A 55,402-nucleotide genomic window follows, 5' to 3' on the forward strand; every position below is an offset into this window, starting at 1 on the left:
GAATTTCTGATCCATAAACGACACTAGAATCATAAACTTGCTAGTGTCCTGATCGAATCCGAAGTTCGCTCTGAGCTCGCTGCAAAGTATAGCGAACTTCGGATTCGGGACACTAGCGTTGCTTACCTCTCGCGTCGTCGAAAAATCAGATACGTCGCCTGCCGGCCTTCGCGCTCGGCTTTGCGGCCGTAGCGCGTCATCGTGAAGCCGGGCCAAGGCTTGCGCCAGTCGTCGGCGCGCTCGGCGGTCCAGCTGAAATCTGCTGACCGGACCACATGGGCGAGCGTCCAGGCGTTGTAGTCATCGATGTCGCTGACGAAGCGGAATTCGCCGTGGTCGGCGAGCACGCGCGCGATCGCCGCGACCGTTTCGTCCTGCACGAACCGGCGCTTCCAGTGCCGCCGCTTCGGCCACGGGTCAGGATGGATCAAGTCGATCCGCTGCAGCGAGGCCTGCGGCAACCAGGCCAGCAATTCGGCGGCGTCGCCTGCGAACAGCTTCACGTTCGGCAGTGGCTGCGTGTCGAGGCTGCTAAGGATCTTCGCCATTCCGTTGACATACGGCTCGCAGCCGATGAAGCCTGCCGCAGGGTGGCCTGCTGCTTCGGCAAGCAGATGTTCGCCGCCACCGAAGCCGATTTCCAGCCGCGCCGACGTAACGCTGGATCCGAACAGCCGCGCAATCGGTTCTGGTGCAGGCGTGCCGATGTCGACCGTGAGTTGCGGCAGCAGCGACACCATCAGGTCGGCCTGATGATGCCGAAGCTTGTGGCCCTTGCGGCGGCCGAAGAACGAGCCTTGCGCGCGAAGTTTTTGGGAATGTTCAGGGGTCATCGCGTGCATCCGCGAGCGCGAAGCCGCAAAGGATGAGATGAAGTTCAGCAGAAGCGCAGGCGCTGATCGTCAGCGTCGATCCGATTGCTCGCGCGTGGCGATCTGCTCGACCAGATCGACGATGCTGCGGCGCAGCTTCGAGTCGTTGATGCGCGTGAACGCGCGGGTCAGCGCGAGGCCTTCCGACGTTGCCAGAAAATCGGAGACGTAAGCAGGTGAGGGGGCTTCAGTCACGCCGTCGGCACTGATGGTTCCGCCTGGACCACCTTCGAACAGGAATGAAACCGGGACTTGCAGGATTTCGGAGATCTGCTGCAGACGGCTGGCGCCGACGCGATTGGTGCCTTTTTCGTACTTCTGAATCTGCTGAAATGTCAGCCCGAGGGACTCGCCGAGTTTCTCCTGGCTCATGCCGAGCATGATGCGCCGCATACGGATCCTGCTGCCGACGTACTTGTCGACGGGATTTGGCGCTTTCACCGACATCAGCTTCTCCCCGGGACCAATTAGGCTCATGACACTCGCCCGTTTAAGAAAATCTACATGCAACTATGCGGATTAGACAGGCCGGGTCAAACCCTAGTCCCGGCCCCGGTATTTATCGCATTCTACAAACTTGAGAAAAAGGGTAGCGGGTTCCGGCAGGTTCACCGCAAGGTCCGCAGCTGGACTGCCTCGTCTGTTAGCTTGACGGATATCATCTTACCTCCCATGAACGCAGTATGAATACGTTCGATTGGGCAGGCACTTAGCAGGCTGCGGCGATTGGCTCCACAGCCTGTAGTTGTGATTGCCGCGTAAAGGCCAAAAATGTGGCGCGCCGAATGCCGCTTATGGCCCGGAAAGCGTCCGTCGAGACCGGCCCGTCATCCGTCGGCGTAGCGCGACGGCGAGGGCTGCGGCGATGAACAGGCCCGCCGGAACATCGCCGGCGCGGTTGTAGACTGTGGGCGCGAGCGGTTGTGGCAGCGCGGCGTCCAGAATGCCTTCGGCCCCCAGGCCGAGTTGCGCGACAATCCGCCCCAGGGGATCGATGACCGCGGAAATACCGGTGTTCGCGGCTCGCACCACCGGCAATCCTTCCTCGATCGCGCGCAGGCGCGCCTGCTGCAGATGCTGGTAGGGACCCGGGCTGTTCCCGAACCATCCATCGTTGGTCAGATTGACGATCCAGGCCGGTCGTTCGTCGCGTGAGGTGATCTCGCCGGGAAAAATGGCCTCGTAGCAGATCAGCGGCAGCATGCGTGGCGTGCGCGGCAGATCGATCGGACGGCGCCTCGTGCCCGGAATGAAGCCGCCCTGGACTTTCGTGAGTTGCGAGAAGCCGAGCATCTCCATCGTGGATTGAAAGGGGAGGAATTCGCCGAACGGCACCAGATGCAGCTTGTCGTAGACCGACAGGATCGAGCCGTCGTGGTCGATCACGTAAATGGAGTTGTAGGCGCGGCGCACCGGTTGTCCGGGCGGTGCCGAATCCGGCGGCCGCACGCCGCCGGTGATCAGGATCGTTCCTTCGGGCAGAAGGTTGGCGATCTGCGCCATGGCGTCGGCTTCGCGCGTGAGGAAGAAGGGGAATGCGGATTCCGGCCAAATCAGCACGGTGGCGTCGCGCACGCCCTGCGATTGCGGTCCGGTCGAACGGTCGGACAGGGCGAGGTACTTACGCATGACCTCGGCCTTGGCGCCATAGTTGAACTTCGCGTCCTGCGGCAGGTTCGGCTGCATGATGCGCAGCTTCACGCCTTCGACGAGACGCGTCGGCGCGCCCGCAAGGCGAACGCCGCCGTAAGCCGCCATGATTGCGAGGACGAGCAGCGCCAGCGCCGGTGCGAGCCAGCGGTGCCGCGTCATGCTCTTCTCGTCGACCAGTACCGCCGGGCTCGCGAAGATCGCGACCGTGAGGAAGGTCAGGCCCCACAATCCAATCAGCGAAGCAGTTTGCGCGAGCGCGAGCGGGTTCGACAGGGCGTAGCCCAGCGCATTCCATGGAAAGCCCGTCAGCAGGTGCCCACGCAGCCATTCGGAAGCGGTCAGCGCAACGGCCAGCGAGAGGATCCGCGATGCGTCCTTGGTCCAGATCAGCCGCGCGAGCAGGAAGCCGAGCGCCATGAAGATCGCAAGCCCCGCCGGCAGTCCGGCGACGGCGAACGGCAGCAGCCAGCCGAACGTCCGCGCATCGACCAGCAACGCGTTGCCGATCCAGTAGAGGCCTGCGAGGAAATAGCCGAAGCCGAACCACCAGCCGCTCAGGGCGGCGGTGGGCCATCCGCCGAGCTTGCCGGCACCGGCGCCGTCGATCAGCCAGACCGCGACCGGCAGCGTCAGAAAAAGCACCGGCCACAGGCCGAACGGCGGCATGGCGAGCGCCGACGCCGCGCCCGCCGCAAACGCGATCGCAGCGCGACGCCAGCCCCATGACAGGACGACGGAATGGGCAAGCCGCGTCAGCGTCACGTATCGCTCGCGGGATCTTTGGACGATGTGCTGTCGTCGGCAGAATGCGAGCCGGAGGGTGCGCTGTCGGCGTCGGGAGTCTCGGACGCGTTCGTGCGACGTCGCGCGCTGCGCGCGCGCGCCGGCGCCGGCAGCTCCTTGCGGACGCTGATGCGCAAGCGCTTCAGGCGGCGCGGATCGGCGTCCAGGACCTCGATCTCGAACGGCCCCGGTCCGGAAATCACCTCGCCGCGCGGCGGCAGCCGACCGAGCTGCGCAACCAGATAGCCGCCAAGCGTGTCGACCGTGCTCGCGGCCTCGCCCGGATCGAACGTCGGGCCGATCAGCGCGATGACATCGTCGATCGGCGCGCGCGCGTCGGCGATGAAGGAATTGTCCGGCTGCTTGACGATCGAGGGTGGCGCGTCATCATCGTGCTCGTCGTCGATCCGGCCGACGATCTGCTCAACGAGATCTTCGATTGACACGAGACCGTCGGTGCCGCCGTATTCGTCCACCACCAGCGCAAGATGCATGCGCGTCGCCTGCATCTGCGCCAACAGATCGATCGCCGGCATCGACGGCGGAACGTACAAAAGCTTGCGGATAATGCCAGCGTGCTCGAGCGGCATCGACAGATCGATGCTGCGCAGGTCGAGATTGGCGGGAAGCGGCCGCTTGCGGCGCGTATTGGCTTCGGGATCGACCTGGGAGCGGGAGGTGATGTAGGCGAGCAGGTCGCGGATGTGCACCATGCCTTCCGGATCGTCGAGCGTCTCGCGATAGACGACCAAACGCGACAGTGCGGCGCTCTCGAACAACTTCATCAGGTCGCCGAGCGGAATGTCCTGCTTGACCGCGACAATGTCGGCCCGTTGCACCATCACGTCGGCGATCCGTCGCTCGCGCAGATCGAGGATGTTGCGCAGCATGGCGCGCTCGGCGGCGGTAAACCCGATCTGGTCGGGCGTCGATCCCTCGAGCACGGCTTCGAGATCGGTCCGAAGCGAGCCGGATCGCCAGCCAAGCAGCGTGCGGATCGCGCGCGCCAGCCAATTGTCGTGGGATCTCGACCCGTCCGTGTCGCGCGCGGACGTGCCGCGGTCATGTTCCGGCGCGGTTTCGTCGCGACTGTTGCCAGGTATCGGGTCAGGCGGCACGGAGTCGCTCACGCATAAGGGTTGGGGACGCCGAGGGTTGCGAGGATCGTCCGCTCCAGCTCCTCCATCGATTCCGCATCGGCATCGTTCTCGTGATCGTAACCGACGAGATGGAGAAATCCGTGCACGGCGAGATGGCTGAGATGGTGCGCGAACGGTTTGTTCTCGCTCTCGGCTTCGCGCCGCGTAATCTCATAGGCGATCGCGATGTCGCCGAGCATGCGTGGCTGCGCAGCGCGTGCGGGCGTTGGTACGGCCGGAAACGAAAGCACGTTGGTCGGCTTGTCGATCCCGCGCCAGTCGCGGTTGAGCGTTCTGATTCCAGAATCATCGGTCAGCACAATAGCAACTTCGGCGCCCTCCGCCGAAGCAGAAGCGTGCCGCGCGGCAGCTTCGATTGCGCGCTGCACAAGCGCTTCGGCCTCCGGTTCCGCCTCCCAGCAGGGGGCGGTGACGAGAATATCGGCCGTCAAGGGCGCGATGGAGGGCATGGCAGTGTCGCCTGTCAGGCCTTTCCGGCACTCTTGTCCGGAAACTTGCCGGGTCCGGGCGCGGCTTTCTCATAGGCGGCGACGATCCGTTGCACGAGTTCGTGGCGGATCACGTCCTCGGCGCCGAACTTCACCTGGGCGATGCCCTCGACGCCGTCAAGCAGCCGCGTTGCTTCTGCAAGGCCGGACGGCTGGCCGTTCGGCAGGTCGACCTGGCTTGGATCGCCGGTGACGATCATGCGGCTGTTCTCGCCGAGCCGTGTCAGGAACATCTTCATCTGCATCGACGTCGTGTTCTGCGCCTCGTCGAGGATGATGACGGCATTGGTGAGCGTTCTGCCGCGCATGAATGCGAGCGGTGCGATCTCGATCTCGCCAGTCTGCAACGCGCGCTCGACCACGCGCGCATCCATCAGGTCGTAGAGCGCGTCGTAGATCGGCCGCAGATAAGGATCGACCTTCTCGCGCATATCGCCGGGCAAAAAGCCGAGCCGCTCGCCGGCCTCGACCGCCGGGCGCGACAGGATGATCTTGTCGACCTCCTTGCGCTCGAACAGCTGCGCGGCATGCGCGACCGCAAGCCAGGTCTTGCCGGTACCGGCGGGCCCGGTGCCGAACACCAGCGAGTGCCGTTTCAGCGCGCGGATATAGGCGTCCTGTGCCGCGGTGCGCGCCCGCACGGGACGCTTGCGCAGATTGATCTCCTCGAACGCGGAGCGCGCCGCCTTCGGATCGAAATCGAACAGCGAACCTTGCGCGATCACGGCGCGTATCGCGCCGTCGACGTCGCCCTGGGTCAGTTCGTGCCCACGCAGGACCTGATCGTAGAGTTCCTCGAGCACCCGCCGCGCCGCCTCGCAGCCGTCGCGTGAGCCTGCGATCGTGACGTGATTGCCGCGCTGGTCGGCAACGACGTTCAGCCGTCGCTCGATCAGCGCGAGGTTCTGTCCGTACTGGCCGACGAGCGACGACGCCGCGCGATTGTCGTCGAAGGCGAGTTCGATATGGGAATCGGGCGTCTTCAGGTCTCGGTCGAGTTTGCGGCCGGGCGCGAGCGATGGTGAATCCGATGCGCTTTTTGGCAAGGGTTTCAGGCTCCAGTCGTTGTAGTCAACGAGGCGTGGTTATGACGCGACGAGCCTGTCCGTGCAGGCTCCGCCGACAGATCTCCGAAAAAGCTGTAGCGCTCCAAGCCGGTCAGCGTCACTGGCAGCACGCGGCCTATGATGTCGGAAGAAGCCATGACGTGCACGGGCTGCAGATAAGCCGAGCGGCCGACGATCTGTCCTGCGCGGCGGCCCGTCTGTTCAAACAGCACATCGAATGTCTTGCCGATGCAGCCGACATTGAACGCCGCCTGGCGGCTGTCGATGAGCTCCTGCAACTGGGCGAGACGCTGATCCATCGTCGCCGCGTCGACCATCCCCTGCATGTCCGCCGCGGGCGTACCGGGCCGCGGCGAATATTTGAACGAGTAGGCCGAAGCGTAACCGATTTCCGCGACCAGCGCGAGCGTCGCCGCAAAGTCATCGTCGGTTTCTGAGGGGAAACCGACGATGAAATCCGACGAAAACGCCATATCGCTGCGCGCGGCGCGAAATTTTTCGATGATGCGATGGTACTCGGCGATGGTGTGCTTGCGGTTCATGGCGGCAAGAATGTGATCCGAGCCCGACTGCACGGGCAGGTGCAGGTAAGGCATCAGCGCCGGCAGGTCGCGGTGGGCTGCGATCAGGCTGTCGTCGACATCGCAAGGATGGCTCGTCGAATAGCGAAGCCGGGCGATTCCCTCGATTCCCGCAAGATGGTGCAGCAGCTTGCCGAGCGGCCACGGCTTGCCGTCCGGTCCGGTGCCGTGAAAGGCGTTGACGTTCTGGCCGATCAGCGTGATTTCGCGCACGCCATTGTCGGCGAGCCGTCGCACGTCGTCGGCGATCTTCACGACGGAGCGCGAAACTTCCGCGCCGCGCGTGTAGGGCACGACGCAAAACGTGCAGAATTTGTCGCAACCTTCCTGCACGGTGACGAAGGAGGTGACGCCGCGCGCACGAATGGCTGCCGGCTGCGGCGGCGCGAGCGACGAAAACTTGTCCACGACCGGAAACTCGGTCTCGATTGCGCGGCCGTCACGACGGGCGCGCCGCAGCAGCTCGGGAAGATGATGGTAGCTCTGCGGCCCGACCACGACGTCGACGACCGGCGCGCGGCGGACGATCTCGGCGCCTTCGGCCTGTGCGACACATCCGGCGACGACGATCTTCATGTCGCGACCGGCGCGCGCCGCGTCATCTTTCGCCTCGCGAAGCCGGCCGAGCTCGGAATAGACCTTCTCGGAGGCTTTCTCACGGATGTGGCAGGTATTCAAGATCACGAGGTCGGCGTCGGCAGCATTCGCCGTCTCGACGAAATTCTCGTGCGTCAGGGTGTCCACCATGCGCTGTGCATCGTAGACATTCATCTGACAGCCGTATGACTTGATATGCAGCTTACGCGGCGCGTTCATTGCCCGCTCAGATATAGACAAACCCGGCTCAAATCCAGCGCTCGGGCGGGCGAACCGTTCAAATTGGAACCAGTCGGCGGCCCCGGCGGGTCCGATCCGGGCGGCCGGGGCCCGAGATTTCAGGTCTTGTCGTCGTCGAGCGGCACGCAATAGAGCTCGAGCCGATGATCGACCAGCTTGTAGCCGAGCTTGCGGGCGACTTCCGCCTGCAGCTTTTCGATCTCGTCGGAGGTGAACTCGATCACCTTGCCGTCGCGCAGGTTGATCAGGTGATCGTGGTGCGTCTCGCGCATCTGTTCGTAGCGTGCACGCCCCTCGCGAAAGTCGTGACGTTCGATGATGCCGGCGTCTTCGAACAGCTTGACCGTGCGGTAGACCGTCGAGATGGAGATCTTGTCGTCGATGGCGACACAGCGGCGATAAAGTTCTTCGACGTCGGGATGATCGGTTGCCGCAGCGAGAACGCGCGCGATGACGCGCCGCTGTTCGGTCATGCGCATGCCCGTCGCGGCGCACCGCGCCTCGATGTCTCCACCTTTCGTCTCCCCGTCCTTGCTGGGGGCCGATGAGGGGATGGGTTTTACGGCAGTCATCGATCGCTCTCTTGAGAATTGATCGTGATGTTCGCTTCTCTTAAGTCCAAATCTAACATTCGCCCCCATTTTCGAAAGCCTTGCGAATGCCAAATCCGCTTTGCGAGGGCGGCGAACTGGAACGTCCTGTCAGTTTCGCGGCGAGCTTATCGCAAGGAAGTGCAAGTTCAAAACCGCACGGGAAACATAAAGTTGCTAGTGCTCCTAGTGTTTTCGAAGTCCGGATGCAAGGGCGCAGCAACGCGATGCAAACTTCGAAAACCGAACGCTGGTTCGTCTTTTCTGACACCGCTTGCGCGTCAGAACAAGTCTCGCTGCATGATCAACGCATTCAATTTCGCGCCGCTTTTGTCGCTATAGTACTGTTCCCGCCGCCCGACCGTGGTGAAGCCCGCGTGCTGATAGAGACGGACCGCCGGCTGGTTGTTCTCTTCGACTTCCAGGAATACGTGGCGGATGCCGCGACCTGCAAGATGTCCCAGATGACTGGCGAGCAGGTCGCGGGAGTAGCCGCGCCCACGCTGCGCTGAGGCGATTGCTACCGACAGGATCTCCGCTTCATCCACCGCAAGGCGCGAAATGATGAAGCCGATCGGCTTGCGGCCATGCATCAGCCGCTGGGCGAATGTATTGCGTTCGGCGAGCATTGTTTCGAACTCGCCCTGGCCCCAGCCGCGATGGAACGACGCGCGGTGCAACTGTGACAGCCTGGCTGCGTCCCGCATGGTCGCAGGCTCGATACTGGTCGAGGGCGGCGCAAACAACCGCGAAAGCCAGCCGATCATGAAGAGGCCGACAGTGCCGCCCGATCCTGCACGGCGATCGCCTGCGGCTTCGCATCCACCGCGCGCAGATAGAGCGGCCGCGGCTTCGAGGTTGCCGGATTGGCGGCGACGCCGACCCACGCCACCCAGACGATCTCGGGCGCCACGCTCTGCTCAACGCTTGCGGGTGGCGTCACATGGCCCGGCCAGCGCTCGGCAACCAGTTGTGCGGCATTGCCGACCAGACGCAGCGGGCCGAACCTTGTCTGGTCGAAAACGTCGGCGATCGGCGCGATGCATGGCCGGACCAGGGCGGTGCCGTCGCCGTCGACCACCTGCATGTAGACGTGATCGTGCCGCGCGTCGATCAGCGAGACGATCGGACCGCCGGCTTCGGCAAGATGTGGCGCGGCAAAGGCTGAGAGCGTGGTGACGCCGACCACCGGCTTGTCGGCAGCGAGACCAAGTCCTCGCGCGGCCGAGATGCCGACGCGCAGGCCGGTGAAACTTCCCGGGCCGACCGTCACTGCGATGCGGTCAAGCGCCGTAAAAGGAAGTGCGGCCGCTTTCATCACGCGGTCGACCATCGGCATCAAAGCTTCCGCGTGGCCGCGCGCCATCGCCTGCGATTCATGCGCGCGAAGTGAATTCGCCTCCGAATCGAGAACGGCCACGGCGCAAGCTTCGAGCGCAGTATCGATGGCGAGGATCAGCATCTGGTGATCATAGCATCGCGGCGATGATTTCCCGCGCCAATATCCGACGCGCGGGAAAAATCCACAATGCGCTCGCCCGGATTGCTGGCCGGATCAGACCGACGTCTGCTGCACTTCAACGACGTCCGGCACGAAGTGCCGAAGAAGGTTCTGGATGCCATGCTTGAGCGTTGCGGTCGAGGACGGGCAGCCGGCGCATGCGCCCTTCATATCGAGATAGACGATACCTTCCTTGTAGCCGCGGAAGGTGATGTCGCCGCCGTCATTGGCCACCGCCGGGCGGACCCGGGTCTCGATCAATTCCTTGATGGTCGCGACCGTTTCGGCGTCGGCCTCGCTGAAGAACTCCTCGGCGTTCTCGGTCGGCCCGGCACCCGCCACGAGCGGCGCGCCGGACATGTAATGCTCCATGATCGCGCCGAGGATCGCCGGTTTCAGGTGCTGCCAGTCGCCGTCCGACTTGGTTACGGTGACGAAATCCGAGCCGTAAAAGACGCCGGACACGCCCTCAATGCTGAACAGCTTTTCGGCGAGGGGGGAATGCACGGCGGCTTCGCGGTCGCGAAACTCCATCGTGCCTTCGCCAAGCACGGTCCGGCCGGGCAGGAACTTCAAGGTCGCCGGGTTCGGCGTGGCTTCTGTCTGGATAAACATGATCGTCTCCGGCGCATCGCCGGTTCAAGGCCGGCGCGGTCAGGTGAATACTAGTAACCTCTACCAGATTGCCCCCATCAGATAACCCCCGAAACGGGGCCTTCAAGGCCGCTTTGGGCGCACCTGTCCGGCCGTATTCCCCCGCTAGGACAGGCCATCCAGGTCCTCGTCGCTCAGGGTACCCGGCACGACGACGATCGGGATCGGAAAGGCGCCGGCGGTCTTGGCGGTCGAGGTCACGATCGGACCAGGGCCTTCGGCACCCGCGCTGGCGGCGAGCACCATCATCGAAATGTCGACGTCGGTCTCGATCACGTCCAGGATCTGCTGGGCTGGATTGCCTTCCCGAATGACGCGCTCCGGTGTGATGCCGGCAAGTCCATTGGCGCGGCCCGACGCGCGATCGAGCGCCGCGTTGGCTTCATCGTGCGCTTCGGCCCGCATGATATCGGCGACGCCGCGCCATTCCTGGTTGCGCTGATCCGCCTCGATCACCCGCAGCATGACGACCCCGCCGCCCGAGCGCTTTGCCCAGCGCGCCGCATAATAAACCGCGCGATCGCATTCAGGTGTGTCGTCGATGACGACAAGGCATTTCGGTTTGTGGCCGGATTCGTAGCTCCGACGTTTCGTGCTCATATGTGCCCCGGTTTTGCTCGCGACCGTGCCGGTCGCGCCATCCATGCTCATGCTGCCACGGCAGCGGACGCGCCGACAAGCGCGATAAATTTAATGAAATGCGGTCTCGCCGATTGTGGCGATGCGATGGAGCCGATCAGCGCTTGTGGATGAAGCCGATGATGTCCTTCGTCTTGCTCATGGTTTCCGCCGCGATCACGCGTGCGCGGTTGGCTCCGTCGATCAGGACCGAATCCACGTGGCCGGGATCCGCCATCAACCGCTTCATTTCGCTGGTGATCGGTGACAGTCGCGAGACGCAGACGTCAACCAGTGCATTCTTGAAGCTGGAGAACTGAGCGCCGCCGAATTCCTTCAGGACGTCCGCCTTGGTCCTGCCTGCGAGCGCCGCATAGATGCCGACCAGATTGTCAGCCTCGGGCCGCGTCTCAAGGCCCTTCTCCTCGCTCGGCAAGGGCTCTGGATCGGTTTTCGCCTTGCGAATCTTCTGTGCGATCGTGTCGGCATCGTCGCTCAAATTGATGCGCGAATAGTCGGAAGCGTCCGACTTCGACATCTTCTTGGTTCCATCGCGCAGCGACATGACCCGCGTCGCCGGCCCCGTGATCAGCGGCTCCGGTTGCGGAAAGTACAGGCCGTCGTTGAAGCCGTTATTGCGGATCTGTTCGCCGAAGTCGTTGTTGAACTTCTGCGCGATATCGCGCGCGAGTTCGAGGTGCTGTTTCTGGTCCTCGCCGACCGGTACATGGGTCGCGCGATAGACGAGAATGTCGGCGGCCATCAGGTTTGGATAAGCGTACAGTCCGACCGAGGCGTTCTCCCGGTCCTTTCCGGCCTTCTCCTTGAACTGGGTCATGCGGTTCAGCCAGCCGAGGCGGGCGACGCAGTTGAACACCCAGGCGAGCTCGGCATGCTCGGCCACCTGGCTCTGGTTAAAGACGATGTGCTTGTTTGGATCGATGCCGCTGGCGAGGAATGCCGACGTTACCTCGCGGATGCTGCGCGTCAGCTCCGCAGGCTCCTGCCACACGGTGATCGCGTGCATATCGACGACGCAATAGATGCAGCTGTGGCTCTCCTGGAGCTTCACGAAGTTGACGATGGCGCCGAGGTAATTGCCGAGGTGCAAATTCCCGGTCGGCTGCACGCCTGAAAAAACCCGTTGGATCAACGCCATCTTGCTGTTCCTGAGACTTGCCGGTCGCGGCGGCGTCTTTGCCACGGCGCGGAAGCGCGCGCAAGTTTCGTTACAACGCCTGCCGGATCGCGCGAAATCTGACCACGCCGGACAGGCGCAGGCACGTGGCATAAACGAAGACGCCAAGCGCAATCAGCGTCATGAGTGCCGCGGTCCGCGTCAAGAAACTGCCGGCTTCGGCGATGGGAGCGAGCCGCACCGTGGCAGCAATCGCAGCGCCCATGATCGCGCTTGCGAGCACGATGAGGGCGAGGTTGCGCCAGCCGGCGGCATTCATGACCGCGTCGCGCGTCGCGCGAAGGACCACGCTGAGCCAGATCGCGGTCACCCATGCGCCGAGCGATATCGCCGCGGCCACACCGGCATGTCCGTAGCGCGGTTGCGCGAGGACTGCGGCGCCGACCGTTGCAGCAAGTCCGAAAAGCGTTGCAAGGACCGGATGCCTCATCTGCTCGCGTGCGAAGAAGACCGCCCCTAGCGGCTTTGTCAGCGCCAGCGCGGGAAGCGACGCGGCAAGGAGCGTCAGGGCCAGCGCCGTGGCCTGCCGGTCGTTCGCGGTGAACGCACCGTGCTGGAACAGCAGTGCGACAATGGGGTCTGCGAGCATCGCAAGGCCCACTGCGGCCGGCAGTGCAAGGCCGAAGGTGAGCTGCACGGCCAGCGAAGACTCGGCCGCCACGCTGGTGGCATCTTCATTCATCGCCCCGCTTAGTCTCGGAATCAGCACGGTGCCGGTTGCCGTACCGACGAGACCGAGGGGCAATTCGACAAGCCGGCTCGCGAAATAGATCCACGCAACGGCGGCGGGTGTCGCCGAAGCGACGACGACACCTGCGACCAAAAGCAACTGCGGCCCGCTTTGGGCGATCATGCCCGGCAATGCGCGGCAGAGCAGGGTGCGGATTTCAGGATCGAACGCGATGCGCACTGGCCTGGCGTGCCGCGTGCCGGACAGCCCAAGAAATACGAGTTGAAGACATCCGGCGATGCCGACCATGGCCGCGAGCATCAATGCGGCCCGCTCGGTATTCGACCTATTGACGACAAGCATCGCCACGACGGCTGCGATCATGGCGAGGTTGAAGAGTACCGGCGAGAATGCGGTGAGCGCGACGCGGCCCTCTGCGTTCAGGGCCGCCGCGACCACGGCAACCGGCCCAACGAACGCGAGGTAGGGCAGCATCAGCCGCGCCGTATCGACAGCGAGCTGGAACGCCGGCTGGCTCAGCAAGCCCGGCGCAAGCGCAGCGATGGCATACGGTGCTGCAAGCCCAATAAGCGCGGCGGCGACCACAAGAGTGACGCCGATCATGCCGAGCGCGCGTCCTGCGAACGAGGCTGCAGCCGATTCGCCCTGCTCGTTGCGAATGCGCAAGTACGCAGGCACCAGCGCGGCATTGAGCGCGCCTTCGCTTAGGAACCTCCGCGCGACGTTGATGAACTGGAATGCGAACAGAAATGCGTCAGCCGCGTGACCAGCACCGAACAGCGCCGCGATCAGCGCATCGCGGACGAAACCTGAAAGGCGAGAGCCGAGCGTGCCGGCGGAGACGAGCGCGAGGGGCCGGATCATGTGTCGCTTATAGGGGCCGAATCGGGGCCTGTCGCTTGCTGTCCTGTATTGGGGCATGATAGGCGGACTCCGCCGCTTTTCCTCTCCCCAACCAGGATGTCTTGATGACTTCAGCGACCTACGACGTTCTCGCCATCGGCAACGCCATTGTCGATATTCTGGCGCACACAAACGACGAGTTCCTCGGTGCGCAAGGCATGAGCAAGGGCAGCATGTCGCTGATCGACGAGGCACGGGCTGCGGCCATCTATGGGGCGATGGGACCGGCGATCGAGATTTCCGGCGGATCGGCTGCCAATACTATCGTCGGCGCGGCGGATTTCGGCGCGCGCGCGGCGTTCGTCGGTAAAGTGAAGAACGACCAGTTGGGTGCTGTCTTCAGCCATGACATCCGCGCGGCAAAGGTGGCGTTCGAGACCCGCGCGGCCTCGGATGGCCCGGCAACAGCCTGCTGCTACATTCTGGTGACGCCGGATGGCGAGCGCACCATGAACACCTATCTCGGCGCGGCGCAGAATCTTCATCCGGATGATATCGATCCGGCGCAGATTGCCGCCTCCTCGGTGACCTATCTGGAAGGCTATCTGTGGGATCCGAAGGATGCGAAGGACGCCTTCGTGAAGGCGGCGTCGGCGGCGCATGCGGCGGGACGCAGCGTCGCGCTGACGCTGTCGGACGCATTCTGCGTCGACCGCTATCGCGGCGAGTTTCTCGACCTGATGCGCAAGCGCACCGTCGACATCGTCTTCGCCAACGAGGCGGAACTGACGTCGCTCTACGAGACAAAGGATTTCGACGGCGCGCTCGCTCAGTTCCGCAAGGACGTGGTGACCGGCGTCGTCACGCGCAGCGAAAAAGGCTGCGTCGTCGTGTCGAAGGACGAGGTGGGCGCGGTGCCCTCGTTTCCGGTGGAAAAGGTCGTCGACACCACCGGCGCGGGTGATTTGTTCGCGTCGGGATTTCTATTCGGCGTGGTTCGCGGATTCCCCATGAAAAAGTCGGCCCAACTCGGGGCGCTGGCGGCGGCGGAGGTGATTCAGCACCTTGGAGCCCGGCCGCAGACGTCGCTTCGGACCTTGGCTCAGGCGAAGGGGTTGCTGGACTAGTGTCGTGGATCAGAAATTCGCGCCATCGTTGCCGCGAGTCCATCGTGCGAATTTCTGATCCATAAACGACACTAGAATCATAAACTTGCTAGTGTCCTGATCGAATCCGAAGTTCGCTCTGAGCTCGCTGCAAAGTAGGGCGAACTTCGGATTCGGGACACTAGTGTCCCGCGTCTGACGTTCGCGTCATTTCGCGGCGAGGTCGTCTGCGAACGTCAAACGAGCCCTATCATTTGATTCAACTTCGAGTACGGCGCGGAATCGTGCGTTAAGTCGAAACTCGAATGGCCCGAGTGTTAAGGGAAGGGAATCGCCTCGATCGCGTTCAAGTCCCGTAGTGGCCTCGGCTGACACCGCAGTTCGGGATCGAGAGGGCAGGATGATCGGGCGCTGGACGCAGTGGAAACATTTTCCAAAACCGGAGCGCGGTGAGCATATCGAGGCGCCGATCGGCCCCGGCATCTACGAGGTTCGCGAGGCCTCCACCGGCGGCGTGTTCGCATTCGGCGCCGCCGACAGCGTCGCACAGGCGCTGGTGACGCGGACGGTCCGGCCGCGCTGGCGGCTCAGGTTCGGCGAGAAGGCTAATCTCGCCAATCTCGAATATCGGACCTGCGCCACTTCGACCAAGGCCGAAGCCAGGACAATTGCGGAAGGCATGATCGGTCGGCGTGAAACCTTCCTGCGCAGCTCCCCCTGAAATCTCGCAAATCGTGATCGTGATACTGTGATCGGTCGGCGCTGCTCCTGCTGCGTGCCTGCCGCATTGATGTTTGATCCTAACGGCGTAAGGTGCCGCCGACCGGTGAGCCGCCGCCGCTGTCACGGTGCCGCCGGAACAGCCCGTTCTTCGAGGAGTACATCCATGACACCGACCGCATCCGCCCGTGCTGAAACCGTTTCATTCGCCGATCGGCTGAAGGATCCCTCGCTTCTGCGCGATCGCTGCTTCATCGATGGCGCCTGGACAGGTGCGCCGGCGACCCCGGTGACCAATCCGGTCAACGGGCTCGAGCTCGCGAAGGTGCCGCGCATGTCGACCGACGAGGCGACGGCGGCGGTCGAGGCCGCGGAGCGTGCGTTTCCCGCCTGGGCGAAGCTTACGGCGAAGGAGCGCTCCAACATTCTGCGGCGCTGGTTCGAATTGATCGTCGCCAACCGCGACGATATCGCGCTGATCCTGACCTCGGAGCAAGGCAAGCCGCTGGCGGAAGCGCGCGGAGAGGTCGATATCGGCGCGGCCTATGTCGAATTCTATGCGGAGGAAGCGCGCCGAGTGTATGGCGAGACCATTCCGACCCAGCGCAGCGACGCGCGCATCCTGGCGATTCGGCAGCCGATCGGCGTCTGCGGTGCGATCACGCCGTGGAATTTCCCGTGCTCGATGATCACCCGGAAAGTATCACCCGCCTTGGCCGCCGGCTGCACGGTGGTGCTGAAGCCGGCCAATGAAACCCCGCTCACCGCGTTGGCGCTCGCGGCGCTTGCTGAGCGCGCGGGCCTTCCCAAAGGTGTGTTCAACGTGCTGACGGGCAACTCGTCGGCGATCGGTAAAGTGCTGTGCGCTCATCCCGCCGTGCGTTTTGTCGGCTTCACCGGCTCCACCGAAGTCGGCAAGATCCTCTACGAGCAGGCGGCCGTCGGCGTGAAGAAGCTTGGCCTCGAACTCGGCGGCAACGCACCGTTCATCGTGTTCGACGATGCCGATCTCGACGCGGCCGTCGATGGCGCGATCGTCTCGAAGTACCGCAACATGGGCCAGACTTGCGTCTGCGCCAACCGCATCTACGCGCAGGACAAGATCTACGACGCTTTCGTCGAGAAGCTCTCGAAAAAGGTCGCCGCGATGAAGATCGGCAACGGCACCGAAGACGGCGTGGTGCAGGGCCCGCTGATCAATATGGAAGCCGTCGACAAGGTCGAGAAGCACATTGCGGACGCGGTCAAGCGCGGCGCCAAGGTCGTCACCGGCGGCAAGCGCCACGCGCTCGGTGGCACCTTCTTCGAGCCGACAGTGCTGTCGAACGTCGCGCCGGATGCGCTGGTTGCCGGCGAGGAGACTTTCGGTCCGCTCGCGCCGGTGTTCCGCTTCAAAGACGAGCAGGACGTGATTTCGCTTGCGAACAATTCGCCATTCGGCCTCGCATCCTATTTCTATGCGCGTGACCTCGGCCGCGTCTGGCGCGTCGCTGAAGCGCTGGAGTCGGGCATGGTCGGCGTCAATACCGGCCTGATCACCACCGAAGTTGCTCCGTTCGGCGGCGTGAAAGAGTCGGGCCTCGGCCGCGAAGGCTCGCGCCACGGCATGGAGGAGTATGTCGAGATCAAGTACGTGATGATGGCGGGGATTTAGTTGCGACGTCATTGCGAGGCATAACCGTTCGAAGCGCGGCGTCGCTTCGCTCGCCTATAGCCGTTCGGAAGAACGGCGTCGCTTCGCTCGCCTATGGGAGGGGCGACGAAGCAATCCCGCGCAGCGTTTGCCGCAACCTCAGACTGGATTGCTTCGCTTCGCTCGCAATGACGACAACGCCCGCTCCAGCTTGCGGATGGCGGGCGCGGCCGCCACCGTTCCGGTCTCGGCGAACGCCTCGTGATTGCTCTCGATTTCACCGAGTGCGTAGAGGTAGTTCACCATCAGGCCGTGCGACTGCTGCAAGCCTTTCTCCGACAGATCGCCCGGGAAGTTCAGCTGCTCCAGCCGTGCACCGTTGCCGAGATGAAACCGGGCGACCGGATCGATCTGGCGTCCGCGGGAGTCCCGCGCGACAAGGAAGTAATGCGCGGCCGCATGCAGCATGACCGGGCGTAGCCGGTCGATCGACGCCTGGTCCTGCCACCAGCCGTCCTGATCCAGAAGCGTCAAAACCTCCTTTTGCGCGGCATCGAACGGGCCGTCGTCGCTTTCGCGCTGACGCGCGAGCCAGGCAGCGAATGCCGGTACCGGTGACAGCGTGACAAATGTCTGCAGGTTCGGCAGATCCTGCTTCAGCTCCTCGACCACCTGCTTGATAAGGAAACTGCCGAAGGAGATTCCGGCGAGGCCCTTTTGCGTGTTCGAAATCGAGTAGAACACCGCGGTGGTGGCGTCCTGCGCACGGATGACGGGTCGGTTGAGATCAAGCAGCGGCGCAATCGCGTCAGGGATGATCCTGGTCAGCGCCACTTCGACGAAGATCAACGGCTCATCGACGAGCTGCGGATGAAAGAACGCGTAGCAGCGCCGGTCCGGCGGCGCCAGGCGGTTGCGCAGATCGTCCCAGTTCTCGATCGCGTGCACAGCCTCATAGCGGATGATCTTCTCCAGGATATGGGCGGGTGTCGTCCAGTCGATCCGTCGCAGCACGAGAAATCCTCGATTGAACCAGGACGCAAACAGGTGCACGAAATCGTGGTCGACGGCGCGTAGATCTCCGTCGCTTGCGAGGTTGACGAGCAATGCCTCGCGCATCTGCACCAGCGCAGCCGTGCCGCCTGGCGCAAGGTTGAGGCGGCGAATCAGCTCCTGTCGCCTCGGCTCGGCCGCCCGATGCAGTTCGGCGACAGAGCTCGCGGCAGATCCGCCGTTGCGGTACGCTTCGATGGCCGCGTCCACCCGCGCGGAGTCAGGTCCGAATCGATCGGCAAGCGACCTTAGAAACAGCGCGCGATCGTCAGGCGATGCGGCCGCATATCCGGCAAGCAGCGATTGGGCGAGCGCGACACCGGTTGCTTCCCCACGCCGCGAGAGCAGCGTTTCGCCGAGCTGCACCAGTTCCGGGTGCGACAGGCTCGTCCCGCCGTTGCCGGAAAATTTGCCGCGCAGCAGCGCGCGTCCACGTTCGGTGAGTGTCGAAAGAAGGTCGGTTAGGAACGCCGGGGCGAGATCCAGACGTCGCGCGGGTTCTTGTCGGCCCATTTCCGCTCCTTTGCCGATAGCCACACGTCATGTGGGCGAGACGCTGGATTGTATCAAGAATTCATCTTTCGGTTTTGTTTCCGTTTTGAGACTTTATGATGAGCGATGGTTATCTAATCCTGCAAAGGAATGAACCGAAAGGAGTAGGCCGATGGGTAGGCAGGTTGTGGGCGGCGCGGGCCAGGGTTTCAGCAACGCCATCGAGGTGAGCGGGCCGCAGCGGACGCTCTATATCGCCGGCCAGGTCGCGAGCGACGCCAGCGGCCACACCCCGGGTAATATCGAGGCGCAGTGCCATCTCGTCTGGGACAAGATCGAGAAGCTGCTGCAAGACGGACAGATGACACTGAGGGATGTCGTCAAGACGACGGTCTTCCTGACCTCGGCGGGCGACATCGAAGGCTTCCGAAAGGTGCGTACCCAGCGGCTTGGAGATCTGGCGCCGGCGTCAACGCTGGTCGTCATCACTGCGCTGGCCCGACCGGAGTTCAAGGTCGAGGTGGAGGCGATCGCCAGCAAGGACGCTTGAATCGTCATTGCCTAACTCGTCATTGCGAGCGAAGCGAAGCAATCCAGTGCAGCGGTTGCGGCAGACTCAGAGCTGGATTGCTTCGTCGCCATAGGCGAGCAAAGCGACGCCGTTCTTCGAACGGCTATGCCTCGCAATGACGGTTACCGTCCTGTGAACTTGGCCGGGCGCTTTTCCAGGAATGCGGCGACGCCTTCGCGGTGATCGTCGGCGACGCGTGCAAGCTTTTGCGTCTGCACTTCGAGGTCGAGCTGTTCTTCGAACGAGTTGTGGGGGCTTTCCCAATAGAGCCGTCGGATGTGCGACATTGCCACCGTTGGGCCGTTGGCGAGATCCTCCGCCAGCTTTCTGGTCTCGCTCGCAAGCGCCGCGTCGTCGCACACGCGGTTGATCATTCCCCACTCCAGCGCCTTCTCCGCCGGCAGACGCTCGCCGAGAAGCGACAACTCAACGGCGCGTGCTTTGCCGACGAGGCGCGGCAGCATCCACGTCGAGCCGCAATCGGGCACCAGTCCGATGCGGCGGAACGCTTGCAGGAAATACGCCGATTTCGCCGCAAGGATGACGTCGCCCATCAAAGCTATGCTCATGCCGGCGCCGGCCGCCGGGCCGTTGACCGATGTGATCAACGGGCAGTGCAGGTTGCGCAGGCGACGCAGAAACGGATGATATCCAGTTTCGAGGATCGATACTGTTGCGCCTTGCGTCTGCTCCTTTCCCTGCGCTTTTGGATCATTGCGCCCGGACAGGTTGGCGCCAGTGCAGAACGCCCGGCCTGCGCCGGTCAGTACCACGCACCGGACCTCGTCCTTCTTGCTCTCGATCGCGTTGAGCGCATCCTGCAATCCGCCGAGCATCTCGGCTGAGACGGCGTTCAAGACCTCCTGGTGGTCGAGCTTGAGCGTTGCGACCTGCGCGTCGATCTCAAGCGTGCAGTGTTTGAATGGCATCGTTTCCTCTCGTTTATGCGCCGACCCCCGGGGCGGTTCACGGAAGCATAGGGGCAAACGGCAACGGTGGCACTGGTTTGATTTTGCCGGGCCGATTGTCCATGGTGCATGGCGGGTCCAGCGAGCGAAAAGACTGCCGCTGCGCAGCACGGGATCTGAGGTTGCAGGGACGAGACAATTCCAGGGAAGAGATGATGAGCATGTTCGATCTGTCCGGCCGCGTCGCGGTCATCACCGGCGGTAATGGCGGCATCGGCCTTGGCTACGCGCGGGGGCTCGCGGCCGCCGGATGTGCGGTGTCGATCTGGGGCCGCAACGAAGCAAAGAATGCGGCGGCGCTCGAAAGCATCACCAAAGCCGGCGGCAAGGCCGAGGCGCGGGTTTGCGACGTCAGCAATCCCGCCTCCGTGAAGGAGGCAATGGCGCAGGTCATCGCCAAATATGGTCGCGTCGATGGCTGCTTCGCCAATGCCGGCATCGGCGGCGGTGGCCGCAAGCCCTTCATCGAACGCACGGAGGAGCAGTGGCGCGACATGTTCGCCACCAATCTCGACGGCGTGTTTCATGTGTTTCAGGCCGCGGCCCGCCACATGACCGAACGTGCGGCCAAGGGCGACAAGTTCGGGCGGCTGGTGGCGACGTCCAGCATGGCGTCGCTGTTCGGCACGGCACAGAACGAGCATTATGCGGCGACGAAATCGGCGATCAATGCGCTGATTCGTGCGCTCGGCGTCGAACAGGCGCGCTACGGCATCACCGCCAACGCGATCCTGCCCGGCTGGATCAAAAGCGAGATGACGGCCGGCGCGATGGCCAACGACAAGTTTGTCGGCAACGTGATGCCACGCATTCCGATGCGCCGCTTCGGCGATCCGGAGGATTTCTCAGGCATCGCCGTGTACCTGATGAGCAAGGCCTCGTCGTACCACACCGCCGACCTGTTCGTGATCGACGGCGGCTATTCGGCGTTCTGAGGGCTCGCGATGACGGCGCTGGGCGCGCCGTTACTTCTCTAGCTCCTGCAGCAAAAATCCCAGCGCCGCATTGGCGAACACGATCATGTTGTCGAGGCGGTCGCTCTTGCCGGTCTCGAGCGTCGTCGTGCGCTCGACGACGTTGAAGCCGGTCTTGCCGACGACGGCGAAGCAACTGTGGCCGGCGGCATCGCCATAGCTGTTGCCGAGCCCCTGTGCATTCGGTGGTCCGGCGGCGCCGGCCTCCGCGAGGCCCCAGGTGGTGTCAAACTGTTCGCGAATGCGATTGGCGTGGATCAGCACATAGGGCTCTGTCGACGAACGTAATCCCGGCGGCAAGCCTTCGAGGCCAAGCAGGTTGCGTCGCGCGTGGCGCGTATACACCACAGCGCCGCCCATGAAGTATTTCGAAGCGCCGGGCACCGCCAGCAATGCGGCGGAGATCAATCCGCCGGCTGAGGATTCAGCGACGGCAATCGTGTGCTTCTTCTCGAACAGCCTGGCCGCGACTTTCTCGGCGACCGGCATCAGCTCTTTCATCGGCTTGCTCCTTGATGTGAGTTGTTCTTTTTCCGCCAGCCGTCATTGTGAGCGAAACGAGGTCGTTCGTCGAACGGCTACGCTTCCCGCGGAGACGTGCTCAGCAGCTTTCGCGCAGGCTGGTCAGGTGGCTCTTGTCCGGTTTGAACTCGCCGCGCTCGACCTTCTTGACGATGTCGGTCAGCGCCGCGTTCGCAGGTGTCGCGATGCGGAGCTGTTTGCCTTTCTCGACGACAAGACCATTCATGAACTCGATTTCGGTGCGGCGACCTTTCACCATGTCCTGTCCCATCGATGGGCGATGCTCGCCGCCGCCGGGTTTGCTGATCGAATCGAGTCGATTTTCGTCGTAGATGCGCTTGGCTTTGGCGTCGCCCTCTCCGGCGCGAGCGATGATCTCGGGCTCGAGATGGAACATCTCCTCCAGCTTGTGACCGAGGCCCTGGCCGACGCGGATCGCTTCGCTGCCGAGCCGCGCCATGAACTGTCGCAGACGGTCGTCGGCGATGCAGTCGCGGCTCTTCAGCCCCGTGCAGGCGGAGACGCCGTTGCCCATCACGTTCAGCACCAGCTTGGTCCAGCGCTCGGCGGCAAGATCGTTCGTCATCAGCGCGCTGTCGGTCAGCGCCAAGAGCTCGCGGACCCGCTTCACCCGATCGGTGATCTTTCCGTCCGGCTGGCCGACGCGAAAGACGGTATGCGATTCGCCGCTTTTGCCTGCCGCGCGAAACACCTGTCCTGGTCCGGTCAGCTCCACCGTGATCGAGCTGGCAATCGAGCCGAGCGTCTTATCTTCGCCGACGATGCTCGCGATGACCGGCTCGTTGATACAGTTCTGCAGCGAGACCACGAAGCCGTCGCGCGCGAGATACGGCTGGATCATCGCCGTCGCCCACGCCGTGTCGTAGGATTTCGTGCAGACGAAGGCGATGTCGATCGGCGCCTCCTTGCTCAAGCCCTGGACATCGGTGATGTGTAGGGCGCGGACGCGTACGTCGAATGGAGCAACATCCTTCAGATGCGTTACTGTCAGGCCGTCCTTTCGCATCGCTTCGACGTGCTCGGGCCAGCCATCGACGAATGTGACGTCGTGGCCGGCCTGGACCATGTGCGCGCCGACGTAGCCGCCGACAGCGCCTGCGCCGACGATTGCAATGCGTGGTGTCATGTTCAAAACTCCTTCAACGCTAATGTCCCGAATCCGAAGTTCGCCATACTTTGCAGCGAGCTCAGAGCGAACTTCGGATTCGATCAGGACACTAGCAAGTTTATCATTCTAGTGTCGTTTGCGGATCAGAAATTCGCGCGATGGACTCGCGGCAACGATGGTGCGAATTTCTGATCCACGACACCAGTCTCTAGTGCGCTAGGTGTGAACTTTCAGGAGGTTGTCCATTCGGCCCCGGCCGTGAACGCTGATGTCGCCAAACCTCAGTGATTCGCGGAGGGCCGAATGGATACCCACCAGAATGCGCCTCTAACACCGAAAGGTCGAGAGGCGATGGTGCGTTGTGTGATCGAGGGTGGACTGAGCAATGCCTCCGCGGCGCGCCAGTTCAACACCACCCCGAAGACAGTTGCCAAATGGGTCAAACGCTTCCGCGCAGAAGGCGTTGACGGTCTGCGCGATCGCTCCTCAAGACCTCTTTCATTGCCAAGCCAAACAGCGCCAGCCACATGTGCCGCAGTTGAGGCTTTGCGTCGGCAGCGCTACACCGCCAAGCAGATCGCCCTCGAGGTCGGTGTGTCGCCGGCGACCGTCAGCCGCATCCTGCGGCGGCTCGGCTTGAACAAGCTCAGTGCCCTGGAACCGGCTGAGCCAGTTCGACGGTATGAGCGTGAGAATCCGGGCGAACTCATTCACATCGATATCAAGAAGCTCGGCCGGATCGGCTCGGTGGGACATCGCATCACCGGCCGATATCCTGGCGCGGTTAACCGCCATCAGGGCATCGGTTGGGAGTTCGTCCATGTCTGCATCGACGATGCCTCGCGCGTCGCTTTCGTGCGGATCATGGCCAACCAACGCAAGGAGAGCGCTGTCGCCTTTCTTGAGGCCGCCATTGCCTACTATGCAAAGCTCGGCATCCACATCGAGCGTGTGATGACCGACAATGGCTCGTGCTACCGGTCAAAGGCTTTCCGAGCCGCCTGCAAACGTCTCGGACTTCGGCAGATCTTCACCAAGCCATATACACCCAAAACCAATGGCAAGGCCGAGCGCTTCATCCAAACCGCGCTTCGCGAATGGGCTTACGCGCGAGCCTACCAAAACTCGGATCAGCGAACCGCCGAGCTGTCCAGCTGGCTCCATCGCTACAACTGGCATCGGCCGCATGGTAGCTTGAAGGCCAAAACACCGATCAGTCGCCTCGGTCTTTCCGAGGACAACCTGTTGAGGTTCCACAGCTAGCTCTTCATGAAAGCGTCAAACGCTGCCTTAGTCGGAGCGTGCCACCGTGACAACGCCGGTCGGTTCTTGATCAGGTCATCGACCGCCCACTGCATTCGTCGTTCGTCCATCAGTCGCGTCACGTCATTGTCCGGGCAAAGAATGTAGAAATCACCGCGCACGATGCCGTCCAGCATGAAGTCGATAACCTGCTCGGGCGTCCAGGCTCCGCCCGGCTTCTGCGCGGCGCCGGTGATGCCGGTATAGGTGAACCCTGGGATCAGCAGGTGTGCACGCACCTGACATTTTTCGATACTGCGTAGTTCATGTGCAAGCTGCTCGGACAGCGCCCTCACGCCGGCCTTGGAAACGTTGTAGCCGGGATTCCCGGGTGGATTGGTGATTCCTTGCTTCGATCCGGTGTTAACGATCAACGCAGGTGCGTCCTGTGCGATCATGTCCCCGACAAAGGCCTGCAGGCTGTTGATCACACCCCAGAGATTGACCTCAAGAAGCTTGCGCCAGTTGTCAGCGTCGCCCCACGATGTCGTCTTCATCGAGATGCCGGCGTTGTTCATTAAGACCGACACACGCCCGAAAGCCGCGAATGCTGCCTGCCTCAGATTCTGCACGTCCTCGGGTTTGCTTACATCAGTCGGCACCGCAAGTACTGCATCGTCGCGCCCGGCCAGGGCCGTGACTTCGGCCCGAGCGGCATCCATCTTCGGTCCCGGCAGGTCGGCAAGACAGACATGCATGCCTGCACGCGCAAAGCGCTTTGCGGCCGCAAGGCCGATGCCGCTGGCGGCGCCGGTGATGACGGCCGTGCCGCCCCGCGCGAACGCCGGATGAGCTTCAATGCTGTTGTTGTCTGGCACGGCAGGTTCTCCAGAGGCTGTTCAGGTGCGTTGGGCCCTGTCCTTCTTGTTCTGCGCTTCGATCTGGTCGCGGGCCCTCTGCCAGTCGGCATCGCTCCAGTTGCGCAGCTCGTAGAAGCCCGCGCCGGTGGCGAGCGCCTGCGCGCCATCGAGCGCTATGGTTTCGCCATTGATCCAGTCGCAGCCGCCGGAGATCAGGAACGTTGCGAGATTCTCCAGCTCTTCCATGGTGCCGACACGGCCCATCGGATTGACGCGCTTTGTGCGCGCGCCGGGTTCCTCGCCGGGGTTGAGGCGTTTGCTCATGCCTTCGGTCGGAATTTCGCCGGGCGCGATCGCGTTCAGGCGAATGCCGTAGCGCCCCCACTCGGTCGCGAGCGACATCGTCATGGCGTGAACCGCAGCCTTGCTCATGGCGGACGGAACGACGAACGGGCTGCCGTTGCGCACCCAGGTGGTAACGATGGAGACGACGTTGCCGCGGTGCTGTCCGGCGATCCAGCGCTTGCCCACCGCCTGCGTCACATAGAACGTGCCGTGCATGACGATATTGGCGATGGCGTCGAAGCCGCGCGGTGAAAGGTCCTGTGTGCGGGAAATGAAATTGCCCGCGGCGTTGTTGACGAGATCGGTGAGCGGGCCGTGGTTTTGAAAGATCTGCCCGACCATGTGGTCGACCGCCGCAGCGTCGCGGATATCGAGGCCGTGGCTGACGACCTTGCCGCCAGAGGCGAGCGAAGCGACGCCGTTCTTCGAACCGCTATGCAAACGATTCAGCTCGGCGGCGGTCTCGTCGCAGACCTGCTTGCGCCGGCCGCAGATATGCACCTCCGCGCCAAGTCTCAGGAAGCGCGTGGTCATCGCCTTGCCGAGGCCGGTGCCGCCGCCGGTGACGAGAATGCGTCTGCCCTCGAGTAGGCCATCCGCGAACATGGGCGTCTCCTCGGTTCAATTGGTTGATTGACTAAATCGCACCGAGGCCTTTCTGTGAAGGGTCAAAGTTTCAAGAACCGGGGAGACGATCCATGGAAGATCGAATCAAGGTATCGATATCGGATGGCGTCGCCGATGTCCGGCTGGTGCGGGCCGACAAGATGAACGCATTGGATGCAGCGATGTTCAATGCGCTGGTCGATACGTCGGAGCGCCTCGCGCGTGAAAAGGGGCTGCGCGCGGTCGTACTTTCCGGCGAAGGCCGCGCGTTCTGCGCAGGGCTCGACATGGGGCGTTTTGCGGCCATGAGTAGCGGCGAAGCGGTCGGGCCGACCGCGGGAAGCGAACGGGATCTCGCGGCGCGTGTTTACGGCAAGACCAATCACGCGCAACAGGCGGTGTGGGGCTGGCGGCAGCTGCCCGTGCCGGTGATTGCCGCGGTTCATGGCGTGGCATTCGGCGGCGGCTTTCAACTGGCGCTCGGCGCCGACATGCGCTTCCTCGCGCCGGACGCGCGGATGTCGATCATGGAAATCAAGTGGGGTCTGGTGCCCGACATGGCCGGCACACCGATCCTGCCCCACCTGGTGCGCGACGATGTGCTGCGCGACCTGACCTTCACGGGGCGGATTTTTTCCGCGCAGGAGGCGCTGGGCTGGGGACTTGCGACCCGCATTTGCGACGACCCGCGCGCAGAGGCGCTGGACGCCGCGCGCGAAATCGCCGGCAAGAACCCTGATGCCATGCGGGCCGCAAAGCGGATGCTGAATGATCTGATGGGCGATCCAGCTCCCGCGCTGCTCGCCGAATCGCTGGAGCAGAAGAAGCTGATCGGCCAACCGAACCAGCGCGAGGCCGTGCAGGCGAACCTGGAGAAACGCGCGCCGAAGTTTGCGGATTGAGTGAGGGACGGCGCGTCTATTTCTGACTCTCGCCATTGCGAGGCATAGCCGTTCGAAGAACGGCGTCGCCTCGCTTCATTCGCAATGACAAGCCCTACGCCGCTACGCTTGCCCCGAGGGATTTGATCGCAGCTTCGGTGCCGCCTGCGCCATGCGGAATGTCGAGTGCGTTCAGCGCCACCTCGGCGACGCCCAGTGTTCCGAGGACCATCGGCGCGTTGACGTGGCCCATGTGGGCGATGCGGAACGCCTTGCCGGTAAGATCGCCGATGCCCGCGCCGATCACCACGCCGCATTTCGTGTTGCAGAACTCCCGGAAGGCTGTGAGCTGCTTCGGGTCCTTCATCAACACGGTCGTGACCGTATTGGAGCGCTCGTCCGCTTCCTCGATGTTGAAGGTCAGTGCCTGGCCTTCCGACCACTTGCCAACCGCCGCACGCACCGCGTCCGCAAGCAGCTTGTGGCGTGCGAACACGTTGTCCAGCTTTTCCTCGAACAGCATGTTCAAGGCCTGGCGCAGTCCGAACATCAGGTGCATCGGGGCCGTGCCAGCATATCTGTTGTAGTGCATCTCGCCGTCGCGCGACGTCCAGTCCCAGTAGGGCGTGCGCAGTCCCGCGTTTTTGTGCACCTCGCGGGCGCGATCGTTGGCCGCGGCGAAGCCGAGGCCTGGCGGCGTCATCAAGCCCTTCTGTGATCCTGCCACGGCGACATCGACGCCCCATGCGTCCATCTCGAACGGTACGCAGCCGAGGGAGGCGACCACATCGACCATGAACAGCGCCTTGTGGTTGGCCGCTTTGATGGCCTTGCCGATCGCTTCGATGTCGTTGCCGACGCCGGACGCCGTGTCCACCTGCGTGACGAGGATCGCCTTGATCTCGCCCTTGGTGTCCTTCTTCAGCCGCGCCTCGACCTCATCGGCGCGTACTGCGCGCCGCCAGCCGGCATTGAGCGTCTCGACCTCGACGCCAAGACGTGCGGCGAAGTCGCCCCAGCCCGCTGCGAACCGTCCGCTTTCCAATACGAGGATCTTGTCGCCGCGTGAGAGCACGTTGGTCAGGGCGCCTTCCCAGGCGCCGTGGCCGTTGGAGATGTAAATATACGCACGGCCCTTGGTGCCGAACAGCATCGGCAGGTCGCGCATCAAGCTGTCGGTGATGCCGAGCAGTTCGCCGGAGTAGATGTCGATCGCCGGGCGGTGCATCGCGCTCAGCACTTCGTCGGGAATAACGGTGGGGCCGGGAATTGCCAGAAACTGTCGGCCCGCTCGAACGGTCATTGCCTGCTTCCTTTTGAATCTTCTTGCCCTGCCAGCGCGCGCATTCCGCAAAGGTTGGGACGGGGGATCGGGAGCGTCAGAAACACCGAACTAGTGCTCCGTTTCCGAAGTTCGCATCACTTTGCCGCACACTCCACATGCGAACTTCGGAAACATAAGGAGCACTAGCAACTTTATGATTCTAGTGCGGTTTTTTTGAATTCGAAATTCCTGCGATGAGATTGCCGCGAGGTTGGCAGGAATTTCGAATTCACCGCACTAGTGTCGTGGATCAGAAATTCGCACCATCGTTGCCGCGAGTCCATCGTGCGAATTTCTGATCCATAAACGACACTAGAATCATCAACTTGCTAGTGTCCTGATCGAATCCGAAGTTCGATCCGAGATCGCTGCAAAGTATAGCGAACTTCGGATTTCGGGACACTGGTCTTGCGATTGAAAATACGCGCAAGATCAGTGCGCATACTCGCACGCTTGCGCGTTCTGTCAAAGCGCGCAGGCACGCAAAAAACTAATCGAAAACACGCTTTTGCCTGATTGCGCGAGGTGTAGTTAGCGTTCCGGTAACGGGATGAACTCGGTCTCGTCGGGGACCCTGGCGAAACGGCCGGTCTTCCAGTCCTGTTTCGCCTGCTCGATCCTTTCCTGGCTCGAGGAGACGAAATTCCACCAGATATGCCGTGGACCTTCGAGCGCGGCCCCGCCGAGGAACATCATGCGCGCAGTCTGGATCGCGCGCACGGTGATGCGATCGCCGGGACGGAAGATCAGCAGCCGTGGAGCCTCGAATGTTTCGCCGGCGATATCGACCGAGCCCTCGACGAGATAGATCGCGCGCTCCTCATGGTCGGCGTCGAGCGGCGCGCTCATGCCAGCTGCGAGTGAGACTTCCACGTAGAACCAGTCGGACACCATCTCGACCGGCGATGACGCCCCAAAGGCCTTGCCCGCGATCACGCGCGCATTCAGGCCGTTGTCGGCGACGGTCGGCAGCCGATCCGCGGCATAGTGCTGGAACGACGGCGCGATCTCTTCCTTGCCTTTCGGCAGCGCGATCCAGCTTTGCAGACCCAGCATGTGCTGGCCGTCGCGGCGTGGCGCGTCCGGCGTGCGCTCCGAATGGGCAATGCCGCGTCCGGCCGTCATCAGGTTCATCGCGCCTGGCATGATCTCCTGGATGTGCCCCTCACTGTCGCGATGCATGATGCGGCCGTCGAACAGGTAGGTCACCGTCGCAAGGCCGATATGCGGATGTGGACGCACGTCCATGCCGCGGCCGGCCAGAAACTGCACCGGACCAAAGTGATCGAAGAAGATGAACGGACCGACCATCTGTCGCTTGCCGTGCGGCAGCGCTCTGCGGACGCGAAAGCCGTCACCAAGGTCGCGGGTGCGCGGCACGATGACGAGGTCCAGCGCGTCGCAGGACTTCGCATCGCCGAGGACGGGATCAGCGGAAGGTTGCCAGCTCATCGATTTACTCCGAGGTGGCCGGACATCGCCGTTCGAGAAGACGTCGCCATGCCCGGCCGTTCCCCTATTTAGGCGCTCACAGCGCCAAGACTAGATCGCGTCCCAATTGAAGACGTCGGCCGAACGGTCGAGCGGATAGAACGACGACTTCATGGCCGGCATGCCGTGCTGGGCGAGCGATTCGACCGTCCAGCCTTCGGCCCGGTGAACCGAGCGCAGCGGACGCGACTGGCTCATCAGGAAGACTTCGTTCATCCGCACCGCGAAGATCTGCCCGGTGACGTCCTTGGCTGCATCGCTGAGCAGATAGGCGGCCACCGGTGCGATCTTCTCCGGTCCCATTTGCTGAATCTTGGCGACCCGCGCCTGCTCTTCCGGCGTTTCGGTCGGGATCGTGCCGATCAAACGGCTCCAGGCGAACGGCGAGATGCAGTTGGAGCGCACGTTGAAGCGCTGCATGTCGAGCGCGATTGATTTCGACAGGCCGACGATGCCGAGCTTCGCCGCAGCGTAGTTCGCCTGGCCGAAATTGCCGACGAGGCCGGACGTCGAGGTGAAGTGCACGAACGAGCCGCTCTGCTGCTCACGAAAGAGCCTTGCCGCCGCATGCGCCACATAGAACGATCCCATCAGGTGCACCTTGATCACCTGCTCGAATGCATCGACGCTCATGCGGTGGAAGATCGCATCGCGCAGGATGCCCGCGTTGTTGACGACGCCGTCGAGTCGCCCGAACTTGTCGACCGCCATCTGCACGATCTTGCTCGCCGGAATAGCCTCCGCAACCGTTTCGAAATTTGCGACTGCGCTGCCGCCGCGCTTTGCGATCTCCTGCACCACCTCCTCGGCGGGCGCGGCGCTTTCACCGGAGCCGTCGGCAGCGACGCCGGGATCGTTGACGACCACCTTCGCGCCTTCAGCCGCGCACAGCAGCGCGATCTCACGGCCGATGCCGCGGCCGGCGCCGGTGACGATGATGACTTTTCCTTCGAGTGATTTGCCGGCCATGTGTTCTTCGTCCTGTTTTTGAGTGTCTTGCTCGTCCAGCTCCGGCAACACTTGCCTGCTGGCCCACACGCCTATTGACCGGCTCCCGGCGCTTCGCGCAACGCGAACTTTCTGCGGAAATTCACCCTTTTGTTTCAATGGCATGACACGCCTTGACGTCGTTATTGCGGCGCACCATATCTCGCTCATCTAGGGATTCGACGCCTCCTCGAGGGTTGACTGCGAGGAGCATGACGAATGAGTGATCTTCAGCCGACCGTGCGCTCACATTCGCGCCCGGCGGGTGCCGTGCGCGTCTTGAGGGCGAGTGAGTTACCGCTTCTGCGCAACCATCTTCTTCGGCTTGACTCGGCGAGTCGGCGCGACCGCTTCAATGGCGGCGTCGATGACGATTTCCTGGACAAGTACGCGTCCGGATGCGCCGACGAAGGCGTCATCGTCATCGGCTACATTGAAGGCGGTGAGGTCCGCGCTGCGGCCGAATTGCATGAGCCGAAACGTTCGGACGAAATCATGCCCGAGGTCGCTTTCAGCGTCGAACAGCATCTGCGCCGCAAGGGTGTCGGCAGCGTGTTGTTCAAGGCGCTGGTGGCTGAAGCCAAGCGCAGCGGGTATCGCCGGCTGCGCGTCACCACCGGCGCGCAGAATGATGCCATGCGCGCATTGGCGCGCAAGTTTGGCACCAGGCTCGATTTTCATCACGGCGAACTGTCAGGCACGATCGATCTTGCCGACGTGAAGCTTGCCAAGATCGAAGTGCCGCAGCTCAAGGTCAGCCGCGACCTGATGCAGGCCATGGTCGGATTCAATCAGGCCTTCTGGAATCCGCTGCTGCGGATGTACGGCGTGATCCCTGCGCCGAAGGAGCGCGAGAGGGCGTAAAGGGCGGCTAGCCCTTGACGAATGACATCGCGATCCATGGCTGCCAGACGACGAGCACGAGGCACAGCAGCAGCAGCAGGATGAATGGGATCGCCGCACGGCAAAGCAGGCCGAAATTCTGCTTGAACGCACTCATCGCCACGATCAGGTTGAGCCCGACCGGCGGCGTCAGGTAGCCGATCTCAAGATTGAGAATCATGATCAGCCCGAACAGCACCTTGTCGTAGCCATAGGCGCCTGCGACCGGCGCGAGCAGCGGCGCAAGGATCAGGATCGCTTCCCCCGTGGTCATCAGGCAACCGACCAGCAGCAGCAGGAGGTTCACCAGCAGCATGAAGGTCAGCGGGCTGGTGACGTAGCCCTGCATGAACTCGACCAGCGCCTGCGGCGCGCGATGCTCGGTGAGAATGATATTCAGGCTCAGGGCGACGGCAAGCACGGGGAACAACGAGCCGCCGAGCTTGGAGGTCTCCAGCACCACGCCGTAGAAATCGCTGAGTTTCAACTCCCGATGGATAAGAACCTCGACGAGGATCGCATAGCAGAGCGCAACCGCGGCGGCCTCGGTTGCGGTGAAGTAACCGCTGTAGATGCCACCAAGCAGAATCACCGGCAGCAGCGCGGCCCAGATTCCTTTCTTGAAGGCATCCCAAAGTTCGGCAAGGTTGAAGCGCTGGGTGGGAATGTGCCGGTTGACGAAAACTGCGTAGGTCGACAGCACGACGGTGATCAGAATTCCGGGTCCGAAGCCGGCGGCGAACAAGTCGGTGACGCTGGTCTCCGTCACCAGCGCATAGATGATCATCGGAATCGACGGTGGAATGATGATGCCCAGGGTGCCGCCGGACATGATCGCGCCGAGCGTGAATTTCAGGTCGTAACCGGCCTGCCGCATCGCCGGATACATCACCGACCCGATCGCGAGCATGGTGACGATCGACGAGCCGGAGATCGCAGCGAACACGGCGCAGGACAGGATGCAGGCCACCGCCAGGCCGCCGGGCAGCGGCTTGGTGATCGCCGCGAGAATCCGGATCAGTCGCTGCGCAATCGAGCCGCGCGTCATGACGTTGCCGCAGAGGATGAAAAGCGGAATCGACAGGATCACTTCCTTGTCAAGGCCGACCCACATGTCCTCGATAATGAAGTCGAGCCTGCCTTGGCCCCATTTCAGGTGAACGACCGCGGCGATGGCCAGCAGGATGACCAATAGCGGTTGTCGCAGCGCCAGCAGCAGGAAGATCAGCCCGACGATGAGGAAGGCCGTCATTCCTGAAACTCCGGCGGCTGCGGCCTGATCGCCGGCCATGCCGCGAACATGAAGTAGCGTCCGGCCGCCGAGAGGAAGCCGATCGGGATGGCGAGCTGGATCGGCCAGACGCTCCAGTCGAGCACCGGCGCGCGCAGGTCGGTCGCCATCGACGACTGGACGAAGACCCAGGCGTAGTAGGCGGTGCCGACGAGGAAAAGCCCGGTGATCACGTCGGCGAGGCGATTGAACCAGGGCTCCCAGCGAGCCGGGATCCACCCGAAACCGACACGCGGGACCAGATGGCTGGCCGTTGCGGTGGCGATGCCGATGCCGGCGAAGGATCCGATCACCAACGCAAAGATCGAGAGTTTTTGCGAGGCAAAGATCCCGGTTGCGGTGGCGGGAAAGCCGAGCATGCGCAACGACGGCCCCAGCACCTCGCGGCCGAGCACGTCGAGCAGGAGGATGATCGCAATGAACGAGAACGCGGCGACCGCGATCCAGCACTCGATCCGGTGCCAGAGGTCGACGACGGCCTGTGCGCGCGGAGCGGACCGTGCATGAGCTGGATCAACACTGCTTTGCATTGGCGCCGGCGCCCCCTCGCAATCCGCGCCCGCCCTTAGCTTCGCTTCTCGCAGACCTTTCGTCCGGCTTCCATCTGCTTGAAGAAGCGCTCGCCGTCAGCGCCGAGCTCCTTGACCATCGTCGGCCAGGCCGGCTGCAGCGCCTTGCGCCATTCGTCGCGCTGGGCGGGCGTCACCTCGACAACCGTCCCGCCGCCCTTGACGTGCATCTCGCGCAGCGTTGCCTCGAAGCCGCGGATCTCCTTGCGCAGCTGATCGGCCGACCGGCGGGCGACGGCGCGATCCAGCGCCTCGCGCAGATCCTTCGGCAAGCCGTCATATTTGGCCTTGTTCATCATGATGATGCCCGGCGCGTCGGAGAGTTCGACGCGAGTCAGCACCGGCGCGACCTTGCTCAGCCCGGAAGGCAGATAGAAGGTGACGACGCTCGTCTGCACATCGACCAGCCCGGTCTGGAAGGCGGACGCGATTTCGGTGATGCCGATCGCGTTCGGATTGGCGCCGAGCGCCGTCCATGTCGCCGCGGATACCTTGTTGGACGCGGAGGCGGCCTTCAGGCCGGCGACATCCTTCGGCGAGATAAATGGCCGCTTGCCGATCACGTCGGCGGTCCCGACCTCGGTCCAGCCGAGAAACTTGACGCCCTTCTTCGCCAGCGCGTCGCTCACGGCCTTGGTCATATGGTTGTCGATGGTGCAGTCCTGCTCCTCGACGTCCTTGAAATAGAAGGGCATGCCGAGCAGCGAGATCTCCGGGGTCAAAAGCGCGACGGCGCCGCTGGAAAAGCCGCCCATGTCGATCCGGCCGCGCGCGATCTGCTGGGCCGTGTCCTGCTCGTTGCCGAGCTGAGCGGCAATGAACTGCTCGATCTTCAGCCCGCCCTTGCTTTCCTCGTCGACGTCCTTGGCGAAGCGCTCGAGTTGCATGACCCACGGGGTCTTCGCCGGTGCGCCGGTCGTGTAGCGCAGTTCGAGAGGTTTCTTGTCTTGCGCCAAAACACCTGTCGCGCCTAGGGCGGCGAGCGCGGCGCCCGCGACAGCCAGACACGTCAGCTTGCAAAGCGTCTGCATCTCAAGACCTCCCGAAAGACATGTGTTCTCGGCGCTCCGCTTGTTTTTGTGTGCGCCGGTTGTTTGGCTGACTATGAGAATAATTGATCGAAGATGCAACGGGGACGAAGGCTCGCATTCATTCCGCAGTGCACGCGAAGTGGGTCGACAGATTGGTTTGGCGGACGCGCGGGAGAGCATGCATCCTTCTGCGCACGTCCGGTCCGAACTGGCGCGTGCGAAGCGGGGCCGATGCGTCGGCGGCCAGTCAGCCGAGCAGAAGCGGGAGCTGACGCGGGCCGCGAACGGTGCCTTCCGACCAGGTCACGGTGCCGGCCGGGTCGAGACTGAATTCCGGAATCCGCTTCAGCCATTCCTCAAGAGCGACCGTCATCTCCATCCGAGCGAGATTCGAGCCGATGCAGCGATGAATGCCGAGACCGAACGCGGCGTGCCGGTTCTCTTTCCGGTCGATGATCACCTTGTCGGCGTCCGGGAACATCGCCGGATCACGGTTCGCCGCGGGGAAGGACAGCAGCACCATGTTGCCCGGCTTCACCGGGCATCCGCTCACCGTTGCCTCCTTCATCACTTCGCGCGCCATCGTCACCGGTGAGTAGGCACGCAGGAATTCCTCGATGGCGAACGGCATGATCTGCGGTTCGGCCACCAGGCGCCTGCGGTCGGACGGTGTTTTCGCCAGGTGCCAGAGCGAGGAGCCGATCGCGCTCCATGTGGTGTCGATGCCGGCGATCAACAGCAGCCGCAGCGATCCCAGCACATGCGGGTCCGACAGCGGCTGGCCGTCGGGGCCCTTGGCGCGGGTCAGGTCGGAGATCAGGTCGTCCTTCGGCTGCTTGCGACGGTCGGCGACATGTTCGGCGAAATAGGCGCCCATCTCCTGCACCGCCTGCACCAGGATCGCATCGTTGGTGATGCCGAGTTCGAGGATTTCATGGATCCACTTGATGAAAAGCTCGCCGTCCTTCTCCGGAATGCCCAGCATGTGCGCGATCGCCCGCACCGGAACATGCTTGGTGTATTGCGCGGCGGCGTCGCACCTGTCGTTCTTGATGAACTCGTCGATCAGCTCATTGCAGATCGCGCGCACCCGCGGCTCGAGCCTCTTCATGGCGCCGGGCGTGAACGGCGGAAGCAGAAGCTGCTTGGCAGGCTTGTGGTGCGGCGGATCGGAGGTGATCGGCGGCGCCGGCGGCTGCGTGATCTCGGGGCGCACGTTACGCACCACGACGCGACGCGAGGAGAAGGTCTCGGTGTCGTACGCGATCTGCTTCACCGCTTCGTAGGTGGTCGGCAGATAGACGCCGAGAAAGCGGTTCGTATGCACGACCGGACACTTGCCGCGCAGCTCGTCCCAGATCGGAAACGGATCTTCCGTCCACTGCGGATCAGTGTGGTCGAAGTCGTTGACCCAGTCGGTTACCGGAACATGCTTGACATGCTCGTTCATGAACCTCTCCTGATCTCCAGCGTGGCCGGCGGTTCTGATCCAGAGCCGGTGCCCATCTGCCTCTCGACAGTGCGCTGCCCGGCGCATTGTTTCGATGACGTGGGCGCTTACTCTTCGCTGATTTCGATTGCCAATTCCGGACAGTTCGACTGGGCGAGATAGGCCTTGTCGACCAGGGCTTCCGGCACAGTGCCGTCGCCCATTTCATGGGCGTTGCCGAATTCGTCGAGCTCGAACAGCTCGGGGGCAAGCGACTTGCAGCGGCTATGGCCCTGGCATTTGTCCGGGTCGACGCGCAACCGGATAGGCATCGGCAAACCTCCCTCGCATGTCGCAGAACCCATCTTGCGCGGGCCGAAGCCGTCGCGCGCAGATGGACGAGCGCTGGGCCGCGTTTCGCCGCGGCGCCGTTGTTCTTGTTGGAAACAGTAGTCCCGGCTATATTATAGTTGTCAATATAATTTTGGTGATGAGTCTTTGACCGAGATGTCGCACGCCGCCGATTGGCCGCTTGTGCAGGATTTGCCCGGCATTTTACCGACGCGGCAGCGGCGCAGTCAGGAGACGACGGTTGCGCTTTTGGAGGCTGGCGCCGAGTTGCTGCGCGACTGCGCGTTCCATGAACTCTCGATCGATGAATTGTGCAGCCGCGTCGGCGTCACCGTCGGCGCGTTCTACGGCCGGTTCGAGAGCAAGGATGCATTCTTCGCCGCGCTGATGTCGCTTGCCGCGCGGCGCTGCCTGGCGGCGATCGACGAGGCGGTGGCAAAGGACGATCGCCTGCAGGCAAGCCTTCAGGCCGCATGCCGCGACGTGGTCGCCGTGGTGACCGACGTGGTTCGTCGGAATGAAGGGGTGTTGCGCGCCGCCATGCAATACAAGGCGGTGCAGCCGGCACGATGGATCACCGTGCGCGATACCGGCAGCGGCATTATCGAACGCTCCACGCTGCTGCTGCTTGCGCGGATGGGTCGCGGTCGAAAGGCCGCGAAGACGCGAACCATCGGCTTTGCCTTCCAGATGGTGTTCGGGACGCTGATCAATGCGGTGCTGAACAAGCCGAGGCTCGTCGGCCTGCATGACAAGGAGATGGTCGACCGGCTGGCGCTGGCGATGTTCCTGCAACTCGACCACGAGGCACGCGGCCGGAAGAAGACTTCGCGCTAGTGTCGTGGATCAGAAATTCGCACCATCGTCGCCGCGAGTCCATCGTGCGAATTTCTGATCCATAAACGACACTAGAATCATAAACTTGCTAGTGTCCTGATCGAATCCGAAGTTCGCTCTGAACTCGCTGCAAAGTATAGCGAACTTCGGATTCGGGACACTAGCTGGCGTCTCAGGCGAGCTTGGCTACCACGACCATCCGCTTGATCTGGCCGCGCTTGAAGGCCTTCACGAATGTCCCGTAGTCCTTGAAGGAGATGCAGCCGTTCGAATCGCCGCGCGGGCCGAGCAGGTAGGAGTGCGTGAGCAGACCTCTTCGTCCGAAGATGCGGCCGTCACCGCCGACCGGGTTCAACCGCAACGCTTCGACGCCATGAAAGAGCGCCTCGCGCATCGTCAGATTATAGACATGCGGTGGCGTGGCACCCTGCATCTTCACGTGCACATGGCGCGGATCGTCCATTCGCTTGCCGAGACCGGAATGCGCTTCGAGCTCGGTTCCGTCCGGCAGGTAAACGGTTCGCGCGCTGATGTCGTAGACGGCTGTCCATTGATCGTATTTCGGCATGCCGTCGAAGAGGATCGTTCGTGGGTCGGCGCCAACGCCGCCGTCAGGCGACGCATAGGCGAGCGTGGTTCCCGCGGGCTTCGGCTTGCCAAAAAGCCTCTGAAAGAGCGAGTTCTTGTTGGAGGAGATCAGGGCGAGGACAGTCGCCTTGTCTTCCACCGCCACCTTTGGCGTAGACTGGGCCGACAACGGCGCTGCCGATTCCTGCAACGAGGCGAGCTTGGACGGACGTTGTGCCGGCAGCGGAATGTTTTGTGCAGTCTGGGAGACTGCATCCGGCGATTGCGGAAATCTGTCTTGGGACTTCGGCGCCGCAGAGATCGACGCAAGAGAGTCGGATGTCGAAGGGCTCGGCGCCACGGGCTTGGCCAGCGCCACAAGGTGATCGGCGAGCGTTGAGGGTTTGCCTGCCGAAAGCGTGCCTGGCGTGAGTCGCAAATGGCGCCCGTCGAGCAGTCCGCTGTATCCGCGTTGCAGGGCTGCGAAGCTCTCTCGAATGACCGTCGACGCGGGAGCAGCCATGACCTCGACCTGCTTGGCCGGGGATTCGGTTGCGGCGTTGGCGATCTCGTTCGAAACGACGTGGCTGTAGACGGCCCAGAGACAGGTGGTCCCGACGAAGGCGAGCGCGACGCTGCCAAGAATGTTCTGCGGAAGCGCTCCAGATTTCAGCGAGACGGCCTGCGGGGAGGGACGTCGTGGGTCGCGTGCGGCGAACCCAAGGAGGGCGTCGGTGTCGGAACTCATTTACGCTACGCTGCCCGTACCAGATGCCGTTTTTTGTGGGCCGCCGCGTGGTTCCCCTCGGGTCCCCTCCATGGCTGCGACACGTTCCGAACGCAAAACTGCATCAGTCCCCTACCGTCGATTCTTGCGCCTTGGAGGAGCGTCTCGCAATTTTGCGGAGCGGCATTAAGACGGGATTTTAGTTAAATGCGGATTAAGTCCGGGCAGATCTAAGGCAGAACCGTCCTTGCGACAGGGAGCCAAGCGGCACGGCGAGGCCCGGGCGTCGCGAGAATGCTCTGGCGGCATCGCCTTGTCGTCGGTTAGCATAACGTTAACGAAATGCATACGCTGCAATAATGGGGGAGCGCCGTGGACCTTACCTACGGGCCCGAGCTTGAGGCTTTCCGCAACGAGGTGCGGGCCTTTATCGCGAGCCATCGCCACAAGGTGCCGCCGGCTCAGTCGGTCGCGTCCCGCCACACACCCGAAACTTTGGCCTGGCAGGCGCTGTTGCTGCAGCACGGCTATGCCGCGCGCACCATCCCGAAGCAATATGGCGGCTTCGGCGCTGCGTCGGATCCGTTGAAGACCCGGATCATCGCCGAGGAGTTCGCCGAAGCCGGCGTTCCGCCTGCGCTTGCAGGTATCGGCATCTCGATGCTCGTGCCGACGCTGCTCGAAAAAGGCAACGAAGAGCAGCGACAACGGTGGATCGCCCGGACGTTGCGCGGTGACGTCGAGTGGTGCCAAGGCTATTCCGAGCCGAACGCCGGCTCCGACCTCGCTTCGCTGCAGACCCGCGCGGTCGTCGACGGCGATCATTTCGTTATCAATGGCCAGAAGATCTGGACGTCGCGGGCGCGCTACGCCGACATGATGTTCTGCCTCGTGCGCACGGAGCCGGACAAACCGAAGCATCTCGGCATCAGTTATCTGCTGATCTCGATGAAGACGCCGGGCATCGAGGTGCGGCCGTTGAAAACCATGACCGGCCGCGCCGAATTCAACGAGGTGTTCTTCACCGACGTGCGCGTGCCGGTGACGCAGATCGTCGGCAGTCGCGGCGAAGGCTGGGCCGTCGCCAATGCGACCCTGAAACACGAGCGCGGCATGCTCGGCGATCCGAACGCCTCGCGTCGCCGGCTAACCATGCTGGCGAAGCTGATGCAGGAGGAAGCCGTCGACGGCCACCGGCCGATCGATGAACCGGTGTTGCGCGACCGGCTGATGCAGCTCGAAGGCCGGTTGCTGGCGATGCAGTTCACCGGCATGCGCAACGAGACGGCCGCAGCGAAGAAAGAAAGCCCCGGACTCGCCGGAATGATCATGAAGCTGCAGGGCTGCGAGCTCAATCATCAGCTCTCGACGCTCGCCATCGATGCGCTGGGCGAACTCGGCGTGCTCTACGACGACAGCCCGTATTTGCGTGCGCATGGAAGCTGGCAGTCGTCGTCGATGTTCGAACTCGGCCTGATCATCGGCGGCGGCACCGCCCAGATACAGAAGAACATCATCGCCGAGCGTGGCCTCGACATGCCGCGCGAGCCAAAAGTCGTGAGTGACTGAGCATGGAATTTGCGCTCTCCGAACAGCAGAAGATGATGCAGGACAGCGTCGATGGTGCGCTCACGAAGGCCTGCCCGCTCGATCGCGTCCGCGGCGCTGCCGACGGAGGCGCAGCGCCTGCGGACGACGTCTGGCGTGTGCTCGCAGACCTCGGTATCGCCGGCGTGCTCATTCCCGAGGCGCATGGCGGGCTCGGGCTCGGGCTCCTCGAGGCCGCGCTGATTGCCGAGACGCTCGGCAAGCATGTGGCGCCGGTGCCGTTCGTCGCAACGGCGGTCATGGCGCCGCTGGCGCTGATGGCGGGTGGAACAGCTACACAGCAGGCCCGCTGGCTGCCGAAGCTCGCGTCGGGTGAGGTGCGGGCCGCGGTCGCGGTCTCCGAGTATGCCGGCGGCGCACGGGAGAACGCGGGCGTGAGCGCGAAGGACGGCCGGCTTTCCGGCAAGGCGTTGTTCGCAATCGATTTTGCCGGTGCGGACATCATCATCGTCGCTGACCGCGAGTTGAGGCTGCATCTGGTGCTGGCGAATGCAGCCGGCCTGACGATGCGGGCGCTGCCGACGATCGACCGCACCCGATCGTTCGGCGAACTCGTGTTCGACGGCGTTGCAGCCGAGCCGCTTGCGGGCGCCAGCGAGACGGCGATCGCCCGCATCAGCGACGCAGGACGCGTGATGCTCGCGGCCGATACGCTGGGCGCCGGCTGGACGATGATCAACAAGGCGGTCGCCTATGCGAAGGAACGCCGGCAGTTCGGCCGCATCATCGCCAGCTTCCAGGCGGTGAAGCACCTCTGCGCGGAGATGGCCGCGCAGCTCGAGCCGGGGCGGGCGCTGGTGTGGTACGCGGCCTATGCGCTCGATCTCCGGCCCGACGAGGCGCCGCTCGTCGCCGCGCATGCGAAATCCTATCTCGGCGAGGCCGGCCGCTTCGTCGCGCGCACGGCGACCGAGGTGCATGGCGGCATCGGCATCACCGACATGCTCGGACTCCACTACTGGTACAAGCGCATCGGCGCCAACCGGCCGCTGCTCGGAAGCCCCGAACACATGCGCGAGCAGGCGGCGCGCCTGCATGAGTTTGTGGCGTAGGGCGCGGCTCAGCGCACTCGCTCCAGCGAGTCAGAGCCGTTCGAATACAATGCGGGAGTTCCGCGCCTCCTCGGCGACGAACGATGCCGGACGGCGATCACCACGCCTCCGGCGCTGGGTTGCACCTGTGCCGGAGGCCAATGACCCTACACGTCGACGCTGGCCGACAGCGCGTTGTCCTGAATGAACTCGCGGCGCGGCTCGACCACGTCGCCCATCAGCTTGGTGAAGATGTCGTCGGCCTCGTCGACCTCCTTCACCTTCACCTGCAGCAGCGATCGGCCGTTGACGTCGAGCGTGGTTTCCCAAAGCTGATCGGCATTCATCTCGCCGAGACCTTTGTAGCGCTGCATGGTGACGCCCTTCCGGCCGACATCCGTGACGGCCTCGAACAGGCCGACCGGGCCATAGATCAGCGTCTCGACATCCTTGCGGCGCAGAGTGCCGATGCGCGCGTAGGTGTCCTGCAGGCTGGCCGCGAACTCGTCCAGCTTGCGAGCGTCCGCGGAGCCCAGCAAGGCGTCGTCGATGACGGCATGTTCCCTGACGCCGCGCACCGTGCGCTCGAATGCAAAGCCTTCGCCCTCCGTGTAGCGCCCGCTCCAGCCGCGTTCGACCTCTTCGGCCAGCGCGTCCAGGCGTTTGGCGATGTATTCGGCCGCGGCTCCCGCCGTCGCCGGATCGGCTGTGACCCGCGGGTTCAGGACGCCGGCGATCGCCGCCTGCTCGACCACGCCGCGGTTGTAGCGCGAGTGCAGGCCGTGCAGCACGCTGCGAATGACGCGTGCGTCCTCGACAAGCGTCCGCAGGTCGCGTCCGCCGCGCTCGGAGCCGTTCGCGAGCTTCAGGACCGACTCTTCGAGCCCGGTGTCGATCAGATAGTCTTCAAGCGCGCGCTCGTCCTTCAAGTACTGCTCGGACTTGCCGCGCGAGACTTTGTAAAGCGGCGGCTGCGCGATGTAGAGGTGGCCCCGATCGATCAGCTCGGGCATCTGCCGGTAGAAGAACGTCAGCAGCAGCGTGCGGATGTGTGCGCCGTCCACGTCGGCGTCGGTCATGATGATGATCCGGTGGTAGCGCAGCTTGTCCAGCGTGAAGCGGACACCGCCCCGGCCCCCCGAGCTCGAATCGTCGTCCTTCTGTCCGCCGATTTCGATGCCGACGCCGAGCGCGGTCACCAGCGTGCCGATCTGTTCCGAGGACAGGATCTTTCCGGACTGAACCCGTTCGACGTTCAGGATCTTTCCGCGCAGCGGCAGCACCGCCTGGAACTCGCGGTTGCGGCCCTGTTTGGCGGAGCCGCCGGCCGAATCGCCCTCGACGATGAAGAGCTCCGACTTCGCCGGATCCTTCTCCTGGCAATCCGCCAGCTTGCCCGGCAGCGACGAGACGCTGAGCGGATCCTTGCGTATCGAGTCGCGCGCCTTGCGCGCCGCCTCGCGTGCGGCAGCGGCCTGGATCACCTTGCCGACGACCGACTTGGCTTCCGACGGATGCTCCTCGAACCATGCCCGCAGCGCCTCGTTGAGGACGCTTTCGACGACCGGGCGGACTTCGGACGATACCAGCTTGTCCTTGGTCTGCGACGAGAACTTCGGATCGGGCACCTTCACCGACAGAACCGCGGTGAGGCCTTCGCGACAGTCGTCGCCGGTCAGCGAAACCTTTTCCTTCTTGGCGATGCCGCTGCTCTCGGAATAGCCGGTGACCTGGCGCGTCAGCGCGCCGCGGAAGCCTGCGAGATGTGTGCCGCCGTCGCGCTGGGGGATGTTGTTGGTGAAGCACAGCACGTTCTCATGATAGCTGTCGTTCCACCACAGCGCGCATTCGACGCCGATACCGTTCTGCTCCGCCTGGATGGTGATCGGCGAGGGCATGATGCCGCTCTTGTTGCGGTCGATATATTTGACGAACGCCTCGATGCCGCCGTCGTAGCGCATCTCCTCGCGCTTCTCGACGGCATGGCGTCTGTCCGACAGAACGATGCTGACGCCCGAGTTCAGGAAGGCGAGTTCGCGCAGCCGATGCTCAAGCGTCGCGAAATCGAACTCCACCATCGTGAAGGTTTCAGGCGAGGGAAGGAAGGTCACTTCGGTGCCGCGCTCGCCGTTCGCATCACCGACTACGGCCAGCGGCGCGACCGCCTCGCCGTGCGCGAACTCCATGTAGTGTTCCTTGCCGTCGCGCCAGATGCGCAGTTGCAGCTTGGTGGACAGCGCATTGACGACCGAGACGCCGACGCCGTGCAGGCCACCCGAAACCTTGTAGGAATTCTGATCGAATTTTCCGCCGGCATGGAGCTGGGTCATGATGACCTCGGCCGCCGAGACGCCTTCGTCCTTGTGAATGCCGGTTGGAATGCCGCGGCCATCGTCGCGCACGGTCACCGAGCCGTCCGGATTGAGCACGATGCTGACCGACGCCGCGTGGCCCGCGAGCGCTTCGTCGATCGCGTTGTCGACGACCTCGTAGACCATATGATGCAGGCCCGAGCCGTCGTCGGTGTCGCCGATGTACATACCCGGACGCTTGCGGACAGCGTCGAGTCCTTTGAGCACCTTGATCGATTCGGCGCCGTATTCCGGCGAGGGAGTAAGTGCAGTTTCGGCGTCGGTACGCCGGGCAGGTTCGGTCATGCAAAGGCCCATGGGAGGCGCATCGAATCGAAGGCGATCCGGACGCGCGGAAAAGATGATTTTGTGCCACGAAAGCGGAAGTGCGTACAGGGCAATCTCTCGCCTTTTAAGCTATTGAATAGATGGTGTTTTTTAACACTTTTTCAAGCCTCGATTCAGCCCCTGGAAAGGGGCTTTGAAAGTCCGATTCGCAGGCGTCAATGGGGCCGTTTGGACCCGGATTCCGCCCGTGGACCGGCTTATTTTTTGAGCGCAACGCGGCCGGCCTCGACGTCGAAAACCTGCGCGCGGGGGCCGATTGCAGTGAAGGCCTGAGGGTCGGCGCCGGTCATCCAGACCTGCGCGCCGAGACGCTCGAGTTCTCCGAACAGCGCCGCGCGGCGACCAGGATCGAGATGGGCCACAACCTCATCGAGCAGGAGCAGCGGCGTGATGCCGGTCATCTGCGCGACGAGGCCTGCGTGTGCCAGAACGAGACCGATCAGCAGCGCCTTCTGTTCGCCGGTGGATGCATCCTTGGCCGGGGTGTTCTTCGGCGCATAGATGACGTTGAGATCGGTCAGATGCGCGCCGTCGAGCGTGCGGCCAGCCGCGGCATCCCTCGGCCGCGCTTCGCGCAGGATCGCGCGATAGCGATCCTCGACCGCGAGCGCCGGTTCGTTCAAGAGTTCGATCTCCATCCAGCCGTCAAGGGTGATCGTCGCGGTCGGAAACGCGGAGCCATCGCCGCGCGCCGCCAGTGCGGTCTGCAGCCGCGTGACGGTCTCACTGCGCATCGCCGCGACTGCGACCGCGAGCTGCGCCGTCTCGTGCTCGATCGCGTCAAGCCAGTGCGGATCGGCACGGGCGTCTTCCAGCAGGCGATTGCGCGAGCGCAGCGACCGCTCCAGCGCGTTGACGCGCGCGGAATGGCCGCTGTCGAGCGCAAGCACCAGGCGGTCGAGGAACCTGCGTCGATCCGAGGCCGGGCCGAGGAACAGTCCATCCATGGCAGGCGTCAGCCAGACCATGCGCAGATGGTCGCCGAAGGCGGCTGCCGACGAGACCGGCTCGCGATCGATGCGGCAGCGGCGCGTCGTGGTGGCCTCTTCCGCAGCCGGCGCGTCGATTCCAGTGCCAAGGGTTGCGAGGCCGAGCGCGCCCTCAACCTCGGCCGCGACCGCCCACGAGCCGTCGCCCTGGTTGTCGGCGACGTCGTCCAGAGTGGCCCGGCGCAGCCCGCGTCCCGGCGAAAGGAAGGAGATGGCCTCAAGGCAGTTGGTCTTGCCCGCGCCGTTCGGCCCCGCCAGCACCACCAGATCGCCGCGTACGTCGACGCTCGCCGCACGGTAGTTGCGAAAATGCGTCAGGCTTAAGCGCAGGATCCTGGAGACGGTCATCTGAGCACAGATATTGAGGTCGGGATGACCGCCGCAAGCCTCTCAATGCCGCCCACGAAGCATGAAACCCGTCCTGGGGAGCGCCAACGGCTCGATCCCAGCGCCGCAAAGGCGCGGATGCATTCGCGCGCCCTGCGACCGTTCCTCTTGAGATGCGGTCCGCGCCTCACACCCGCATCGGCATCAGCACATACAGCGCGCCCTTGGAGTCCTTGTCCTGGATCAGCGTCGGCGATCCCGGATCGGCCAGCCGCAGTACTGCGACGTCTCCCTCGATCTGAGCGGCGATATCGAGCAGGTAACGCGAGTTGAAGCCGATATCGAGCGCGTCGGCTGCGTAATCGACCTCGAGTTCCTCGGTCGCGCTGCCGGAATCCGGGTTCGTCACCGACAGCACCAGCTTGCCGCTGGCAAGCGCCAGCTTCACCGCGCGTCCCCGTTCGCTGGAGATCGTCGAGACGCGGTCGACCGCCTGCTCGAAGTCGTGCTTGTCGACGATGAGTTGCTTGTCATTGTTGGCCGGGATCACGCGGCCGTAGTCCGGGAAGGTGCCGTCGATCAGCTTCGAGGTGAGGACCACGTTGCCGATGGTGAAGCGAATCTTGCCCAGGCTGAGCTCGACGGTCACGGCGGCCTCGGGATCGTCGATCAGCCGCTGCACCTCGCCGACGGTCTTGCGCGGGACGATGACGCCCGGCATGCCGTTCGCGCCGCTCGGCAGCGCAAGGTCGATCTGCGCCAACCGGTGCCCGTCGGTGGCGACTGCACGCAGCGTCGCATTCGTTGCCGAGCCGGCGCTGTGCAGGTAGATGCCGTTCAAGTAGTAGCGGGTTTCTTCGGTTGAGATCGCAAACTGGGTGCGGTCGATCAGCCGCTTCACGTCGGCGGCGCCGAGCGTGAAGGTATGCGTCATCTCGCCCGCGGCAAGATCTGGGAAATCGCTCTCCGGCAAGGTCTGCAGCGTGAAGCGGGAGCGGGCGGCGCGGATGGCGAGCACAGCGCGATCACCGGTCGCTTCCAGCACGATCTGCGAGCCGTCGGGAAGCTTGCGGACGATGTCATAAAGCATGTGCGCCGGCACTGTGGTCGAGCCGCTGGTCGCAACATCCGCTGCAAGCGTCTCGGTGATCTCGAGATCGAGATCAGTCGCCTTCAGGCTGAGGCGTGAGTTTTCGGCGCGCAGCAGCACGTTGCCGAGAATGGGAATCGTGTTGCGGCGTTCAACCACACGGTGAACGTGGCCCAGCGACTTGAGAAGTTGCGCGCGCTCGACGGTGACCTTCATTACTCAAACCCGCCCGAATGATCCCGAATGATTGAGGAGCCACGGCCTCTTGAGCCGAGGCGTCGCAGCGTCTGGACCATATTCCGTTCAGGTTTGAACGGAGAACGTTCCAGATTCCTTTTAGTGGTCGCATTTTCTGGCGGAAAGCCGGTAGCCGCCTTTCCGGAAAATGCTCCTGGCTGGCGGGTTCCCGAAGGTCCGCCGAGGGGATCGCAGGGTGGCGCGGATGGCCGGCGAGCGCAAGAGTTGACCCCCGCGCCCGCAGCATTTTCGACAGCGTTTTCTTGGACGTCCGGGTGTTCCCGGTCGCCGTTATTCCTGAAGCTGGCGCTTCAAGAGCTCGACCTCGTCGGCCAGCACCGGATCCTTCCCCACCAGCGCTTCGATCTTGCGCACGGCGTGCAGCACCGTGGTGTGGTCCCGGCCGCCGAACCGCCGGCCGATCTCGGGCAACGAGCGCAACGTCAGCGTCTTTGACAGGTACATCGCCACCTGACGCGGCCGCACCACATTCGCCGTCCGGCGCGACGAAAGCAGGTCGGAGCGGCTGACATTGTATTGCCGCGCGACCACGCGCTGGATGTCCTCGATCTTCACCCGCTTCGGCTCCTGCGGGCGGATCAGGTCGCGCACCTCGCGCTCGGCCATATCGAGCGTCACCGGCTGTCCGCTCAACGTGTTGTGCGCCAGCAAGCGGTTGATTGCGCCTTCGAGATCACGGCCGTTGTGAGTGATCGACTTCGCCAGATATTCGAGCACCGCGTGCGGTACATCGAAGCCGTGGTGATGGACGCGGACCGCGGCGACGCGCGACTTGAGTATCTCCAGTCGCAGTTCTTCGCCGAGCGATCCCATCTCCACCACGAGGCCACCGGCGAGTCGCGAGCGAACACGGTCGTCGAGGCTTTCAAGATCGGATGGCGGGCGGTCGGCGGCGATCACCACCTGGCGGCCGGAATCGATCAGCGCGTTCAGCGTATGGCAGAACTCGGCCTGGGTCGATTTTCCCTGCAGGAATTGCAGGTCGTCGATCACCAGCACGTCGATCCCACGCAGCGTCTCCTTGAATGCAAGCGCGGTCTGGCTCTTCAGCGCCTGCACGAAACCGTACATGAATTTCTCGGCCGTGAGGTACAGCACCTTGCGTTGGCCGCTCGCGTTGCCGGCAAAGGTGACCGCCTGCAAGAGATGAGTCTTGCCAAGGCCGACGCCGGCATGGACGTACAGCGGATTGAACATCACAGGATCGCCGCGGCGGCCCTCCGCCACCTGCTTTGCGGCGGCGTGCGCCAGCGTGTTCGACCGCCCGACCACGAAGCTCTCGAAGGTCAGGCGTGGATCGAGCGGCGAGGGCCCGAATGCGTCGGCGGAGTCGGCAGTCGGCATGCCGTTGACACGCACGGCGCTCAGCGGCCGTGTCACGTTGCGGTCGCCACGCAGGTCCTCAGCGGGGACCTTGCCCTCCTTCATGAGCGCCGCCTGACGGATCGGCGAGCGAACCGTGAGGTCGACCCGCTGCAGCGTCGGAACCTCGGCCTGCCAGCACGAGAGGACGCAATCGGCGTAGTGCGACTGAATCCAGCTCTTCAGAAAGCGGGTCGGCACCGACATATGCGCAGCGCCGTCGCTCACTCTCTCGAGGTCCATGCGCGCGAACCAGCTCGAATAGACATCCTCGCCAACGTTGGACCGCAGGCGCCCCTTTACCCGTGACCAGCATTCGTCGTCATTGATAGCCATTGTCTGCATGTCTTTTCTGTCTGAGCCTGAGAGAAGAGTTGGGAATTGCGATGCCCGCACGCCTTGCGGACCCGCGCGACCTGACACCAGCGGCCGCCTGATTTCGGAGACGAGGCTTCGTCCGGCGCTTTCGAGCCGGGCCTCAAGTCAGTGAGTTGTCAGGCAGCGTCGGCGAAAGGTCAGCGAGGACTGGGCGGCTTGAAGCTGACAGAGCGGATGGGGAGCGAAGCGGCAGAGTTGAGGGCCACGTGCGCGTGGCTCGATGGGCGATCGTCGTCGAACGGCTGATAATGAGCCGACGGGAGCGTGATCAATTTAGCCTGCCCGATCAGTTTGCTTCGCATAATAGAGCCCCATGCCTCCCGCGGTACCGCCGCGGCAAGATTTGTAAGAACGCCAGTTTGTCCAGATTCAGTTTCGATGCCTGCAGCAATCGACCGGGTTGAGATCTCGGTCATCCTGCAGGATCGTTACGCCGCGTACGCTAACCCCGCCACTTCAACCCGCACTTCTTGTTTTGGTACGCAACCAAACCCCCACTCCAGCAAACTTCACTCAACAGCAGACACAGCACAACCATTCTCATAAACGCATGAGTTGCCAACTCATCGTCGATTGGAATCGCCGCTTAACGCGCTTGCCGCCACCACTCTGCACGTTCGCCCGTCACCTGTTAGCCTTCCGCTTTCCAAGATCGCGGGCGCCGCGAACAAACTTAAAAAAACATAACCGCCATGGGCTCGCAATGACTTTTGTGCAACTGTTTTTGCGTCGCTGCAGCTTATGTGATTGCGCGCAATGCGCCGTGCTTCAATCGACGCAAAGCAAGAGGTTGAATCTGCGCGGTTAATCTAAGTGTGACAGCGCGAGCCATCTGACATGTCGCCCCGAAATTTATTTCTTAAAAATGTCATCGCGACTTGAGCGCTTCGCGACGTTTTCCAACTGCTACTTTCAGCGTACCGTCTAAGTAGTTCTCGGTTCGGATATTTTTCTGCGCAAAAGGCGCATGCAACTTTTTGTAGGTGCGCGCGCAAAGAGATGACAACGCACGAACGGCTCTCGTGCGAGTGTCGTCTTTTTTGATGAGCGATGATCGCGGCAGCCGTCCATCGTGCGCTGCGACAAAAGCGCCTCGGACGATCGGTGTCGCTGTGAAAATAAAAAGCCCGGCAAGAGCCGGGCTGCAATCAGGATCCAAGCCGGATCGATCTCGTTCGCAAAAGTCAGTTTGCTTTTGCGAGCTTCGCGATCTGATGCGTAAGACGTGAGACCTTTCGGCTCGCGGCGTTTCTGTGAACGATGTTCTTCTGTGCCGCGCGCATCAACTCCGGCTCGGCAATCTTCAGTGCCTTGATTGCCGCCTCGCGGTCGCCCTTTGCGACGGCCTGCTCCACGGCGCGAACCGAATTGCGCATGCCGGTGCGGCGCGACTTGTTGATGGCCGTGCGGCGAGCAATCTTTCGGGTCGCCTTGCGGGCGGAGGTCGTATTCGCCATTCTCTCGTTATCCTTCGGACGGCAACCTGACGCGCCTATCGACTGGATCGATCCGCGGCGCGCGGCTTGCGTGTGCTCAAACTGTTCCTGAAAGAACATCGGCGGCAGGATTTCAGCCCGCCGCCATCTGCCCGGCCTTATAAGGGCGGGCCTCGCCATCGTCAACGCCGGAGAAGGGGCGGCAGGGGCGTTTCGGCACGCCGCCCGGGCTCGGCCGGCGGGCCGTTTCGGTTGAAATCATCAGAAGCCGCAGCTATTTCGGAACGGGGTGCCAATCTGGGTGAATGCATGATCCGGGGTCTGTTCCGTTTTATCGGGCTGCTGCTGCTTGCCGCCGGGTTCATCTTTCTGGTCTACGACGGCCAGCGTTCGATCGCCGACCAGACGCTGCGCTTGACCCGTCTTGGCGAATTCTGGAACGATATCCATCAGTCCAGTCAGCAGTCGCTCCGGGTGATGCTTGAGGCCAGTGTGCCCTGGCTCTGGGATAGCGCCGGCCGGTTCATTTTGAACCAGCCGACCTGGGCGGTGCTTGGGGTGCTTGGCATTCTCCTGATGCTGCTGTTTCGGCCCAAAAAACAGCTGATCGGTTACGTGCGGGACTGATGCCGTCGATCTGATCGGAGCTGCGGGTCACATTTCTCAAGCGTGTCATTATATAGTGAGCACCGTATAGTTTGGCCGCTCACAGGCCAGGGAGATGAACGATGTGGTCCACGCGCAAGTCACTGGAATTGCCGACGGCCGCGCAAGCGCTGCCCGGACGCGCCACGCCGATTCCGACGGCGACATATCACTTCGTGAATGGCCATCAGCTCAAGCCGCCTTATCCGCAGGTGCTTGAGCAGGCAATATTCGCGATGGGTTGTTTCTGGGGTGCCGAGCGCAAGTTCTGGGAACTGGGCGACGGCGTGTTCGTGACCGCAGTCGGCTATGCCGGCGGCCACACCCCCAACCCGACCTATGAGGAAGTCTGTTCAGGGCGCACCGGGCACACCGAAGTCGTGCTCGTCGCGTTCGACCCGGCAAAACTCTCTTACGAGAAGCTGCTGAAGACGTTCTGGGAGAATCATGACCCAACGCAGGGCATGCGTCAGGGCAACGATATCGGCACGCAATATCGCTCGGCGATCTACACCTTCGGTGAAGCGCAGCACAAAGCCGCGGAAGCGTCGAAAGCGATGTTCGCCGCAGCGCTGGCGGCGAAGGGCTATAGCGCCATCACGACCGAGATCGCGCCGGCGGGCCCGTTTTATTTTGCGGAGGATTATCACCAACAGTATCTCGCCAAGAATCCTGCCGGCTATTGCGGGCTCGGTGGCACCGGCGTGTCGTGCCCGATCGGGGTAGGCGAGCGGAGCGATGCCGTTGTTTGAACGGCCATAGGCGAGCGGAAGCGACGCCGTTCTTCGAACGGCTATAGGCGAGCGGAAACGACGCCGTTCTCCGAACAGCTACGGGCGAGCGGGAACGCCAGCGTCGTTGAAGGACGATGCGGCGACGGTCGCCTGAATTTCGGCGCGACGAAACTCTTTCACACCGTTTATTAACCTTAACGGGCGCAAATCGGACGTGTCTCTTTGTGGGGATCGCAGTCCGGTGCTGGTGTCGCGCGTTCTTAAGATTTCGTTCACGGTTGCGACCGCTGCCCTGATTTTGTCCGGGTGCATGCAGCGACGTGGGCCCGTGGCCTACGCGCCTGCGTCTCGTTACGCATCGCCATCTGCTCAACCTCAGCCGCAACGTCCGGTCGTCACGCAACCGGGGGCGCCGGGCCGCTCCGAACTCGATGCGATGGCCTATGGCAAGGGGCCGATGCCGCCGCCCGCATCGGGAGGGCCGCCCGTCGCGCTCGCGCCCCCACCTCCACCATCCGTAGCCCCGAATCCGCCACCGGTCGTGACCGCGCAGGGCCAAAACCTGCCGCTGCCGCGTCCGATCGCGGCGTCGTCGAGGCCGGGATTGTTGAACAATCTCTTCCGCTCGAGGCGGCCGGTCGCCGTTGCAGCTCCTGCAGCCATAGCGGTGCCAGGGCCCGTCGCGGTGACAGCGACCGTCGCGCCGCACGATGCTGCCTATCGTCTCGACGCCGGCGATCGCCTGCGCATCGTCGTGTTCGGCCAGGACGGTCTGACCAATTCATATTCGGTGGATGCGTCCGGTGTTGTCACGATGCCGCTGATCGGCGCGGTGTCGGCGCGCGGCTGCACTCCGGCCGAGCTTGCGGCAGCTATCACCGCGCGTCTGCGTGCGGGCTTCATCCGCGAACCTTACGTCGCGGTCGAAATCGAAGCCTACCGGCCGTTCTTCATTCTCGGCGAGGTCACGGCACCCGGCCAGTATCCTTACGTGCCGAACCTGACGGCGGAGGCGGCGGTCGCGATCGCCGGCGGATACACGCCGCGCGCCAAGCGCAATTCGGTGTCGATCACCCGCGCCAATCAAATGGGCCAGGCCCGGATCGTCGCAACGCCCAACGCGCCACTTCAACCGGGCGACACCGTCATCGTCGGTGAGCGATGGTTCTGAGCGACGCGACGGCCTCGCGTCGCTCAGACTGACGGAAAGCCGACGCCCGTTCTCTCACTTCAAGTGCTTCGCAAAGAAGTCCATGGTGCGCTTCCAGGCCGCGTCGGCGCTCTTCTTGTCGTAGCTCGCGCGCTCGTCGCAGTGGAAGCCATGCTGCGCGTTATCATAAACGAAGATCTCGGCGTCGGGGTGCTTGGCCTTGATCGTTTCGACGTCGGGCATCGGGATGCCGGCGTCCTTTTCGCCGAAATGCATCATGGTCGCAACCTTCGGCTTCTGCTCGACATTTTTGGCAATCTGCCCGCCGTAATAGGCCACTGCGGCCTTCAGACCCGACAGCTGCGCTGCCGCCAGAAAGGTGATGGTGCCGCCCATGCAGAAGCCGGTAATGCCGACCGGGCCGACACTCTTGACGGCATCGATCGCCGCCTGGGTGTCACGCAGCATCGCCGGGAAATCCGCTTTGCCGACCATCGTGCGCGCGGTGGCAATGTCGTCGGGGGTGTAGCCGGTCTGGAAGTTCGGCTGCATGCGATCGAACACGGCCGGCGCGATCGCTACATAGCCTTCGTCTGCTAGCCGGTCGACCACCGCGCGGATGTGATGATTGACGCCGAAGATTTCCTGAATGACGACAATGGCGCCCTTCGGCGCTCCCTTCGGGTCGGCGCGGTAGGCGCCAAGCTTGAACCCGTCCGACGACGTGAGCGTCACATCCTGTCCCATGACGATATCCTTTTTTTGATTGCTCAGGCGGAAGCCTGCGATGCGGGGAAGGCCGGCAAGCAACGTCTTCGCGAATGGAAGGTCCAACTTTTCCGGCCCTGTACAGGCGTAGCATAGGCCACTACAAGGCTTTTTGAAGGGTATTTCGTCCCGCGAGACGGTCCCAACTCTGCAATTCAAGCATAAGGAAAAAGCAATGCAGAAAGTCCTGGTGGAGAACAACGCCGACGGCACCACCCTGATCATGATCAACCGCCCCGAAAAGCGCAACGCCATCTGCGCGGAGACGGCGTTGCTTTTGCAGAAGGCGTTCGTCGAGTTCGAGGCGTCGCACACCCAGAAGTGCGCAGTCCTTACCGGTGCGGGCAACGATGCATTTTCCGGCGGCGCCGACACCGGCAACTTCCCTGAACTCTGGCGCTGCATTCCAACCGTGGGCTTCCAGACCGAAAAGCCGATCATCTCGGCGGTTGCCGGCTGGTGCGTCGGTGGCGCGCTGGTGCTGTCGATGATGTGCGATATGACGGTGGCTGCCGAGAACACCAAGTTCGCCTATCCGGAAGCACGTATGGGCTTCACCGGTGGACTGATCGCTGGCCTTGCCGCTCGCATCCCGCACAAGGTCGCGATGGAAATGATCCTGCTCTGCCGCAACATCGACGCGCAGCGCGGCTACAATGTCGGGCTCTGTAATGAAGTGGTGCCGACGGGCAAGCAGGTGGAAGCAGCGCTGGCGATGGCACGCGAGATGACCGAATTCTCGCCGCTGGTGTTGAAGACCCTCAAGCGCTTCGTCACCGAAACCGTCCTCCCGAAGGGGCCGTCCGAGCTCTCGGGCCGGGCGCAGCGCTCATTGACCGCGGTGCGCGAGGACGAGGACGCTGCCGAAGCGATCGCAGCGGTGAAGGAAAAGCGCAAGCCGCGTTACAAGTCCTGGTAAGACCCGGCTCGTACGTTACTGCCACATCCAGTTGCGGCCCCAGTCGCCTTTCCAGCCCGAAAGGCGACCTCCGCGAAACTGCAAGAACAGCCGCGCGTCCCGAGCAAAGTAAACTGGGTTCGGGCGCGCAGCTGCTAGCAACTCGTTGCCTGGTGATCCGCTGACATAGTCGAGTGGAACGCCGAGCGCTGCAGCTGCTTCGGCAGCGCTCATGCCGAAACTCAACGGTGAAGTGTTTGACAGGCTTTCCGTAAACGGAACGCGCCGCGCAGGTTCAGCGGTGGCGGACGTCATCAGCATGATTGTGGTGAGGGACAGCAAAAACGCGATCGATCGTTGCGTCACCGGTGCTCCTCATTCGTGCTGACTGTCCGTCTGATCGCTCCATCGTACAATGCGGTTGCGTTGGACGGAAGGGTCGCGCAGCGCATGCGAAAAATCCTGAGGTCCGAAATCGGCCAGACATGGTCTTCGGCGCGATCTAGCTCTGTTGCGACAGGGGGGATCACGATGACCGACGTAGAGATCCAGGAGTTCATCACGAAATTTGCTGCGGCCTGGGCAGCGCGCGACGGCAAGGCGTTTTTGCAGCTTTGGGATCCTGAAGGCGTGTTGCGTACGCCCTTCGTTGGCCGCGCTTTGGCAGGCGCGGAGCTCGAGCGGCTCAACGACGTTCAGAAGGAGCAGGCGCCGGATCTGGTCTGGCAGTTGCTCGACTGGGCCTCGCGCGGCGATGTGGTCGTCGTCGAATGGCAGGTGTCTCGCGTCGCCGGCGGCAAGCGGATCGATTTCCGTGGCGTCGACAAGTTCCGGCTGCGCGACGGCAAGATTGCCGAAGAGGTCGTTTATGCCGATACCGCGCCTCTGCGTGCGGCACGCCGCAGCGAGAAGCTTGAGCCGCTCATCAACATCTAAAGGCCCGGCAGCCGTGCCGTGCCGTCCTTGAAAGCTGCGCCTTCATGGCGCAGCAGCCAACGCTTGCGGTCGATGCCGCCGCCATAGCCGGTCAGGTCGCCATTCGCGCCGATGACGCGGTGGCACGGCACGATGACACCGACCGGATTGGCGCCATTTGCGGCGCCGACTGCCCGGACGGCCTTGATTGCGCCGATGCGCGCGGCAAGGCGGCCGTAGGTTTCGGTCCTACCGGCGCCGATATCGCGCAGCGCGCGCCAGACCTTTTGCTGAAACGCCGTGCCGCCGGTCTTGACGTCAATCTGGTCGATGGCGTCGAGCCGGCCCGCGAAGTAGGCCTCAAGGTGCTCGCGAATGGGCGCCGGCGTCCGCGCCTCACGCAAGCTGTAGCCACCGCTGGGATAGTTCAGCCGCAGCAGGCGGTGCATTCGGTCTTCGTAATCGTGGAAGTCGGCGGCACGAAGGCAGCCATCGTCATCACTGACAAGCAGCATCGTGCCGATCGGCGTCTGGACGCGATCCAGCGTGAATGCATTGCGTGCAAGCTTATCCAGCATGCGCCACCCGTAGAGTGAGATCAGGCAGGCCGGGCTTCCGTCGCGTCTCGCGGCCCAGCGTTCTCGTACCCGTTATCGAACCTGCCGCAGCCAAAAGATGCGCCGCGGCATAGGCGCGCCACGGCCGCCACTGCTCCGCACGATTGCGTAATGCGTCGGGCGAGATCGTGCCGCATCCTGTCAAACGGGAAACCGCCGCGTGCAACGGCCTGCTTGTCGGATCGAACGCGTCATAAGAGGCAAGCCCCTCTTCGTCGTCCCTCGCAGCATCATCCCATGTCCCCGGAACGCGCAGGCCCGGTCGTTTGCGAACCAGCGGCGCGAGCAGCGGGTCGTCAGCGAGCTGTTTGCCGATGATGATCGGATCGGCTGAGAGGTCGAACACGCGACGAATGCGGCGGACAATCGCCGG

General features: G+C 63.2%; 55 protein-coding genes (1 of these 55 cut by a window edge). 17 read left to right on the plus strand and 38 right to left on the minus strand.

Annotated elements, in window-relative coordinates; translation table 11 throughout:
- Nucleotides 1-122: 122 nt before the first annotated feature.
- From RCO31_RS20640 to murJ, 14 genes are all read right to left on the minus strand, one after another.
- A complete protein-coding gene (locus RCO31_RS20640) occupies nt 123-833 on the minus strand; it encodes a tRNA (guanine(46)-N(7))-methyltransferase TrmB (protein WP_308970349.1) in 711 nt (236 codons plus the stop codon).
- 69 nt (nt 834-902) lie between these two features.
- Nucleotides 903-1,319, minus strand: coding sequence for a helix-turn-helix transcriptional regulator (locus RCO31_RS20645; RefSeq protein ID WP_308970495.1), 417 nt, complete (start codon nt 1,317-1,319; stop codon nt 903-905).
- A gap of 345 nt (nt 1,320-1,664) precedes the next feature.
- Complete coding sequence (gene lnt / locus RCO31_RS20650; RefSeq protein WP_308970350.1) at nt 1,665-3,287, minus strand: apolipoprotein N-acyltransferase; 1,623 nt, start codon at nt 3,285-3,287, stop codon at nt 1,665-1,667.
- Nucleotides 3,284-4,426: a hemolysin family protein gene (locus RCO31_RS20655; protein WP_308970351.1), complete on the minus strand. Its 1,143-nt coding sequence runs from the start codon at nt 4,424-4,426 to the stop codon at nt 3,284-3,286. The genes lnt and RCO31_RS20655 overlap by 4 nt, the downstream gene beginning before the upstream one ends.
- 8 nt (nt 4,427-4,434) lie before the next feature.
- Nucleotides 4,435-4,917 (minus strand): rRNA maturation RNase YbeY, encoded by a 483-nt coding sequence (gene ybeY / locus RCO31_RS20660; RefSeq protein WP_308970352.1) that lies wholly within the window; start codon nt 4,915-4,917, stop codon nt 4,435-4,437.
- A 14-nt stretch (nt 4,918-4,931) separates the two neighbouring features.
- Nucleotides 4,932-6,002 carry a PhoH family protein gene (locus tag RCO31_RS20665; protein ID WP_308970353.1) on the minus strand — a complete coding sequence of 357 codons (1,071 nt, stop codon included), beginning with the start codon at nt 6,000-6,002 and terminating at the stop codon, nt 4,932-4,934.
- Nucleotides 6,003-6,007: 5 nt separating this feature from the next.
- The gene (gene miaB, locus RCO31_RS20670) at nt 6,008-7,420 is read right to left on the minus strand and encodes a tRNA (N6-isopentenyl adenosine(37)-C2)-methylthiotransferase MiaB (RefSeq protein ID WP_308970354.1); all 1,413 of its coding nucleotides are present in this window, start codon (nt 7,418-7,420) and stop codon (nt 6,008-6,010) included.
- Between the two features lie 119 nt (nt 7,421-7,539).
- Nucleotides 7,540-8,013: a Fur family transcriptional regulator gene (locus RCO31_RS20675; RefSeq protein WP_308970355.1), complete on the minus strand. Its 474-nt coding sequence runs from the start codon at nt 8,011-8,013 to the stop codon at nt 7,540-7,542.
- Between the two features lie 299 nt (nt 8,014-8,312).
- Complete coding sequence (gene rimI, locus RCO31_RS20680) at nt 8,313-8,798, minus strand: ribosomal protein S18-alanine N-acetyltransferase (RefSeq protein WP_308970356.1); 486 nt, start codon at nt 8,796-8,798, stop codon at nt 8,313-8,315.
- Nucleotides 8,795-9,493: a tRNA (adenosine(37)-N6)-threonylcarbamoyltransferase complex dimerization subunit type 1 TsaB gene (tsaB, locus tag RCO31_RS20685; RefSeq protein ID WP_308970357.1), complete on the minus strand. Its 699-nt coding sequence runs from the start codon at nt 9,491-9,493 to the stop codon at nt 8,795-8,797. The genes rimI and tsaB overlap by 4 nt, the downstream gene beginning before the upstream one ends.
- 93 nt (nt 9,494-9,586) lie before the next feature.
- Complete coding sequence (locus RCO31_RS20690; RefSeq protein WP_308970358.1) at nt 9,587-10,147, minus strand: NifU family protein; 561 nt, start codon at nt 10,145-10,147, stop codon at nt 9,587-9,589.
- A 144-nt stretch (nt 10,148-10,291) separates the two neighbouring features.
- The gene (locus RCO31_RS20695; RefSeq protein ID WP_308970359.1) at nt 10,292-10,786 is read right to left on the minus strand and encodes a universal stress protein; all 495 of its coding nucleotides are present in this window, start codon (nt 10,784-10,786) and stop codon (nt 10,292-10,294) included.
- 136 nt (nt 10,787-10,922) lie between these two features.
- Entirely contained in the window at nt 10,923-11,963 is a 1,041-nt protein-coding gene (trpS, locus tag RCO31_RS20700) for a tryptophan--tRNA ligase (protein WP_308970360.1), read from the minus strand.
- Nucleotides 11,964-12,033: 70 nt separating this feature from the next.
- Nucleotides 12,034-13,557, minus strand: a complete 1,524-nt coding sequence (gene murJ, locus RCO31_RS20705; RefSeq protein ID WP_308970361.1) for a murein biosynthesis integral membrane protein MurJ — start codon at nt 13,555-13,557, stop codon at nt 12,034-12,036.
- A gap of 104 nt (nt 13,558-13,661) precedes the next feature.
- Here murJ and RCO31_RS20710 point away from each other — a divergent pair, with 104 nt between their 5' ends.
- The 3 genes from RCO31_RS20710 (at nt 13,662) to RCO31_RS20720 (ending at nt 17,016) form a co-directional block, all read left to right on the plus strand.
- Nucleotides 13,662-14,663 carry an adenosine kinase gene (locus RCO31_RS20710; RefSeq protein ID WP_308970362.1) on the plus strand — a complete coding sequence of 334 codons (1,002 nt, stop codon included), beginning with the start codon at nt 13,662-13,664 and terminating at the stop codon, nt 14,661-14,663.
- Between the two features lie 379 nt (nt 14,664-15,042).
- The gene (locus RCO31_RS20715) at nt 15,043-15,363 is read left to right on the plus strand and encodes a hypothetical protein (RefSeq protein ID WP_308970363.1); all 321 of its coding nucleotides are present in this window, start codon (nt 15,043-15,045) and stop codon (nt 15,361-15,363) included.
- A 165-nt stretch (nt 15,364-15,528) separates the two neighbouring features.
- Entirely contained in the window at nt 15,529-17,016 is a 1,488-nt protein-coding gene (locus RCO31_RS20720; RefSeq protein WP_308970364.1) for an NAD-dependent succinate-semialdehyde dehydrogenase, read from the plus strand.
- A gap of 138 nt (nt 17,017-17,154) precedes the next feature.
- On the opposite strand, the gene RCO31_RS20725 is transcribed toward RCO31_RS20720, so the two are convergent.
- The gene (locus tag RCO31_RS20725; protein ID WP_308970365.1) at nt 17,155-18,561 is read right to left on the minus strand and encodes a malonyl-CoA decarboxylase; all 1,407 of its coding nucleotides are present in this window, start codon (nt 18,559-18,561) and stop codon (nt 17,155-17,157) included.
- Between the two features lie 151 nt (nt 18,562-18,712).
- On the opposite strand from RCO31_RS20725, the gene RCO31_RS20730 reads away from it, so the two are divergent.
- On the plus strand, nt 18,713-19,090 hold the full coding sequence (locus RCO31_RS20730; RefSeq protein ID WP_308970366.1) for a RidA family protein: 378 nt from the start codon (nt 18,713-18,715) through the stop codon (nt 19,088-19,090).
- Between the two features lie 143 nt (nt 19,091-19,233).
- Here the strand turns inward: RCO31_RS20730 and RCO31_RS20735 are convergent, their stop codons facing one another.
- Nucleotides 19,234-20,040: an enoyl-CoA hydratase/isomerase gene (locus tag RCO31_RS20735; RefSeq protein ID WP_308970367.1), complete on the minus strand. Its 807-nt coding sequence runs from the start codon at nt 20,038-20,040 to the stop codon at nt 19,234-19,236.
- A gap of 194 nt (nt 20,041-20,234) precedes the next feature.
- Here RCO31_RS20735 and RCO31_RS20740 point away from each other — a divergent pair, with 194 nt between their 5' ends.
- Nucleotides 20,235-21,014, plus strand: a complete 780-nt coding sequence (locus RCO31_RS20740; RefSeq protein WP_308970368.1) for an SDR family oxidoreductase — start codon at nt 20,235-20,237, stop codon at nt 21,012-21,014.
- A 30-nt stretch (nt 21,015-21,044) separates the two neighbouring features.
- Here RCO31_RS20740 and RCO31_RS20745 read toward each other — a convergent pair whose 3' ends face one another.
- Nucleotides 21,045-21,554 (minus strand): CinA family protein, encoded by a 510-nt coding sequence (locus RCO31_RS20745; RefSeq protein WP_308970369.1) that lies wholly within the window; start codon nt 21,552-21,554, stop codon nt 21,045-21,047.
- Between the two features lie 100 nt (nt 21,555-21,654).
- Nucleotides 21,655-22,722, minus strand: coding sequence for a 2-dehydropantoate 2-reductase (locus RCO31_RS20750; RefSeq protein ID WP_308970370.1), 1,068 nt, complete (start codon nt 22,720-22,722; stop codon nt 21,655-21,657).
- Between the two features lie 285 nt (nt 22,723-23,007).
- Here RCO31_RS20750 and RCO31_RS20755 point away from each other — a divergent pair, with 285 nt between their 5' ends.
- Nucleotides 23,008-23,967: an IS481 family transposase gene (locus RCO31_RS20755; protein ID WP_308970371.1), complete on the plus strand. Its 960-nt coding sequence runs from the start codon at nt 23,008-23,010 to the stop codon at nt 23,965-23,967.
- Here RCO31_RS20755 and RCO31_RS20760 read toward each other — a convergent pair.
- Both RCO31_RS20760 and RCO31_RS20765 read right to left on the minus strand, forming a co-directional pair.
- Nucleotides 23,964-24,824, minus strand: a complete 861-nt coding sequence (locus RCO31_RS20760) for an SDR family NAD(P)-dependent oxidoreductase (protein WP_308970372.1) — start codon at nt 24,822-24,824, stop codon at nt 23,964-23,966. The two genes, RCO31_RS20755 and RCO31_RS20760, sit on opposite strands and share 4 nt — an antisense overlap.
- Before the next feature lie 21 nt (nt 24,825-24,845).
- Entirely contained in the window at nt 24,846-25,757 is a 912-nt protein-coding gene (locus tag RCO31_RS20765) for an SDR family oxidoreductase (RefSeq protein WP_308970373.1), read from the minus strand.
- A 92-nt stretch (nt 25,758-25,849) separates the two neighbouring features.
- Here RCO31_RS20765 and RCO31_RS20770 point away from each other — a divergent pair, with 92 nt between their 5' ends.
- Nucleotides 25,850-26,659 (plus strand): crotonase/enoyl-CoA hydratase family protein, encoded by an 810-nt coding sequence (locus tag RCO31_RS20770; RefSeq protein WP_308970374.1) that lies wholly within the window; start codon nt 25,850-25,852, stop codon nt 26,657-26,659.
- Nucleotides 26,660-26,753: 94 nt separating this feature from the next.
- On the opposite strand, the gene RCO31_RS20775 is transcribed toward RCO31_RS20770, so the two are convergent.
- From RCO31_RS20775 to RCO31_RS20785, 3 genes are all read right to left on the minus strand, one after another.
- On the minus strand, nt 26,754-27,941 hold the full coding sequence (locus RCO31_RS20775) for an alanine--glyoxylate aminotransferase family protein (protein ID WP_308970375.1): 1,188 nt from the start codon (nt 27,939-27,941) through the stop codon (nt 26,754-26,756).
- 552 nt (nt 27,942-28,493) lie between these two features.
- A complete protein-coding gene (locus RCO31_RS20780; protein WP_308970376.1) occupies nt 28,494-29,414 on the minus strand; it encodes a pirin family protein in 921 nt (306 codons plus the stop codon).
- A gap of 90 nt (nt 29,415-29,504) precedes the next feature.
- Nucleotides 29,505-30,422: an SDR family oxidoreductase gene (locus tag RCO31_RS20785; RefSeq protein ID WP_308970377.1), complete on the minus strand. Its 918-nt coding sequence runs from the start codon at nt 30,420-30,422 to the stop codon at nt 29,505-29,507.
- A gap of 237 nt (nt 30,423-30,659) precedes the next feature.
- Here RCO31_RS20785 and RCO31_RS20790 point away from each other — a divergent pair, with 237 nt between their 5' ends.
- On the plus strand, nt 30,660-31,304 hold the full coding sequence (locus RCO31_RS20790) for a GNAT family N-acetyltransferase (protein ID WP_308970378.1): 645 nt from the start codon (nt 30,660-30,662) through the stop codon (nt 31,302-31,304).
- 7 nt (nt 31,305-31,311) lie between these two features.
- Here RCO31_RS20790 and RCO31_RS20795 read toward each other — a convergent pair whose 3' ends face one another.
- From RCO31_RS20795 to RCO31_RS20815, 5 genes are all read right to left on the minus strand, one after another.
- Nucleotides 31,312-32,574, minus strand: a complete 1,263-nt coding sequence (locus RCO31_RS20795) for a TRAP transporter large permease subunit (protein ID WP_308970379.1) — start codon at nt 32,572-32,574, stop codon at nt 31,312-31,314.
- A complete protein-coding gene (locus RCO31_RS20800) occupies nt 32,571-33,143 on the minus strand; it encodes a TRAP transporter small permease subunit (RefSeq protein ID WP_308970380.1) in 573 nt (190 codons plus the stop codon). The genes RCO31_RS20795 and RCO31_RS20800 overlap by 4 nt, the downstream gene beginning before the upstream one ends.
- 35 nt (nt 33,144-33,178) lie before the next feature.
- Nucleotides 33,179-34,213, minus strand: a complete 1,035-nt coding sequence (locus tag RCO31_RS20805) for a TRAP transporter substrate-binding protein DctP (RefSeq protein WP_308970381.1) — start codon at nt 34,211-34,213, stop codon at nt 33,179-33,181.
- 247 nt (nt 34,214-34,460) lie between these two features.
- Nucleotides 34,461-35,663 (minus strand): cytochrome P450, encoded by a 1,203-nt coding sequence (locus RCO31_RS20810; RefSeq protein WP_308970382.1) that lies wholly within the window; start codon nt 35,661-35,663, stop codon nt 34,461-34,463.
- A 107-nt stretch (nt 35,664-35,770) separates the two neighbouring features.
- A complete protein-coding gene (locus tag RCO31_RS20815; RefSeq protein ID WP_374991515.1) occupies nt 35,771-35,974 on the minus strand; it encodes a ferredoxin in 204 nt (67 codons plus the stop codon).
- A 175-nt stretch (nt 35,975-36,149) separates the two neighbouring features.
- Here RCO31_RS20815 and RCO31_RS20820 point away from each other — a divergent pair, with 175 nt between their 5' ends.
- The gene (locus RCO31_RS20820) at nt 36,150-36,830 is read left to right on the plus strand and encodes a helix-turn-helix domain-containing protein (protein WP_308970384.1); all 681 of its coding nucleotides are present in this window, start codon (nt 36,150-36,152) and stop codon (nt 36,828-36,830) included.
- Nucleotides 36,831-37,002: 172 nt separating this feature from the next.
- Here RCO31_RS20820 and RCO31_RS20825 read toward each other — a convergent pair whose 3' ends face one another.
- The gene (locus tag RCO31_RS20825) at nt 37,003-38,145 is read right to left on the minus strand and encodes a tlde1 domain-containing protein (RefSeq protein WP_308970385.1); all 1,143 of its coding nucleotides are present in this window, start codon (nt 38,143-38,145) and stop codon (nt 37,003-37,005) included.
- A 351-nt stretch (nt 38,146-38,496) separates the two neighbouring features.
- Here RCO31_RS20825 and RCO31_RS20830 point away from each other — a divergent pair, with 351 nt between their 5' ends.
- Nucleotides 38,497-39,693, plus strand: a complete 1,197-nt coding sequence (locus RCO31_RS20830) for an acyl-CoA dehydrogenase family protein (protein ID WP_308970386.1) — start codon at nt 38,497-38,499, stop codon at nt 39,691-39,693.
- A 2-nt stretch (nt 39,694-39,695) separates the two neighbouring features.
- On the plus strand, nt 39,696-40,784 hold the full coding sequence (locus tag RCO31_RS20835; RefSeq protein ID WP_308970387.1) for an acyl-CoA dehydrogenase family protein: 1,089 nt from the start codon (nt 39,696-39,698) through the stop codon (nt 40,782-40,784).
- 146 nt (nt 40,785-40,930) lie between these two features.
- Here the strand turns inward: RCO31_RS20835 and gyrB are convergent, their stop codons facing one another.
- The 5 genes from gyrB to rpsT form a co-directional block, all read right to left on the minus strand.
- Complete coding sequence (gyrB, locus tag RCO31_RS20840; protein WP_308970388.1) at nt 40,931-43,420, minus strand: DNA topoisomerase (ATP-hydrolyzing) subunit B; 2,490 nt, start codon at nt 43,418-43,420, stop codon at nt 40,931-40,933.
- Nucleotides 43,421-43,659: 239 nt separating this feature from the next.
- Nucleotides 43,660-44,799, minus strand: a complete 1,140-nt coding sequence (gene recF / locus RCO31_RS20845) for a DNA replication/repair protein RecF (protein WP_308970389.1) — start codon at nt 44,797-44,799, stop codon at nt 43,660-43,662.
- 166 nt (nt 44,800-44,965) lie between these two features.
- A complete protein-coding gene (dnaN, locus tag RCO31_RS20850; RefSeq protein WP_308970391.1) occupies nt 44,966-46,084 on the minus strand; it encodes a DNA polymerase III subunit beta in 1,119 nt (372 codons plus the stop codon).
- 312 nt (nt 46,085-46,396) lie between these two features.
- On the minus strand, nt 46,397-47,824 hold the full coding sequence (dnaA, locus tag RCO31_RS20855; protein ID WP_308970392.1) for a chromosomal replication initiator protein DnaA: 1,428 nt from the start codon (nt 47,822-47,824) through the stop codon (nt 46,397-46,399).
- A gap of 1,226 nt (nt 47,825-49,050) precedes the next feature.
- On the minus strand, nt 49,051-49,323 hold the full coding sequence (gene rpsT / locus RCO31_RS20860) for a 30S ribosomal protein S20 (RefSeq protein ID WP_308970393.1): 273 nt from the start codon (nt 49,321-49,323) through the stop codon (nt 49,051-49,053).
- A 288-nt stretch (nt 49,324-49,611) separates the two neighbouring features.
- Here rpsT and RCO31_RS20865 point away from each other — a divergent pair, with 288 nt between their 5' ends.
- From RCO31_RS20865 to RCO31_RS20875, 3 genes are all read left to right on the plus strand, one after another.
- Entirely contained in the window at nt 49,612-49,929 is a 318-nt protein-coding gene (locus RCO31_RS20865) for a hypothetical protein (protein WP_308970496.1), read from the plus strand.
- Nucleotides 49,930-50,030: 101 nt separating this feature from the next.
- Nucleotides 50,031-50,699, plus strand: coding sequence for a peptide-methionine (S)-S-oxide reductase MsrA (msrA, locus tag RCO31_RS20870; RefSeq protein ID WP_308970394.1), 669 nt, complete (start codon nt 50,031-50,033; stop codon nt 50,697-50,699).
- Between the two features lie 292 nt (nt 50,700-50,991).
- Nucleotides 50,992-51,852: a polysaccharide biosynthesis/export family protein gene (locus tag RCO31_RS20875; protein WP_374991518.1), complete on the plus strand. Its 861-nt coding sequence runs from the start codon at nt 50,992-50,994 to the stop codon at nt 51,850-51,852.
- A 54-nt stretch (nt 51,853-51,906) separates the two neighbouring features.
- Here the strand turns inward: RCO31_RS20875 and RCO31_RS20880 are convergent, their stop codons facing one another.
- Nucleotides 51,907-52,578, minus strand: a complete 672-nt coding sequence (locus RCO31_RS20880) for a dienelactone hydrolase family protein (protein ID WP_308970396.1) — start codon at nt 52,576-52,578, stop codon at nt 51,907-51,909.
- Between the two features lie 196 nt (nt 52,579-52,774).
- On the opposite strand from RCO31_RS20880, the gene RCO31_RS20885 reads away from it, so the two are divergent.
- Nucleotides 52,775-53,518 (plus strand): enoyl-CoA hydratase/isomerase family protein, encoded by a 744-nt coding sequence (locus RCO31_RS20885; protein WP_308970397.1) that lies wholly within the window; start codon nt 52,775-52,777, stop codon nt 53,516-53,518.
- Between the two features lie 15 nt (nt 53,519-53,533).
- On the opposite strand, the gene RCO31_RS20890 is transcribed toward RCO31_RS20885, so the two are convergent.
- Nucleotides 53,534-53,731 carry a hypothetical protein gene (locus RCO31_RS20890; RefSeq protein WP_308970398.1) on the minus strand — a complete coding sequence of 66 codons (198 nt, stop codon included), beginning with the start codon at nt 53,729-53,731 and terminating at the stop codon, nt 53,534-53,536.
- Here RCO31_RS20890 and RCO31_RS20895 point away from each other — a divergent pair.
- Complete coding sequence (locus tag RCO31_RS20895; RefSeq protein WP_308970399.1) at nt 53,730-53,885, plus strand: hypothetical protein; 156 nt, start codon at nt 53,730-53,732, stop codon at nt 53,883-53,885. The genes RCO31_RS20890 and RCO31_RS20895 overlap by 2 nt on opposite strands.
- 143 nt (nt 53,886-54,028) lie before the next feature.
- Nucleotides 54,029-54,433: a nuclear transport factor 2 family protein gene (locus RCO31_RS20900; protein WP_308970400.1), complete on the plus strand. Its 405-nt coding sequence runs from the start codon at nt 54,029-54,031 to the stop codon at nt 54,431-54,433.
- On the opposite strand, the gene RCO31_RS20905 is transcribed toward RCO31_RS20900, so the two are convergent.
- The gene (locus RCO31_RS20905; RefSeq protein ID WP_308970401.1) at nt 54,430-54,990 is read right to left on the minus strand and encodes a methylated-DNA--[protein]-cysteine S-methyltransferase; all 561 of its coding nucleotides are present in this window, start codon (nt 54,988-54,990) and stop codon (nt 54,430-54,432) included. The two genes, RCO31_RS20900 and RCO31_RS20905, sit on opposite strands and share 4 nt — an antisense overlap.
- Nucleotides 54,980-55,402, minus strand: the 3' portion of a protein-coding gene (locus RCO31_RS20910; protein ID WP_308970402.1) for an Ada metal-binding domain-containing protein. It continues 825 nt past the right edge of the window; the window shows 423 of its 1,248 coding nt (coding positions 826-1,248); its start codon lies off the right edge, out of view; it ends in the stop codon at nt 54,980-54,982. The genes RCO31_RS20905 and RCO31_RS20910 overlap by 11 nt, the downstream gene beginning before the upstream one ends.

Source organism: Bradyrhizobium sp. LHD-71 (assembly GCF_031157255.1).
In the GTDB taxonomy this organism is placed as follows: domain Bacteria; phylum Pseudomonadota; class Alphaproteobacteria; order Rhizobiales; family Xanthobacteraceae; genus P52-10.

What these genes read in the sequence shown, in the direction of transcription:
- RCO31_RS20800 (WP_308970380.1), bottom strand. Translation starts at nt 33,143, where the DNA reads ATGCAAAGCAGTGTTGATCCAGCTCATGCACGGTCCGCTCCGCGCGCA.
- RCO31_RS20795 (WP_308970379.1), bottom strand. Translation starts at nt 32,574, where the DNA reads ATGACGGCCTTCCTCATCGTCGGGCTGATCTTCCTGCTGCTGGCGCTG.
- tsaB (WP_308970357.1), bottom strand. Translation starts at nt 9,493, where the DNA reads ATGCTGATCCTCGCCATCGATACTGCGCTCGAAGCTTGCGCCGTGGCC.
- RCO31_RS20895 (WP_308970399.1), top strand. Translation starts at nt 53,730, where the DNA reads ATGCCGAAACTCAACGGTGAAGTGTTTGACAGGCTTTCCGTAAACGGA.
- RCO31_RS20865 (WP_308970496.1), top strand. Translation starts at nt 49,612, where the DNA reads ATGATCCGGGGTCTGTTCCGTTTTATCGGGCTGCTGCTGCTTGCCGCC.
- RCO31_RS20740 (WP_308970368.1), top strand. Translation starts at nt 20,235, where the DNA reads ATGAGCATGTTCGATCTGTCCGGCCGCGTCGCGGTCATCACCGGCGGT.
- RCO31_RS20905 (WP_308970401.1), bottom strand. Translation starts at nt 54,990, where the DNA reads ATGCTGGATAAGCTTGCACGCAATGCATTCACGCTGGATCGCGTCCAG.
- RCO31_RS20810 (WP_308970382.1), bottom strand. Translation starts at nt 35,663, where the DNA reads ATGAACGAGCATGTCAAGCATGTTCCGGTAACCGACTGGGTCAACGAC.
- RCO31_RS20770 (WP_308970374.1), top strand. Translation starts at nt 25,850, where the DNA reads ATGGAAGATCGAATCAAGGTATCGATATCGGATGGCGTCGCCGATGTC.
- RCO31_RS20725 (WP_308970365.1), bottom strand. Translation starts at nt 18,561, where the DNA reads ATGGGCCGACAAGAACCCGCGCGACGTCTGGATCTCGCCCCGGCGTTC.
- RCO31_RS20900 (WP_308970400.1), top strand. Translation starts at nt 54,029, where the DNA reads ATGACCGACGTAGAGATCCAGGAGTTCATCACGAAATTTGCTGCGGCC.
- RCO31_RS20890 (WP_308970398.1), bottom strand. Translation starts at nt 53,731, where the DNA reads ATGAGCGCTGCCGAAGCAGCTGCAGCGCTCGGCGTTCCACTCGACTAT.
- RCO31_RS20745 (WP_308970369.1), bottom strand. Translation starts at nt 21,554, where the DNA reads ATGAAAGAGCTGATGCCGGTCGCCGAGAAAGTCGCGGCCAGGCTGTTC.
- murJ (WP_308970361.1), bottom strand. Translation starts at nt 13,557, where the DNA reads ATGATCCGGCCCCTCGCGCTCGTCTCCGCCGGCACGCTCGGCTCTCGC.
- RCO31_RS20755 (WP_308970371.1), top strand. Translation starts at nt 23,008, where the DNA reads ATGGATACCCACCAGAATGCGCCTCTAACACCGAAAGGTCGAGAGGCG.
- dnaA (WP_308970392.1), bottom strand. Translation starts at nt 47,824, where the DNA reads ATGGCTATCAATGACGACGAATGCTGGTCACGGGTAAAGGGGCGCCTG.
- miaB (WP_308970354.1), bottom strand. Translation starts at nt 7,420, where the DNA reads ATGAACGCGCCGCGTAAGCTGCATATCAAGTCATACGGCTGTCAGATG.
- RCO31_RS20805 (WP_308970381.1), bottom strand. Translation starts at nt 34,213, where the DNA reads ATGCAGACGCTTTGCAAGCTGACGTGTCTGGCTGTCGCGGGCGCCGCG.
- RCO31_RS20695 (WP_308970359.1), bottom strand. Translation starts at nt 10,786, where the DNA reads ATGAGCACGAAACGTCGGAGCTACGAATCCGGCCACAAACCGAAATGC.
- RCO31_RS20835 (WP_308970387.1), top strand. Translation starts at nt 39,696, where the DNA reads ATGGAATTTGCGCTCTCCGAACAGCAGAAGATGATGCAGGACAGCGTC.
- RCO31_RS20885 (WP_308970397.1), top strand. Translation starts at nt 52,775, where the DNA reads ATGCAGAAAGTCCTGGTGGAGAACAACGCCGACGGCACCACCCTGATC.
- RCO31_RS20775 (WP_308970375.1), bottom strand. Translation starts at nt 27,941, where the DNA reads ATGACCGTTCGAGCGGGCCGACAGTTTCTGGCAATTCCCGGCCCCACC.
- rimI (WP_308970356.1), bottom strand. Translation starts at nt 8,798, where the DNA reads ATGATCGGCTGGCTTTCGCGGTTGTTTGCGCCGCCCTCGACCAGTATC.
- RCO31_RS20785 (WP_308970377.1), bottom strand. Translation starts at nt 30,422, where the DNA reads ATGGCCGGCAAATCACTCGAAGGAAAAGTCATCATCGTCACCGGCGCC.
- rpsT (WP_308970393.1), bottom strand. Translation starts at nt 49,323, where the DNA reads ATGGCGAATACGACCTCCGCCCGCAAGGCGACCCGAAAGATTGCTCGC.
- RCO31_RS20720 (WP_308970364.1), top strand. Translation starts at nt 15,529, where the DNA reads ATGACACCGACCGCATCCGCCCGTGCTGAAACCGTTTCATTCGCCGAT.
- RCO31_RS20790 (WP_308970378.1), top strand. Translation starts at nt 30,660, where the DNA reads ATGAGTGATCTTCAGCCGACCGTGCGCTCACATTCGCGCCCGGCGGGT.
- RCO31_RS20640 (WP_308970349.1), bottom strand. Translation starts at nt 833, where the DNA reads ATGACCCCTGAACATTCCCAAAAACTTCGCGCGCAAGGCTCGTTCTTC.
- gyrB (WP_308970388.1), bottom strand. Translation starts at nt 43,420, where the DNA reads ATGACCGAACCTGCCCGGCGTACCGACGCCGAAACTGCACTTACTCCC.
- RCO31_RS20730 (WP_308970366.1), top strand. Translation starts at nt 18,713, where the DNA reads ATGGGTAGGCAGGTTGTGGGCGGCGCGGGCCAGGGTTTCAGCAACGCC.
- trpS (WP_308970360.1), bottom strand. Translation starts at nt 11,963, where the DNA reads ATGGCGTTGATCCAACGGGTTTTTTCAGGCGTGCAGCCGACCGGGAAT.
- RCO31_RS20715 (WP_308970363.1), top strand. Translation starts at nt 15,043, where the DNA reads ATGATCGGGCGCTGGACGCAGTGGAAACATTTTCCAAAACCGGAGCGC.
- RCO31_RS20880 (WP_308970396.1), bottom strand. Translation starts at nt 52,578, where the DNA reads ATGGGACAGGATGTGACGCTCACGTCGTCGGACGGGTTCAAGCTTGGC.
- ybeY (WP_308970352.1), bottom strand. Translation starts at nt 4,917, where the DNA reads ATGCCCTCCATCGCGCCCTTGACGGCCGATATTCTCGTCACCGCCCCC.
- msrA (WP_308970394.1), top strand. Translation starts at nt 50,031, where the DNA reads ATGTGGTCCACGCGCAAGTCACTGGAATTGCCGACGGCCGCGCAAGCG.
- RCO31_RS20825 (WP_308970385.1), bottom strand. Translation starts at nt 38,145, where the DNA reads ATGAGTTCCGACACCGACGCCCTCCTTGGGTTCGCCGCACGCGACCCA.
- RCO31_RS20815 (WP_374991515.1), bottom strand. Translation starts at nt 35,974, where the DNA reads ATGCCTATCCGGTTGCGCGTCGACCCGGACAAATGCCAGGGCCATAGC.
- RCO31_RS20820 (WP_308970384.1), top strand. Translation starts at nt 36,150, where the DNA reads ATGTCGCACGCCGCCGATTGGCCGCTTGTGCAGGATTTGCCCGGCATT.
- RCO31_RS20675 (WP_308970355.1), bottom strand. Translation starts at nt 8,013, where the DNA reads ATGACTGCCGTAAAACCCATCCCCTCATCGGCCCCCAGCAAGGACGGG.
- dnaN (WP_308970391.1), bottom strand. Translation starts at nt 46,084, where the DNA reads ATGAAGGTCACCGTCGAGCGCGCGCAACTTCTCAAGTCGCTGGGCCAC.
- RCO31_RS20710 (WP_308970362.1), top strand. Translation starts at nt 13,662, where the DNA reads ATGACTTCAGCGACCTACGACGTTCTCGCCATCGGCAACGCCATTGTC.
- RCO31_RS20780 (WP_308970376.1), bottom strand. Translation starts at nt 29,414, where the DNA reads ATGAGCTGGCAACCTTCCGCTGATCCCGTCCTCGGCGATGCGAAGTCC.
- RCO31_RS20645 (WP_308970495.1), bottom strand. Translation starts at nt 1,319, where the DNA reads ATGTCGGTGAAAGCGCCAAATCCCGTCGACAAGTACGTCGGCAGCAGG.
- RCO31_RS20690 (WP_308970358.1), bottom strand. Translation starts at nt 10,147, where the DNA reads ATGTTTATCCAGACAGAAGCCACGCCGAACCCGGCGACCTTGAAGTTC.
- RCO31_RS20735 (WP_308970367.1), bottom strand. Translation starts at nt 20,040, where the DNA reads ATGCCATTCAAACACTGCACGCTTGAGATCGACGCGCAGGTCGCAACG.
- RCO31_RS20750 (WP_308970370.1), bottom strand. Translation starts at nt 22,722, where the DNA reads ATGACACCACGCATTGCAATCGTCGGCGCAGGCGCTGTCGGCGGCTAC.
- recF (WP_308970389.1), bottom strand. Translation starts at nt 44,799, where the DNA reads ATGACCGTCTCCAGGATCCTGCGCTTAAGCCTGACGCATTTTCGCAAC.
- RCO31_RS20765 (WP_308970373.1), bottom strand. Translation starts at nt 25,757, where the DNA reads ATGTTCGCGGATGGCCTACTCGAGGGCAGACGCATTCTCGTCACCGGC.
- RCO31_RS20875 (WP_374991518.1), top strand. Translation starts at nt 50,992, where the DNA reads ATGCAGCGACGTGGGCCCGTGGCCTACGCGCCTGCGTCTCGTTACGCA.